Genomic DNA, 55,971 nt, shown 5'->3' with positions numbered 1-55,971 from the left:
TAAGGGAGTCATCGTGAATATGTCTTCTGTATCAGGTATGGAAGGCAGTTCAGATGCAATATATGGACTCTCAAAAGCTGCTATATTGGGATTAACTAAAAGCTGTGCAGTGAATTTCTCACCATACATCAGAGTTAATGCCATTGCTCCTACAATGGTAAACACTCCTATGATGGATGCAATACCTATTTGGAGAAAAGAGGAATATTTAAATCACCAGCTCATCGATACACCTGTAATGCCTAAAGATGTTGCTGATACTGTTATTTTCCTCTTGTCAGATAGATCAAAGCATTACACAGGTGCGACATTTGATATTAATAATGGTGGATATCTAAGGTAGTTCAAGAACTTATTCAACTGTTTTGCCAAACTAATTATTTATCATTAGAAGTTGTTCAATGAAAGGAATCGCTACATAATGATTTTTGATTAGGGAGGGGTTAGTTCAGTTGATCAAAATGTAGTTCGTCAGTCGAAGAGGCTTGGTGCTCAAATATTAATGCCATTTTGAAGCAGAAGTAATAATATAAATATGTACCCCTAGGTCAATGAAAAAGGTACTTTTGCAATGCAGAGACAAAAGTACCTGAAAACTTCTATATTAGGGTTTTAAAACCACTTTAATGCAACCTTCTTGCTTTGTATCGAATATTTCATAAGCATGTTTTGCTTTTTCAAGGGGGAGTACATGTGTAATGATATCACCGACATTCACTTTTCCTTCAGCCATTAGGTTATAGACATGGGGCATGATATGAACAACTGGAGCCTGTCCAGTACGAATCGCTACATTGCGTTGGAATATATCTCCAAGTGGGAAGGCATTGTATCGACCGCCGTATACACCGGTAATTTGGATTGTTCCTCCTTTACGTACAGCTTGACTGGCTGTGACAAGGGCGCCCATAGCACCACCTTGAAGTTTTACCCCACTTGCAAGAAATTCTAGAGGCGTCATTTTTCCGCTCATCCCTACGCAATCAATGACAACGTCTGCACCACCCTTGGTAATCTCTTTCAAGTATTCGCCACAATTTTCATGGTCTTCAAAATTAACGATTTCCACATTATTTGTCTTCTTTGCATGTTTAAGACGATACCCAATGTAGTCAACTGCGATTACTCTTTCTGCTCCTTTCAGCCAAGCAAATTTTTGTGCTAGCAGTCCAACAGGTCCGCAGCCAAGAATAATAACAGTATCTCCTTTCTTTACACCAGCATTATCTACACTCCAAAAAGCAGTAGATGCGGCATCAGCAAGGAGAACAAGACTTTCATCAGGAACTTCTGATTTCTCTGGAATTTTGAAAGGGATAAAATTACCATAGGGCACTCGCATAAACTCTGCCTGTCCTCCTGGAAAACCGCCTGTTGTGTCTGAATAACCAAAGTAGGCACCCATTTCGCCATTATCGTTTGCATTATCACATTGACTTTCCAGATCATGATTGCAGTACCAGCATTCCCCGCATGCAATATTAAAAGGAATGACAATCCGGTCACCCTTTTTAACCTTCGTCACATCTTTTCCAACTTCTTCTACAATACCCATTGGTTCATGACCAATGACATAATCTTGTCCAAGATTCGGAATCATACCATGAATTAAATGCAAGTCTGACCCGCAAATGGCAGTAGTGGTTAAACGAACAATAATATCATCGGCTTTTTTTATTTTAGGGTCTTGTACTTCTTTAACCTCAACATTTTTTACACCTTGAAAAGTGACAGCTTTCATTAAAAAAATCCCTCATTTTCGTTTATTTTTTCGGTGGGGTAGGGAACATTCCTTTTCGATTCATATCTTTAGGGAATAAATCCAACTGGGCAATACTAATCGCATTTTCTGCTGATTTAATATCCAGTTCCTTTTGACCTGCAAGATCATAAGGTTTCAGCCATTCTTTTTTTACCATCAGTTCAGAAATTTCGAAATATAAATCGACCATGACATCCAGCTGAGTTCTCAAGATTTTCTGAAGAGCAGGAGAAGCTGTTTCTGTTAAGGCAATTGAAAGATTACGAATACCCGTTTTGGTTGTAAGTAAAAACTCAAGAGCAATCCCCGAATCAGTTAGTTCGGGCATTCCAACTGAATTTATAGGATCTAAATAGTCTTGCATACAATTGTCCTCCTAATATTCCAATTCCGATTTTGAGTAGAGCTTAACCATAGCAGTGAGTGCCGGGGTAGATAATTTTACATTTTTGTCCAATAACGCTCTTAAATCATCATCAAAGACCACACCTTGACTCAGCTTCGATTTAAGTAAACTAGTTGTCATAAAGTTAATGACTTCATGAAATTCCATGGTTTCATGAAGTGCTAATTTTTTCTCAAACACGTAATTCGCACCTCCATAATTTTCTTTAAAAAGTCTTCCCTGTAGCAAGTCTATTTATGCAAATTCGCATTGGATTAATTCTAAGACTATATTGATAGATAGAATCTGATTTAAAGTTGAATTTCCTCCATTCTTTTCACTCAACCCATTTATGACATTACCTATGTGATGGAAGAAGGGCACTTTTTTTAGATAAATTTATACAAAATTGGTTAAAAAAAAGGACCTTCAGTCTCTGTAGCTGTCAGGTCCTTATTTTTTATACTATTTCATTTGTTTTTTAATATCTTCTACTTTGGTAAACTTCAAGACAACAAACAAGCCCAATAACTCTGGATATATCCCTTTTAGCTTCAATGGTTCATCATCTTTTGAATGCAACCATAAATTTGCTTAACACGCCGCCAAGAATTATTAATATTATATTAGTCCCAACAAGCCAACTGTGTGCATGCATTACTATACATTGTAATGTAAAGAAAAATAAAAAACCCCAAAAGCTGCATATAACAGGCTTTTAGGGCTTAGTAGGGTACATATTACAAAATATAAAAATTAGTCCGTGAAACATAAAGATGATAAGTAACCTAACATTAATAAAAGACCAATACCCATTGCGATGCTCATGCTTTGTACCTCCTTTAAAAAAACGACACATTATTCATAAATATTGTACAATGAATTATAGAAATATGAAACCTTTTAATGGCGAGAACGTATATAATAATAGGAGAATTACCAATTTGTACATAAAGAGTAGGTGACAATAAATGAAAACGTGGGTTAAGAAAAGTATAGTCATCATGGTTGCGTTTTTAACATTTGGTTTAATAACGCCTACACATGAGATTTGGGAAGCATTTGATCAAAATCCTTCGAACCGTGCATCCATCGGCCCTTCATCAGGGACAAGCACTGCTTTAGCTGCTGAGCATGATGATAGCAGTGACGAGCAGCTACAGATACAAGAGGAAGCAATTGATTATAATGCCTTACTGGTGGATGCGGCTAGAGAACAATCGTACATAAAATTTGGCACAAAAATTGGTCCGAAAATTAGCAACGAATTCGACAGCATCATCTTCCCGAAAATGGAGGAAGCCATCGCAATGACAGTGGCTAATCTTGATGATCAAACTGCTGCATCTTTAACCATCTCTGAAAGACCAAGTGGTAATTACGGTGAGAAAATTTTCAATGTCATCAACAATGAAACAGGCACAGATTTAATTCGTTTCCATGTGCGCACAGAAAAAAGACCGCAGGAAGGCTACTACTACAACTTCCATTACCACAGTGTCGAGGACAACTTCATGGCACATAACAACCTTGGCGATATCTATTGGGAAAAAAACACACCACCTAAGTGGTTGTCATGATATATAAGGGTTTAGGGGCTGTCTCTTAGAGATTAGCCCCATTTTTAGCCCCAATTTCGATAGCACGATCAAAAGTATCGATAATTCTATCTTCCATTTCTCTCAGTACATGACCGTATGTTGTGTAAATCATTTCAGGCGTGTTCCCTAAACGTTCAGCAATAGCCCTTACTGGTACACCATCGTTCATTAATATTGTTGCATGTGAATGTCTAAGAGAATGGAGTGTGCACTCCTTTAATCCAGCGCGTTGAATAATTCTTTTAAATCCTTTGTGTAACGTTGTTAATGGCATTGGTATCATACTTTCTAAAGAGTGGAATACATAGTCTTCATCTTCTAGCTTTTTCCCGAATGATAGTAATTTTTCTTTGATTACTTTTTGATAACGACTTAACTGATCAATTACATTTTTACCAACTTTGATTTTGCGTTCACTATTTTTTGTTTTAGTTGACCCCGTACCATATCTAGTTCTATTCCGCATAATATTAATTGTTTGCGTCTCAAAGTCAATATCCTTCCATTGAAGACCTAATGCTTCACCTTTACGCATTCCTGTATAAGACAGTAACAGTAAAATTGAATAGTACGTTTCATCCTCATTATCTTTTGTGTAAGTAAGCATTGTACTTAGTTGATCAGATGTAAGTACCGATAACTCAGCTTCTTTTTTCCGAGTAGAAGGTAGGCTTACTCCTTTAAATTTGTTTCGAGGAATTATTTCATCTTCAACAGCAGCATTTATAGCTATTAAAAAGATTGAGTGTATTAGTCGGATTGAGCTAGGTTCATATTTCTTTTCTAAGGAATTTATTAAACTTTTTTGATATGTTAATCTGTCTAGTTTTTGTAATTTGAAATGACCAATATACGGTTTAATATTAAGCCTTATAATGATTTCGCGTTGTGTTATCGTCCCAAGTTTCCATTTTCGTTTATTAGATTCAAACCAAATATCTAGCCATTGTGTTACAGTTAGGTTATCATTTTCTATATATTTTGTTTCACCACGCAGCGTTTGAGCCTTTACATCCACAAGGGCTTTTATCGCTGCTTTTTCAGTTTTAAAACCACTTTTTTTCTTTTCTTTACGTTTACCAGTCAATTCATCATAGTATTTGTGGCGGAACATCCACAATTTTTCACCTTTATTATTGAGGTAAGAATAGACTTCTTTTTCCTTTGTTGATTTAACTAATTCCAATTTAATTACATTCCCTTCATCGCTTTTGGTGAGCATGTGTGTAGGGATGGAATATAAATTATTTATCGAAAGTTAATTTTAAAATTTGTAGAGCTTTTTGTTTTTCTTCATCAGTTAAAACTTTACCGTTAATTGTTATTTCTTGTGCCATACTAAATAAGTTTTCAAGTTCAACATTTGATTTAGATTCACCGACAGAATTCTCTATCATATTTTTGTCTTGAGTTGCTTCTTTATATTCTAGTGAGTTTCTAATTAAATCGTTAATTTCATCAATTTCAACAGATAAATCCTCCGATTGATCTCGAAGGTCTTTAGCTTGTTTTAATAATTCACTTCTTTCTTTAGATAATGAACTCACTTCGCCTTGTTCTTTATCGTTCAATTCATCTATAGTGAGATATTTTTGTAACTTTAACTCTATATCTTCTGCTTTATTGATGAATTCTTTTTTCTTATTTCTATATTCAGCTTGTTTTGATTTAAGTTCATCACGTTTTAGATACAATTCAGATAAATCATTTCCAGTTAAGTAACCAGCCTTAACCATTAAATCTATATATGGAATATCTAAGACCTTAGCAATTCTCGCTAAAACGTCAGGAGATGGATTTTTTTTTCGTTCATTTTCTAAATGTGAAATGTACCCTTGAGAAACTTCCACCATTTCAGCCAATTGCGTTGTTGTAAGTCCACTTTTTTTACGAACTTCTTTTATTAAATCTCCTAATGTATTCACATTATTTCTCCTTTCTTTATCATTAATCGGTTTAAATAAATAATACTCAAAGTAATAAAAAGTTGCAAATTATTTATAAATGGTTTAAATTAATACTATAAGAATTAATACTGATGGTATTAATATTTTTATGCAAGGTGGTGAGTTCATGGATAAAATCACTTTATCTGTTAATGAGGTTGCTAAATTAATTGGAATAAGTACTACTACTGTTTATACAATGGTACGCCTTAATGAAATTCCATATAAAAAAGTGCGTGGCAGAATTATTTTTCATCGTGGAACTATCGACAATTGGTTAGCAACACCTTTTAAAGGGGGAGAATCATGATTCCGGCAGAAATAAAAATTGAAGTTAATGAAAATATAATTAGAGAACAATTAGAAAAGCGCGTAAACGAAATTGTTGATAGTACTTTACTTTTGATTGATGTAAAAGGTTTAGCCAAAAAATTATCAATGAGTGAGCGTTTTATAGAGGAAGAATTCTTACATGATCCACGCATTAAATTACATGAAGTTAAAAAGAACAGAAAACGTTGGTACTTTTATAAACCAACAATAGAAGCAATTACGGAAATTTTACGTACAGAATGGTAAAAATTAAAAATGCTTTTGGTGAGCGTGTAAGAAAAAACAACAATGTCACAGCACATAGGTGGTGAAATATCTGATGCAACAGGAAATGAATTATTCTTATGATTCCATACCAGAGGAACTTAAAGAATTGAGACAATGGTTATGCTTTGAAGTTAAAGCTGTACCAGGAAAAGAAAAATTAGAGAAAATACCATGGCATTATAGTGGCAAATTTAAAGCTTCTTCTACTAATCCAAGTACATGGTGTTCATTCGATGAAGCTGTAATAGCAGCACAAAAAAGGATAAATGGTATTAACGCTATTGGTTTTGCTTTTAGTGAAAATGATCCATATACAGGAATTGATTTAGACAATGTGTTAGAAGGTAATAACCTTAATGGAATGGCCAATGAAATTATCGATATTGCTGATTCATATACAGAGTATTCAACTAGTGGGACAGGCGTACACATCATTATTAAGGGATCTCTACCCGATTACATTAAAAATACCGGTAAACGAAATGACAAATATGGTATAGAAATTTATTCAAGTGGTCGTATGTTCGTTTTTACTGGAGATGTTCTTGCTAATGAAGGCAGTATTTATGAACGTAGTGATCAGTTAGGTGAGATTATTGAGAAGTATTTTTCAAAGGAACAGTTAGCTGATTATTCAGGGATAAATTATAACGAAATTCCCAGTGGTACAAATACTGAAGATGATAGCGATACTTGGAAAAGGATGTTACTAGATAAAAAAGTGGTAGAGAGTAAAGGTGTGACACATGGTGAGTTAATCCATAGAGCAATTAAAGGGGAACTTACACACAATAATGATCACTCTGAAACTGATATGTACTTGATTGGCCAGCTTGCTTATTTTTGCAAATGCGATTCTGAAAAAATAGATCGTATGTATAGAAATGGGCCAGAAGGAATTGGAAATGCATTGATGCGTGATAAGTGGGACGAACGCAGAGGGGCAACTACATATGGTGAACGTACAATAGTGATTGCGATTGCTAATGAGATGCCTAAGCTCAAAGCCCTTGAAAAGAAAGAATTCGAAATGATATCACCAAACGGTACAAAAGTAATGTTGAAAATACCAGAAGGTTATATATCGAAAAAAGGATGTTTGTATAAGGTTTCAGAAAAAATGCTGAAGGATGGTTCTATTGAACGTAACGAAACATTTATTTGTAGGCAGACACCAGTGATTACAAGAACTTTTACAAACATCGAGTACCAACAACTATATCACGAGCTCACTTGGTCTGATAATGGTCGTGACTATAAAGTTGTAGTTCCTGCTGGAGACCTAGCTATCCGAAAAGAGATGTTGAAATTGTCTTATCAATCTTTGGCGGTTACAGAAAACAATGTAAAACACCTTATTCAGTATTTTGACACTTTTATTATGGTAAATCATTTAGAGAGAGAGCATCTAGTGGAACGTCTAGGTTATATAAAAGGAGAGCTTGTTCACCCTTTGAATGCTAACAATATTACCATTTTACCCGCAGATGCAGGTGAAAAGCAGTTGTTAAATGCATTTGATTTATCTGGAACCATCGAGGATTGGATTAGTGGTGTGTTAAACCCAATGAAAAAGCACTCAAGAGCTCTTTTGATGTTATTAGCTTCATTTACAAGCGTTATTTTAAAAGATTTAAAGTTACAGCCTTTTATTGTGGATTTAAGTGGTCCAACTTCACGTGGTAAAACAACTGTATTACGAGCTTGTGCAAGTGTTTGGGGTACAGAGTACTTGGTTTCTGAATGGAATATAACAAAAGTATCTGCTAAGCGAAAAGCAAGTTTTTTGAATAGCTTTCCTCTCATTCTCGACGATAGCCGTAAGGCTGATTCAAGGCAATTACAAAGTTTTGTTTATAACTTTTCAGGTGGCCGTTCTAGAGGGCGTGGGTCTATTACAGGTTCTCAAATGGAGAGTACATGGAATAATATTTTACTTTCTACTGGAGAAGCTTCGTTGAATGAATATGCAGTATCAGCAGGCGGAGTAGCTGCACGTATATTATCAATAACTGGGATTCCATTCGAAAATGAGGAGTTTAGTTTTTTCAATAACATTTATGAAGCATTTGATGGAAACTATGGTGTTGTAGGAATGGAGTTTTTAAAACAATGGCAGGAGAGTAAAAATACCCTTATTTCGGAATTTGCCGAATATAATAGTTTGTTCCAAAAGGCTTCACAGGGTAATGAAGTGATTTCTCGAATTGCGCGTTACTATGCAGCTATTGTTTTTACCGCAAAGCTATTAAATGTTTTCTTTGATTGTGAGATTGATTTAAAAGTATTGTTTCTATTGTTCGAGGAATTGAATAAGGAAAATAAATCTTTAGATAAGCCTTTGCAATTGTTGGAATTGATTTTACAAGAGTTAGATGCGGATCGAGGCGCTATCTATAGAAATAATAGCATCGGTACAAAAACAATTAAAGCGTTCTATAAAGCAGGCACACTTTATTTTGCACCAAACATTTAAAAGAAACCTTAAAAACAGAAGAAAAGGCAACCAGAAATGAATGGTTAAGGCGTGGAATAACAATTGAACGTGAAAATCGAGGGAAAAAAGTCGATTATCAACAATTAAAAATTTCAGGTCAGAAGTTTAGCGGAATAGCTGTACAACCGAAGATTTTACAAGAGTTAGGGTTCGACTTCTCTGAAGAAGCTAGATATTAATCTTTTCGGTACAACAAAGTACAACAAAGTAGGTTAGTTTTTAATTTTGTTGTACCGCAATAAAGATTGATATATCAAGGTTTTAGATATAAAGGTACTAAGAGTACTACAAGTACAACAAAATAAAAAGAGGTTGTATGAGAAATGATTCTACGCAGTTTTGTAGATGTCCTTTATATATATACTATTTTTCTGTTGTACCGTAGTACTTGTTGTACCATACATCTAAAAATGTTGATATGACTGGATTTTGCCGGTACCACAAAGAGTACAACAAGGAAAATCAAGGTACAACAGATAAAAAAGTGTAGGTTGAAAGGAGCAACGACATGAGATTCAAAAAATGGATCCTACAATATATTAGCGAAGATTCACCAATCGGCGATTTTGCAAAAGACAACTTGGAAGATTCAACGTTTCCGAATTCATATTCATACAAAAAAATCCGAGCGCATCTCGAAAGACAAAATGCTAGTGAATTGTGTATGAAATCTTTCCAAGATGCTTGGACACGATATAAAAATAGAAACAAACATAAAGGGGAAATATAAATGAAAGAAGTACGTTGTGCATCATGCGCCAAATTATTATTAAAATCTGTTATAGAATATGAAGTTTGCAAAGTAGCAGCGCAAATAGAAATCAAATGTATCAAGTGTAAAACTATTAACAAATACAAATCAAAATAATCAGAGACTCCAGAAGTCCATTTCATTCTAGCGATAGGATGTGATGGGCTTCTTTTATAACTGTGGAAGGGGAATGCAGAATGTATATGACTCTTGAGGATAAACAAAAAGGAGAAACCGAAGTATTGGAGAGGTTCCTTAGTGAATATGAGGAATGTAAAAAATATGTCGAAAGTGCTACAGATGAAGAAAAGCTAACGCCGCTGTATAGACATAGAAAAAACATTGTGGAAGGTGTAGATACAATTTATCCAACACTTAATGATGATTTGAAAAAAATTATCAAAATGCGTTATTGGTATAAAGATTATAAAAGTGATTGGGCTGACATTGCAGATGAACTATATATGAAAGTTAGTAAAGTTAGGCGATTACGTGACGTCATTATCCGTAAATTTGCTGAAGCAATCGGTTGGGTGTAATTCAATAAAAGGTGGTGTGTTCATTGGCGATTATTGTAACAAAGCCGGAAATCGCATTCTCCAATCAAAGAGCACAAGTCGATGAACTGCTTTACTCGTTGGGGAGTGATGCTAAGAAGAATGAAGTAGCTGAACGATTATTACTAGAAAGAGATCAGGAGATTGAAGCAGCGTACGAATTTAGTTATGGGGTTGCTATGTTGGACCCAATAGATAGATGGTATACAAGCGATATATTCAATATAGTTAGTGAAATCATCGCGTTAAAAGAACGTTATGCAAAGCGCATTAGAAGGTGTAAGGTGCGTCATGAGAGATTTAATTCAATTGTAAAAAGATTACCTCCAGAAGATGCAGAAACCTTTATACGTGCTTTCTGTACAGATTTAGAGGTAGATGAGCGTGATGTGAAAGCTATTATCCGTAAACATTACAAATTATTAGCTTCTTTCTACGATTAGGAATCGAATGAACTCATGAACAAATTGATTAATTGTTATCTGATAAATATAACTAAGAGACTCTAGAAGTCCATGACTGCACAGCAATGTGTTAGTTGTGGGCTTTTTATTTTATTTGAAAGGGGTGATTGAAATGTAAAAAGTGATATAAGCCCCCCGCCTTTCAGGGTCCGAGTTTTCCAGAAAATCGGGCAACGGTGATGGGGTGTACTGTCCAAATTTTCTTCCCTCTCTACACGCGTGATAGGGGGGGAGGGTCAAATACGAAAGGTGGAACAACAATGGAAAATCCATTCAAGGAAACAATAGCATTTTACAATTCATTTCGTGAAGTAGCAGATACTCAAATGATAAGTAATCAAAAGTCAAAATATATTGAGCAATTGAAAGAGAAAGAAAAACAGTTATCAGAAGCGCCAAATCATCAAAAGTACAAGGAAATTTCAGATGAAATCGACGAACTAAAATTCAAAATCAATGACCGGAATCGCGCTCTACAAATCGCAAATGAACAACGTCCAAGTTATTTTCATGATGAAGAACGAGAAAAAGCAGAGGTTCTATATAACAAAGAAATCACCCCTATGATTAAACGTTATGAAGAACTGATGGTAATTACAGAGAAAGCCATTGTTCAATTTGAAAAAGCTGCAAAAGATGCAGTTACAGAAATGGCTCAGATTGAAAAAGAAGTGACCAACTTGACACCAATTCGTATGAAATTACGAAAAGTGAAGCGCTTGCCAGTAAAAAAACCTTCATTACTCGCAGAAAACATTGCGCGTTGGAATAAATCTAGCGAAGCCACTTTCCCAGGTGTAGTTATTTCGAAATTATCAGACTTGAAAAAATACGTTAGTAAATAGTCGTCAATGAAGGGAGGTGAGAAAAATGGCAAAAGTAATCAAAGTTAACGGAGCGATCGTTTCTGACCAACATAAAGAAATTTATGACGAATGGAAAATAGAAAACACAGCTCCAAAAGATATATTCAGCCAGTTACCCAAAAAAGATTCGGAACCAATCGAAATTCACATTTCAAGTGGTGGCGGAGATGCATATGCAGGGTTTTTAATCTACACCAAGTTAAAAGATTACAAAGGCAAAAAGACAGTAAAAATATTAAACATTGCTGCAAGTGCAGCTTCTATTATTGCAATGGTTGGTGACGAGGTTTTAATTAGTCCAGTTGGTCAACTAATGATTCATAATGCATGGACAACCCAAACAGGCAATCAACACGCAATGCGCGAAGTTGCAGATCAATTGGAACAACTTGCAGAAAGTTTAATTAACGCTTATGAATTACGCACTAATCAACCACGGGAACAAATTCAAAAATGGTTAGATAAGGAAACGTATTTTTCAGCTCATAAAGCAGTTGAGTATGGCTTTGCGGATGAAGTGATGTATTCAGAAAGTCGTACTCAAAATAGAGTAATAGCTGCATGTATAGGTGTGAATGGATTATTGAGTGAATCAGTTATCGATGAATATCTTCAAAAGAAAAATGAGCCGGAGCCAGTAGTTAAAAATAAACAGAAACGATTTTTGTTTATGTGAATATGAAAAAAAGGGGAGTTTAAATTGATTCAAGTAAGAAAAGATGTATACACAACAGAAGAACGTCTACAAATTATCCAAGAGAATGACTGGGAGCAAGTATTCGATCTAATTCAAAATATAGCAGAAAGCAATAAACTTGTGGAAAGCTTCATTTCAAAAGCTATTGAAAACAAATCGACAATGATGGAGCAACTTCAAACAGATGAAGAGAAAAAAGAGTGGTACAACGATACTATCCGAACGCTAGTACAAATCAATCAAGCAGTGTTCGGGCTTGCTAAATTTACTAGTGAAAAAGCAAAGTAAATAAAATCTTTGGATGTGTTTGACTTTTATAGTTTAAAACCAACACATTTCTAGCAGCTACATCATATTCGTGTGGCTGCTCTATTACAAAAATGCGAAAGGATTGGCTACATGAATATTCGATTTACAGTTGAAATAGATGGAAAGAATGTTCCTATGTGTGCTGGCCCTATGACAAAAAGAATATATAGAAAAAACTTTCATGGGGATTTAATAACTAATATCGGAATCTATTCAACTGATTACAAGAATGATTTATACCATAATGAAAAGCTCGCACAAATAATTTGGAGTTTTGCTAAAACTGCTAACCCTAACCTACCTAAATACAATGATTGGGTTGATAGTTGTACTACTATACCTGTAAAAGGCATCTTTTTAGAAATACAAGAAAAATTGAAAGGAGATGATTTCTATGTCGAATAATCGTATTAAGGGGATTACGATTTCCATTGATGGTGATACAACCGGTTTAGAGGGAGCATTAAAAGATGTTAATAAACAAGCTGGTAATTTACAAAGCGAATTAAAAGACGTTGAACGTTTATTAAAATTGGATCCAGGTAACGCACAACTAGTTGCACAAAAGATGGAGCTTTTGCAACAAACAGTACAAAATACTGAAGAAAAGTTAACTGCATTGCGGAATGCTCAATCGCAAGTAGACGCACAATTTCAAAGAGGTGGCATTGGAGCCGAACAGTATAGGGCATTCCAAAGAGAGCTAGCATTAACAGAAGCTCAATTTAGAAATTACAGTAATCAACTTAGTACAGTTCAGATGGACCATGAAAGGCTATCTAGAAGCCAACAAGAACTGGGTACATTTTTTAGAGCAACAGGTACCGATATAAATCAGTTTTCTGATGCACTTGGTAATAGGCTTACCAATGCAATTAGAAATGGTACAGCTTCAGCAGATCAAATAAACCGTGCCTTGCAAATTATGGGCCGTCATGCACTAGGGGCAAGTGCAGATATGGACCAAATGCGTAATGCACTGCGTCAAGTTGATTCTAGGGGATTAACGAACGTTAGTTTAGAGTTATCAAGGATAGCAGATGCTGCAAATGAAGCAGGAGATGAAGTAAACGGATTTGGTGATAAATTAGGTGGTGTCGTTGCAGGATTAGCAGCTGGAGGAGGTATAGTAGGAGTTGTACAACAAGCACTTGATGTTTCAAGTTTAGACACTAAGATCGATATTTCTTTTGATGTACCAGAAGAAAGTAAGGCATCGGTTCGAGATGCGATTAAATCGATTGAAACCTATGGTGTGGATGGCGAAGAAGCACTTGAAGGTGTACGACGCCAATGGGCCTTGAATAAAGATGCTTCTGATGAAGCTAATGCATCGGTCGTAAAAATGGCAGGAGTTATTGCTTCAGCGTATTCAGGTATTGATTTCACAGAATTAATTCAAGAAGGTAATGAAATTGCTGCTACTTTAGGAATCACAAATGAAGAAGCAATGGGGTTAGTGAATACTTTATTGAAAACAGGTTTTCCGCCAGAACAATTAGATATTATTGCTGAATACGGAGATCAGATGATTCAGGCTGGTTTCACAGCAAAAGAAGTACAGGCTATTATGGCAGCTGGTGTTGATACAAAAAGTTGGAACATAGATTCACTTTTGGATGGTGTCAAAGAGGGCCGTATCCAAATGGCTGACTTCGGTAATGGGCTTGATAATTCTTTAAAAGAGATAATAGCTCAAACTGATATTTCAGCTAAACAGTTTGTTACCTGGGGGCAATCAATCGCTGAAGGTGGCGAAGAAGGTCAAAAGGCTATGCTTGAAGCCACAAAGGCATTAGCTAGTGTCGATGATGCAACTGTCCGTAACCAACTTGGCACAAAGATGTTTGGAACGATGTGGGAAGATCAAGGGAAAAAAATTATAGATACCATCCTTAAGGCTGAAGGAAAACAAGTTGATCTGAAAAAAGGCATTGATGATATTGCAGAATCTCAAAAGAAACTAGAGAATGATCCAACTGTTACTATGCGAGAAGCATTTGCAAGTCTACAAACAGCTGTAAAACCTGTTCTGGATGTCATTGCAAATTTAGTTTCAATAATTTCTCAATGGGTTACCAATAATGCCGGTTTAGCTGCAGCAATTGTAGCCATTGGGGCAGCAATTGGTATTTTAGTAGGTGCATTCGCTGCATTAATGCCAGCTGTTGGTGGACTAGTCACCGCGTGGCCTGCCCTAGCTGCTGCAGTAGGAGCAATCATATCGCCAATAGGTTTGGTTGTCGCCGCCATTGCTGGAATAGGCATAGCTTTAGTGGCTGCTTATCAAAGTTCAGAAACATTTAGAGAAAATGTTAATACTGTCTTTCAAGCTATAAAGGATATAGCAGTCACAGTCTTTGAGTCCGTTGCTTCTTTTATTGGAGAAAAAATAGCACAGATCAAACAGTTTTGGGACCAAAATGGTACTCAAATATTACAAGCTGTTGAGAACGTATTTAATGGCATAAAGGCTGTTATTGAGTTTGTAATGCCTGCTGTGAAGTTTGTAATTGAAACTGTGTGGAATGCCATTAAACAAATCATAGATGGCGCTCTAAATGTGATTATGGGAGCCATTAAAGTATTCAGTGGATTATTTACAGGTGACTTCAGCAAGATGTGGGAAGGCGTTAAACAAATATTTAAAGGGGCCATTGATCTTGTTGTTGGCTGGATGACACTATCATTCTTTGGTGGTATCAAAACGATTGTCACTAACCTTGCTAAAACAGGTGTGAATTTACTAAAAGGTATGTGGGATAACATTGCAGGATTCTTTACCTCAATGGGGTCCAAAGTATCTTCCACAGTATCTAGTTTCTCTACATCAGTGCTTAATTTCTTTAAAAATTTAGGTACCAATGCAAGTGGCACTATTTCGAATATGGTTACATCTGTGATCAATTTCGTAAAGAATTTGGCCACTAATTTCGTTAATATAATCTCTACAATGAAAAAGAATGTCGTTAACAAAATTACAGAAGTAAGAGACGGCATGGTTGAAAAAGTAAAAGCATTACCTGGTCAATTTATTTCAATTGGTATGGATATCATTAACGGTCTTATAAAAGGTATTTCAGCTATGACCGCTAATGTTCTTGAAGCAATAACAGGTGTTGTGGATGGCGTAGTAAATACAGCAAAGAAAATGCTTGGTATTCATTCGCCAGCAAAGGTGTTTATCGAATTTAAAGCTAAAAAAGTTGTACAAGCAGCAAAGAAATTTGTTCCGAATCCTAATTTACCAAAAATTAAATTCGAACCGATAGGAGTGAAAGCATGACACTCATTTCTACTTTTGGAGATGGCCAATCAGTCTGTTTAATAAGTGGTGATACTAAGCAAGTTTTTAAGCTATTTGGAAAGACTATTAAACTACCTGATATGGAAACTAAAATTCATCGTATTTCTAATAATTTTATTGCTGCAGGCGGTGGCTTAAATGCTGTTTATGAATATGTGATCGAGGAATTGGTAGGTTTAAATTCAAACAAGGCAACTGAAATTTTTATACACTTGAATAGTCTAGCTCATACAATTCCTAAAGAATTTGCTACATTATTTAAAATCCACAAAGAAACATTCTTTACTGTTCAAATTATTGGATTTGATATTGAGTTAGGGAGTATGTACAGCATTACTTATAATGTGGATGATGGAGTTGAAATGTCCATAGTACCTTCATTCGGTATAGCAGGCAGTTTAATTGCTCCGAAGGACGTTTCAAAAGCATATGAACGATTAGGAGATGTTAACGGAGCGATTAGAAATAAAAACGATATTTCCACATTAATAGAGGATCTTATTAATTACTCAATGCACTTGCAATATGAGCTAATGAAAGATTATCCAGATGATGTTTCAAACACTTATTGTTACCATGTGTTAGCCTTAGTTAATGGAGAAGTAATGCATTTTGAAGGTAGGACAGAATTACAAAATCAAGAAATAAATTAAACTATTTGAGACTACTAAATTGGTAGTCTCTCTTTATAATGACATTATGTGACAAAATGTCGGTAGTATTTTATGATTAGAATAAGAGGAGGTGTATTAATAATGAACAAGGATACTGTTGAGAAAAGACAAGATTTACGGATGCATTTATTAATTAATCTGTATGAACACTATTTTAATCATGAAAATAAAGGCATTAAAAAACGTTACCTAAGAATAAAAACTGAAGATTTTATTGCGGATTCTGAAGTAGAATTAGCATACACTTATCTAATTAACAAAGGATTAGTTAAAAATGAAGGTAATGCTACTAGTTTAGGATTTATAATTACAGTAGATGGAATTGATTTGGTAGAAAGTCATTTTGCTAAATAGATTAAATAGTATTCTAAAGGAAGTCACATCTAACAAGGTGTGGCTTTTTATTGTTCTTTATATTTCTTATAATGACAATACATTCCATTTATCCTATGATATATATAGATAGGAGGTGAAAATATGGTTTTTAGTGGTGAATGGATGGCGGAGATGATAGAGAATAGTAAAAGACTTACTTACAACTGCGGATATTGTGGTTCAAAAGTTAGTCCTGCAAATGTATTACCTGCATTCGATTTTGCTTATCCTCGAAACATTTTAGGTGTTGTTGCTATATGTACAGCATGTAATAAACCATCTTATTTAAATAATAGGGAACAAGTTCCTTCTGAAAAATATGGGAAAGATGTAATGTTTTTACCGGAGGATATACAATCAATTTTCGAGGAAGCTAAAAAATGTTATATGGTAGGAGCATGGACAGCAGCTAGTTTGATATGTAGAAAAATTCTAATGAATATTTCAGTATTGAAGGGTGCTAAAGAAGGAAAAAGTTTTATATCATATGTTGATTTTTTAGAAGAGAAAGGTTATATACCACCTGACGGTAGAAGTTGGGTAGATGAAATAAGGAAACAAGGTAATGAAGCTACTCATGAAATACATCAGATCAGAGAAGAAGATGCATTAGAGATTTTAGATTTTACTACAATGTTATTGATTTTTATGTTTGAATTACCAGGGAAAATGTCTATAAGAAATAAATAATTAATTTAAGTCGTAGGATACTTACGACTTTTTATTATGCAATTAACTATGATTTGTGGAGTATAAGTCGAAGAGAGAACACGTTCGATGCCTTTCTATAACTAGCTTAATGAACTTGGTAGCCTTCAGAAAAAGACTAAGTAACTTGGATATTTGAATTGAATGGTAGGATGGTATAAAGGTTCCAAACAGCAAATTAATAAACTAAAAAAACAAGTTATTAAATTTATAATTAGGATATTACTTTTTGTATAATAAAATTTATGATAAATAATATTAAAAGAAAGGAATATATTTAAATGGAATTTAATTTATTGTTAGACACATCTAGGTCAAAATTGGCTGGGATTGAAAATCCTTACTTTTCTTTCGATGAACTAGAAGAAGAAAATGTTGAAGGTGCGATTTCAAGAGCTAATCAAAGAAATTTTTACCTTAATCATCCTAATTCAAATAATTTTATAAATAAAATGGGTATTGAAAATACATTCTATTTGCATAGACTTTTGCTATCCTATTATGACGCATTTTCCAAACTTAAATATTTTTGGGAAAATTATGCATGCCCAGAAAAATTAAACCTTCAAGCAAATATTGAAATAGCAGATTTAGAGAAAGTAGCTAAAAAGTATCCAATAAATGTGTTTGATACTCATACTATGAAATTTGCTAACTATATGATTGGTGATAAAATGCAAAAAGAATATATAGAAGCTAACCCATTTCAAGAGTATCTTTGGGCAATTAATATGAATGAATTTCTTAAAAGTTATAGAATAAATCCGTTTCCTGATGTGGAAATGGAAAATAAAGGGATTTTCAACTCTAGTTACATTTTTAAATTAGCCATTTCAAAAAAAGAGGTAAGTATAGCTTTATATGAATGGGCAAATATTAATAATTTCAATCAACCTGACTTCATCAAGCGAATTAGTAATGTCTTAGAATTGATTAAAGAGGATTTAGAAAGAAATAAATCAGTATATCAAAAAATAACAAAAGGTACAGATGTAAGAGAAAATGTGTATCTACTTAGTAAGAGAATTAACAGTGGCAAAAAGTGGAGATCTTTTTTCTTTGGAGTATTTAATGCGGCAGATCTTTTAGGAGCATATTCTCGACATGCTTCAAATAAAATAAAAAATATTGTAGGTTTTAATAAGCAACCTGATTTAACTGCAGAAGAAATAGTAAAAATGTGGAGAGATGAAAATTTATTGCCTAATAATCATCAATTCGATCACTTGTTTAAAGTTTGGTATTTAGCAACATCAATACTTTTATTAAATTGGTTAAGGCTGAATCATATTAACTCTTAATATCTTAATTAAAATAATAAATAGTTTTATATGAATTCAATAATTATGACCACTCGTAATGGGGGGCACTAATTATTGGGAGTAAGCGTGACTCTTTATAATTAAGCAGCTGCTAAAAATAAAGTTGCTTTTTGTAATAGGAAATCTTTAAATTACATATATAAATTTAGAGGTGATCAGGTTGGAAAAACCAGTATATCTAAAGGATTTAGGAATAAAGGTCGTAGTTACTCATCTTGAAATAGGTGGAGAAAAATTCCCTGCCCCTGTTGGCCTATCTGAATTACTAGAGCATACATGGGCATATAATGTTGATAGAGAAAGAGTCAACCAAACTGCTAGCCAATATGATTTTATCCATTACAAAAATGAAAAAGGTCGATGGGTTACGAGATGTACAAAAAAGAAATAAGGAAATATAAACACTTTCAGCTGCAAGAACAGTCGAGAGTGTTTTTTCTATTTGGAACAAGGAAGGACACCCGAATTATTGGGCGTCCTGTTTTGCTTGGTGTGAATCTCCATCAAGCCAACGATCTATTTTGTCTAGATCAAAAAGCAAAATACCTGGCGATGGTTTATTAAATGGAATACTGTTTGTTCGCATTAAATTGTAAATAGTTGTTTTACTCATAGGGCAATTGATAGATTGAAGATAAGTTATCAATGCCTCGACACCTCTTACTTTTCTCATTGTATTTCCTCTTTCTTATTCCACTCAATATTCATTCCGATAATATCTGCAATTTCTTTAACTTCACTGTATTTAATAGTACCACGTGTAAGTTTATTAGAGATATTCTGCACAGTAGTTTTTTTATCGTCAGGTAGATTTTCATTCATTTTATTTACTATTTCAGTAAGTGTCCATCCTGATGAAGAGATATAACCCTTAATTTCATTTTTTATTATATTAGACATATTATTCCTCCTGTTTTTCTTTATTATAGCTTATTAATACACTTAAATAAATATTTTTATGCAAAAATGAATAAAAAGGCTTGAAGTTTTATTCGCTATAGTTTATTCTTACACTAGAAGGAATAAAATATATCAAATGACTATCAATAGTCAGTCGGTGAATGGACTAGAAATAGCTGACATTTAGAAAGGGGTGAGGAAGTGAGAGTTACAGCAAAAGAATGGTGTACTATGTCAGACCACAATAAACAAATACTTTTAAATGCAGTAGCAAAGAAATAAAAACCACAGAAGGGAATTGATAATTATGCAACAGCAAACACAACTCACATTAGAAAAAGTAGTGATAGATTATAGCAATAAAATTTATAGTTTATCAGCACAGATGAATCAATTAGAGGTTTTACAAGGAGCCATTGCAAGATTAATGGATAGAATTGATGAGATCGTTCATAATGGTTGGAATAAAGATCGAGGGATGGCTTATCTTGCAATTGATGAAATACAAGATACAGTACGTTTAATTGATATGGGCTTTAATCCGTTGTTCAAAGAAATGTCAGAAGAGATTAATACCCTTAACATTCATGCAGATAATTTATATGAAAGGGTAGTAAAAAGCAAATCAGATCAATCAAATAAGGAACCTAATAAACTGGATAAAAATAGTGTGGAAGGTTGGAATGCCTTTGCAATGGAAGGTAATATAAAAACATTCACCAAGGAAGTTGGTAGAGAGCCAGAGAGCTTTGAGGAAGTATTAACGTATATATTGGGAAAGGTAAAAAAAGTTGTGGAAAAAGAAGAAGAAAATAAAAAAGCCGATGCGCTAACATCGACTCAAGAAATATAAACTGTGATTTTTATTTTAACACAAAGAGAGGACTTGCGCAAAATTGCGTAGTCCTTTTTACTTTTAACTATTATTTAATAGGTTATGTGGACAAGAAAGTATATTTGTGAAGTTTTAGGAATATATACAATGAAGAAATGATTGTAATATGTGGGTGATAAAATCCACACTTAGTAGGTAGAAAGAGACAATAAACGAAAAGGAGCGAATTTATGAAAACTATTCCATCAATTGAAACTCAACAACGTATGCATGCTTTCTTTATGAAAACATCTGCACCACGTATCTATCAAAGACAATTAGAAGAAGAACGAAAACGTAAAGAAATAGAAGCTCAAGAACAATTGAAAAAAGATCAGAAATAATTTATTTAAGCACTTGCTACAGCGGGTGTTTTTTTGTGTAAGGTAAAATAAAAAGGACTGGGGAAGTAATCGCAATCCTGATTTCTCATCCCTATAAACATACTCACCAAAAGCATTATTAATTAGCCCCAATCCAGCCCCAATTAGCCCCAAATCTATTCAATTTTATGCTTCATTTTGCGTAGTTTAAAATTAATAGAAAATCATTTAAATGTTGATAAATCAACGTTTACAGGACTGTTTTATGTGTAATTTGCACCTAACAATATCTATTGGGAAAAAAACACACCACCTAAGTGGTTGTCATGATAAGTACGAAACACTCGTTTACATGACGAGTGTTTTTTTGTGAATATCTCAGCGTTTGTAAAAAGTCATTGAGTTATAACTTTTAATTTTTCAGAGTGGGGGAGGTAGGGGAAAGCATGTACCCTAAAAAGTACCCCAAATTCTTAAGTTTTTGATTTTCTTAGATTTATCAATTGAATTGTAGCGATAGCTGATATCAATAGCTACATCGAGCACTCTCGATTGAAGGTGCTTTCCATCAATATAAACAGGACTTTTGTTTATGATTGATTACCCTATATGCAAGTCCTTTTGTTATGCTTTCACAGCTTCTCCCGTAACTTCACATATGGCTTTATAGCACCATTTAGACAACCATATAAAAGAAGAAAGGTGACTTTTATAGTCACCTTTTCACTTATAGATAGCAATTTATTTATTGAATATTTGCTCATAACGGTGGAAGAATGCCACTGCGTGCGCTCTTGTTAGAGAATCATTTGGTTTAAACTCTGCATCCGTTTTAGTAGTTGTTAAGTCGAAGTCACGTAGAAACTGGATGGCTTCTGGCTGAGATACTGTTTTTCCATAATGCATAGATGCTAGGATACGAGCAAAATTACCACGTGTGATGTCTTTGACTGCATATACCTGTTTAGACGCTGATATACCACCAAGGGTTGGTAGAGCGTACTTACTTGCTAGTTGATAGTTTACATCTGCACTCCATGAAGAACTAGGTTTTGTTGAAGCTAATTCATCAGACTTAAAGTAACGGAAAAGTACAGATAACATCTGATTTTCTGTTAAATTCGTGTTTGGTTTCAGTAAGTTTTCGTATTTCTTTGTTGCAGGGTTGTATACGTTTGGATAACCGCTGATAAGTCCTTTGTTTACTGCCCATTGAAAATCCTCTGCCCAGTACTGGTCTGCCTTGTAATCAGCGAACTTTGATACATCTATACTACCTACTGGAGTTGTAGGTGTTGAAGCTGAGTAGTTTAAATAACTTGATGCTACATACCCCTCTGTCCCGTCATTTCTTTTCACAGGATACCAAACAAAATGGTTTTTCTTCGTTGATACGGCTTCATATTCAAAAGGACCAGTAATGGTAACAATTTCGCCTTTACGTAAAGTACCCATAGATGGACTATCCGTAGTAGGCTTTGTCCTAACTGTTACATTAGTTGTTGCATTAACTTTTTGATTTGTTTTAAAAAAGTACTTTGATTTTGTTAATGGTAAATCAAAATCATAGTTCATCACTGAAAATTTAATATTTTCCCTGCTGTTAGAGTCATATTGAAAATGTTCGCGTGTAAAAGGCAGCTCTGTTAAGTCTATTAATTCTAATCTCTCAATAATTCGGAGAATTTTTTCTTGATAGGCATTTGCATTTCTTTCCCCAGTTGCTTGAACAAATGGACTATTTACTGGCTTAGTACCGTTATAAGCCATGATAGCGAAGTACCAATGTTCCAATATATCTCTTTCCCCACCGTTGATGCTAGGCAAATCCTTCCGCTTAAACATATCATCTAGAGTCTCCACACCAGCTCGAATATTATAGACAATATCGCTTTTTAGTCTATCTTGATTGTAGCCTGCTTGATTGGTAATTTGCATAATGCCAATTCCATTATCAGCTGTCACAATCGCTTTACCATTCCTATCGAAATGACGCCAATTTCCACTTTCACCTTCCGCTATTGCCTTCACAATTTCAGGAGGAACATTATAACTCAGTGCTGTTTCGGTTAACAAACAGTTCATTGTGGAATAATCAGGGTTGACCTTCGATGCCGAATCATACTTACATGTATTTGCAATATCATTAGCTAATACATTTTTATCTATATTTATCGTTAGAGAGAGGGCACCAATGACAATACCACTAATCAATGGTTTCAATAGCTTTTTCATATCTGGTTATTACACTTCCTTTCATATGTTCCAAAGTTAAAAGATTCAGATATATGTTATCATAAACCCAATATTTGGGATAGGGGTAATATTCAATGTTTCTTTCATTTAACAGGGTAGAGTGATAAATGATAGCCCTAACATATGATTCGGGGAAAGGGGTGTTAGTGTAACAAAATCTGTCATTTGGAGTATATGTATCAGTAAGTCAGCCGAATCTGCTTCTACGGGTTTTTATATTCATGCAGATTATAGTAGGTGGAGTCGTATATATGGTGACAAATTATAAAGAAGTAAAATACAACGTTGCTGGAAAATTTTTTCAACAACTTATAAAAACTATCCATAGGCTGATAGAACTTATGAAAAAATATTATATGAATACTAAAAAATAAAAAGATGCAAAAGAAGATGTGGTTAATACCCTCATCTTCGTTGGTGGAGGAACAAATATGATAAAAAGATCAATTTTGTTATTTTTAGTTACTTTCCTTCTGTTAACTGGGTGCAATGAACGAAATCAAGACAATATTTCTTTCCCTGTATTTAATTGGAATGGTCATAATTATATTGTTACTAATGAACCGATCCCAAATGATAAAATAGAAGAAAAAGTCGGAGAAATAAAAGAACAAACAACAGATTTACCTACAAAACACGAAGAGGGTTACAGGCTGAATACCGGAACGAATATATATAAAATAAGGGCTGTGGAAATTACGAATGATATTGATAGTAATATGGCGATAGAGATAGAAGGTGAATATAGAGTAGCGAGAATAATTGTTGACATAAAATAATAGTATTTAGCTTATGCCATTTGAATTTCTAACGAAATATGAGACTTGGAGAAAAAGTTACACACCTATAATATTTTGATAAATTAAAGGATTGACATACACAAAAAAACTCAAACCATTTTTGTCTGAGTTTCAGTACAAAGGGTATTGGTTAAGCGAAATATGCTGATTGATGAAACAGCTAAATGACTGGGATGGACATAGTTTTTATTAAAAGGAAAAATGTAATGGGCAAACTCATCTCTTTTGTACAAACGAATATGACCTAAAAAACATAAAATATTCTAATCGTAATAATAGAGGGGAGGATACATTTGTCTAATAATCATGGATTCAATAAGCTTTGCAATGATTGCGAGAGGTGTGAAGACTGTAAAAGTTTCTCCAAGTATAGGGTTTCTAGTTGTCCCGATGTGCCAACTCAAGAAGAACCAGTACAATTTACCCCAGCTTATGGTTCAATTTATAATGTAGCTGGAGGAGATCCTACAACTGATTCAAATGTTGATTTCGACACAGTCGGACCTTTCAGTGGAACAACACCAAGTACAGTTGATGATTCTATTACTGTTAATAGCCAAGGGGTATATACTGTTACGTTTACAATTGAACTAAGAGCAAGTTCAGCAGGAACATCTAGTAATATTATTTTTCGTCTCTCTATAAATGGGACTCCTCTTGCAACAAAACAGATTGAATATCAAACCTTTGTAGCTGGTGCTATGAATGAAGTAGATGTAGTATCAAGAACAGACCAAATTGCGTTAAACCAAGGTGATGTTATACGAGTTGCCATAGTAAGCTCAACGGGACTCATAACTTATGATAATGCTGCATTGGTAGTAACAAAAGTTGCATAGGTCAAATATATATATTGTAATTGTGCGGTATAGTGAATTACGCAAAAAAAGTGTAAATTGATATTATCAAGTTTTATCAAAAGCGTACGGAAATACGCTAAACAAATTTCCATTACAAAATAAACACGATCGCATACGTGTATGTCAGAAACAAGTGAAAGACCACTCAACCCCAATCCTAATAAACTTGCAAGAATTTAAAAAACCTACACACCATCTAAGTAGTTGTCATAATAATTACAAAACACTCGTTTATCTGACGAGTGTTTTTTTTGCTAAACACAATACTGAGAGAGGTAAGGGAAAGCACGTAGTCCAATAATTTCAAAGATTGCATGGTCATTGAAGATATTCAACAGGAAATAATTATAGCCCCATCCCAAAATCCTTCTGCAAGCATTTCAAAAGGCAAGGAAAAGGAAGAAATCAGTCGCTTGATGGAGGAATGTGGGATTGAATTTGTCTATTCTTGCGCTTACCCGGGAAATTTTTTTATTCCTAAACAAACATTTGAACATTTTGTTAAAGGGAGATAGGGGGACTGACAAATGAAAATACGACTCCAATTGATATCCAACTACTATAAGAAAAATAGCTACCTGTTAAGGCAGCCATTTATGATTCCGCAACATTGCCCATAGCAATAGAAATTCGATTCCAACTGTTAATTTGATTAATCAAGATAACCAAATCGACATAAGCCTTTTCATCAAAATACTTGCGCACACGCTCATATAATTCATCAGGAACGCGTTTTTCTGGAATAAGCGTAATATGTTCCGTTAATTCTAATGCTACTTTTTCAGCATCTGAATAAAAAGTACATTCTCTCCAAGCGCTAATGCAGTATAAGCGCTGTTCAGTCTCTCCCATTTTCTTCGCATCAGCAGTGTGCATGTTGATGCAATAGGCACAGCCATTAATTTGAGAAGCTCTAATTTTAATGAGCTCACGAAGCTTTCTCTCAATAGCACTTTTCTTCGTGTATTTTTCCATTTCCATCATTATCTTCATAGCATCTGGTGCAATTTCATAATAATTCATACGTTGTGTCATTGTGAATCCCTCCATTATTTATTAGCTAATTCAACGGATAATTGATCCGCTTGATCAAGTGCATTTTGCAAGACATCTTCTGTATTCAATAAGGCTGTTCCTTGGACACGAAGAATATTAAAATCTTCTATTCCAAGAAAGGCAAACATTGATTTAAGGTATTTGTAAGAATACTCCACTTCGGTATACCAATCGCCATTTGTATAAATTGAACCACTTGCCTGTATGATGATCATGCTCCTTCCATCATTTAATAAGCCCACGGAACCATTTTCCGTATATTTGAATGTTTCTCGCGCAATTAGAATGTTATCCATATAATCCTTTAGCTTTGAAGGAATATTAAAATTATGCAAAGGCATTACAATTAAATATTTATTAGCACTTTTAAATTGAACTAAAATTTCATTCATGCGTTCCAAAACTTCATTTTCTTCGTGTGTTAAAGGATCTCCATTTCGTGAATGTTCCCAGCCACTTAAAACAATTTTATCTATCATCGGAACAACGTCTTCATATAGATTAATTTGCTCAATTACTTCATCATCCTGTTTATTTTCTTTGTATGTCCCTAGAAAATGATCTAATACTTGAAGGCTCAAAGATGTCTTTGACTCCACTTCAGGGTGTGCATTTATCACAAGTAGTTTACGCATAAAAATCCTCCAGTTAAATAAAGTTGTTACTAATCGTCGATTTATTTAATCGTTGATTAACTTTGTCTACAATATACGCTTTTCATTTTCGTTTGTCAAACTGATTCATTTATGTATAGCTAAAATGTGTTACTATCATGGTAAGCAAAATGTTTTAAGAGGGTGGAATAATGAAATATAGTGTGATGGTTGAATATGCCCTACACAGTCTTGTTTATTTAATTGATGTACCAAAAAATGAAAGTATAGGAATAAAGGATTTATCAGAATTTCAAGGATTATCGGAGACCTATCTTTCAAAAGTTTTAGGGAAATTGTCCAAGGAAGGCATTGTTAGCTCGGTATCTGGTGTAAAAGGGGGTTATCGACTCAATAGAAAACCTGAAGATATTACATTTTGGGATGTTGTACGAGCTGTTGAAGGTGAAGATCCGATATTTCAGTGTAAGAATATTAAAGCAAATTTTGCTTATCAAAATAAAAAACAAAAGTGTGAGTCTTGTTCAAGTCAATCGAACTGTACGATCAATAGTGTCATGCTGGAAGCGGAAGAACACATGCGAAATTATTTAAGAAGCAAAACGATAGCGTGGTTAGAAGAAGAATTACTGCGGACTCTACCAAAGGAGCAAATAGAAGAAGCAAAAAATTTTTTTAAAAAAACAAATTGATAACTTGAATCGAATCATTTTGGATGTATGTAAATTCGGTTTACCTGAATGAAAATCTAAAGCGAGAATTTTATGCTGAAGGAATTAACCAAAATTGGGAGAAACAAAAAACCGGCAAGGATGCCGGCTGCGGATGTTAAATGAAAGCTATTTTGAATTATTTTCGTTAGCAAATTTACCAGAAGCAAATTTTTTGTTTGCTTCAGCTTGTTGAATTTGTTGTCTGATTTGGTTAACATCAGTCTCGTTCCCGAATTCAACGTTCGTTGACTTCATTGCGTTCATAGAACCAGAAGCCTGTTGCTTTTTAGCTTCAGCTTGTTGAATTTGTTGTCTGATTTGATTAACATCAGTCTCGTTCCCGAATTCAACATTCATTGAATTCATTGCGGTTGGAGCTGCATTAGGAATTTTTGAGTTGAAATTTTGGTTGTTGTTATTATTCGCCATTAAATATCACCTCCTGAAAAGTAGTGTGTGCAGAAGGTTTTTTACTATCCATACATTTTAGAAAAACCTAACCGATTTGGACTGGCACTACAGAGTGAGGACCTCTAGTATCAAATTTGCATAGTTTAAGAAATCTAGTTTTCCTAGTATAATTGTAGTAAGTTCGTTATTGTGTTTAGAGATTGGAGAAATGTATGAAAGATCGTAAACAAATCGTTATCGAATCAACATTACAATTATTTACTGAAAAAGGGTATCAGCATACATCGGTTCAGGATATTTTAGATAAGGCAAATATTTCGAAAGGTACATTTTATAATTATTTTTCATCTAAAAACGAATGCCTGAAAGCCGTATTAGAGCAAAATCGTCAAGAGCGAAATGTTTTAAAAGAGGAAATTTTAGTTGGTAAGAAAAAAGATGATGTAGACGTTTTAATTGAACAATTAATCGCCACATTAAAAATTAAAGAAAAATATAATTTAATGCCATTATTTCGAGAAATCTCCTTTTTGCATGATGAAGAGCTGCAAGAAATTCTTGCGGAACATCGCTTTCATGAAATCACCTGGTTAAAAAACAGATTCTATGATATTTATGGAGAAGAAGGAAAGCACTATTATTATGAGTGTGCGGTCGTCTTTTTTGGCACATTCCAATATTTATCTTTTTATTGGAATTTGGCTACTAATATGACGATAGATCTAAAAAAAGTGGTTACTCGGTCATTGAAATATGTAGAAAGTTTTCTGCCAGAAATGATTAAGAGTGGAGAAATTCTATTAGAGCCACAGGAAATGTTTTTATTAGAAAAGGATCTAGCCTATAAGTCCATTACTAATAAAGAAATACAAGAGAAATTAGAGAAATTTTGTAAAAAAATCTCGACAATCGAACTTCCACAAAAATCACTCGAACTCTCTAGCTTGCTTTTGGATGAAATGAAGAGAGAAACACCCCGCATGAGTGTTTTAGAGATCATGCTACAGCCATTTCGTGCTTCTTTCGCTGAAACGATTTATAAATATGAAGCTGAAGAAATTGCCAACCTTTTCTGGCTCTTTATGAAGATGCAAAACAGCAAGGCATAAATGAATGATTGAATGACGAGACCAGCTTTTTAGCATAAAGTTGGTTTTTTCTTTTGAATTCGTTGGCTATTAATACTAGTGAGGGCATTAAGTTTTTTTCATTCTTCTGTCAGTGAATACTCGATACTTGGTGGAATCGTGTCATTTTTCATAAAGCGGAAATCATAAAAGTATACATTCCCACCAATTATACTTTGTTCTATAATTCCTATCCAATTCATGTTGAAACCGTATTAAGACACAACAAGTAAGCTCACCATAGACGACTATACATTCTTGGTTTAAGTGAATTACTAATTCAGGAAGTGTTATAATAATTTTACAGATTGTGGTGGTGGAGAGAGCTTGTGAAGGAAATAAGAAAACTATGGATGATTACATTTAAAATATTTTTAGAATTAATAAGAATTATTATCCTTTTTTCCATTATTGGATGCGTGATGTGGGGAGGCGCTAGGCTTATTTATACCTCTTTTGGAATAAATGTTGATGGTTCATACGCTGGGTGGCTGGGGGGAATCGCCATATATAGTTTATTGTTTGTCCTCTATCGTAATAAAGTGCAGTTTTCGGGATTTTATAATGGTCCATATCGCCAAAAATTATCTCCTACAACCACTACCATTTTTATTACGATTTCCGTTTTTTTATTAATACTGCCACTTTTTTGGCGTCCTCATTTTTAATATAGTTTCATTTGATACATTAAAAAGAATGAAAAGAGGGTTACTACTGTGAAAGAATGGAAGGATAGGGCAGAAGTATCTTTTGTCACGGATATTTCCCGATTCGATTACCTGAAACAGCAAATTCAAGAGGTGGCTGAAAAATTCAGTTTCAATCATCAGCAACTTGCGAAAATAGTTGATTTACCAATGAATGAGCTGGATAGTTTATTGAATAACAAGGGCAGCATCACGACGGAGCAGCTAGATAAGATTGAACGAAAAATAGCTATGTTATGTGTTGGCTTTGAAGGCTTTGATGCAAGGGAAAGAGCCGCATTGCTTTTGAATGACCTCATTAAGGATTACATGTTTTCAACGGCTAGTGTCGCGAAAATGATTCATGTAGAGGAAAAGGACTTAATCGATTTTAGACAAGAGATATCGATCGATAAGAACGTAGAATTGAAAATTTGCGTGAATAGTATCATGCTCCATTTTGTATTACATGACTAATGACAAGCCCTGGTATTTTGGACTAAATCATTCAAGAAGGAAGAATAAAAAATCTTCTCTTCTTCGCTGACATTCTTCATCACTTCCACGATTTCCTTCATACATAGTAATGATGAGAACCACACACATTAACCCCAAAAAGTATGGGGGTTCCAAAATGAAAAGTGCCAATAAAGTGTATGTGCTTTTATTGATCGTAGTTTTCTCATTCTCTATAACTGTATATGCAGAAGAAAATAAGGAAGGTATTCTTGTATACCATGTGAAATATGATTATGAAGCTATAAATAAATTTTTGGGCATGACAGTGCAGGAATACGACCAAGAGTGGAGGAAAGGTCTTTCGATTGCAGAGATGGCGGAGAAAAAAGGAATTGCTAGAAGAGAGGTAGAAGGCTATTTTTATCAATTTCATTATGAAGAAATGCAAAAATGGCGAAAAAAGGGTGTCATGACGGAGAAACACTATTTCCATCTTGTGTACGGATTAGCCGATGAAATAGAGGAATTTATTGATCGTAATCCCAACCGATAACATTTCTCTATACCCTAACAGTAATTCTTTTAAAGTTTAAAGGCAGAAATGTTGCTTGCACAACATTTCTGCCTTTGTTCATTTATTTTTGTGTAATACGCTCGAAAAACTCCAGTGTTCTGTTCATATCCGTAACATGTACATTGCATGTTTGACTATCTGCACAAATGTAATTACTGTGGTTGGTAAACGTGCCAACCACCTGTCCTTTAATGGAGGTAGTAAATAGGCCTACATCTGAATGGCGATTACAGATAGCGCAAATGCCGCGAACCGTGTTATTGGCAAATATCCCTTTGATCCCTTTTAGCTGCCCATTTTGCTCAAGGACAACATACTTTCGATGTGTGCCAGCATCATCCCAAGCAAGATAACAAATTTGCTGAAAATCGAGTGCTTCTAGATTTGGTAGCTTGAGCTTCTTTTCCTTTTTAAATAAGGCTTTAAGCGTACTAGCGGTCACCGGCTTGAACGGGATGACATATGGTTTTAATTGCTCTAAAAATGCATCGCCTTGTGCACGATCTGTGACAGCAAAAAGCTGGTCAATCAGCATTGTTTCTGCTGCTGATAATGCTAATTTTGTCGTTACCTCCGTATCAACAAGGCCACGTACTGCTAGGATAACGTTTTTATCCTTTGTTGTTGTCAGTGCATGTAAAATTTTATTTAATTGCTGTTCTAGTAAATGATAGTTGGCAACCGTTAAAAACGGCTGAATTGTTTGTTGTTCCATTTGAAATCTCTCCTGTTTATTAGGCTATTTGATTACTTTTTGGCCTAAAGAGATCATTCAATTTCTGTTAGTTTATAACTTAATCTTGACCTCTTTGACCTAAAGAAGTCGTTCTAGAGCATGCATTACAAGTGAATGCGATCATTTAGATCCCTCCTTTAAAGGAAACGTTGATTTATATGGGTTTTACATAAGGTTTTATAATAGGTTGAATTAAACAGGCGACCAATTTACATTAATTTGTTAAAAATTATAAGTGTCTATAGATATAGTAACATGTGATTGCCCTAATTGCTCTTGAATTGTTTTGAAATTTACTCCCTTTACAATGGGATAAGATGCAAAGGTTCATGCAAATTTATTAGACGAAATTGTTTGTCTATAATCAACATTTCCATCTTCATTATATGCAGGACACTATTTATTTTTCTTTTGTTAGGCTAATTTTTGTAATCTTGATGTATAAGAATTAGGATTGTTTAAGTAATTTTAATGAACTAATTATATTTCTACCACAAAAAAGAATAAAGTAAATTAGTGTAACATTTATAAAGAAATAAAGTATATTAAAGTGAATTTGAGTAATGCCATTTATAGTAAATAAAGCAATTGCGGATGATAACTTATTCTCACCGATGTAACTTATAAAGGGGAATGGGGCTCCAAATTTGTTAGAACCAAAAGATGCAAAGAAAATGGACATTAAGCTCATTAGAATGCTAATCCATAACAACGCCTTTTTGTTTGTACCTTGCATTAAGTCATCTCCTTTTATATTTTAACTACCCAATATTATTATTATATCGTAAAATGTTGAATATGGTAATATTTTGGGAATTTATAATAAAATATTATCCAGAATGTTTATTGTAATTTTTATACATATTGATTATAACAGCTTATGAAAATTTGAAAATTGATAATGCACTGTTTATTTTCTGAATTGTTGGAAAGGTAATAAATTGGTATAATGGACTGAATTGGTTAATGAAGGGGGATTTATGATGAAACAGATGGCTGAACGTATATTAATGAATGCTTGGAGAATTTATACATTGTAGGAGGCACTATGCTATTAAATAAAGAAGGTTTTGATTTATGGGCCGATGGATACGACCAAACGGTACAACACAGTGAGGAAAAGTATCAATACCCATTTGCAGGCTATAAAGCGATTTTAAATAAAATTTTCAATGAAGTGATGGCTGTTCCCGCTTCCACAGTTTTAGATATTGGCTTTGGAACAGGGGTATTAACGGCGAAGCTTTATGAACAGGGGCATTCGATTTATGGCTTTGATTTTTCTGCGAACATGATTGCCATTGCCAAGGAAAAAATGCCAGAGGCTCACTTAATGGAGTGGGATTTAATTAATGGCTTGCCACAGGAGCTATTACAGCAGCCCTACGATGCGATTATTAGTACGTATGCGCTCCATCATTTTACAGATGAGCTAAAGGCTGTGTATATCACACAATTATTACAGCACCTATCACCAACAGGGAAAATTTTAATTGGCGATGTAGCTTTCCAGACAAGAGAGCAGCTGGAGCAATGTCGTCAAGATAGCAAGGGATACTGGGATGAGGATGAATTTTACTTTGTCCATGAGGAACTAAAGGTCGCCTTACAGGAAATTTGTGAGTTAACCTTTTACCCACTATCACATTGTGGTGGAGTCTTTGTGATTAGTCGGAAGAATATAAATGCTGATTAGTGACCCCTTATATGGGGAGTTCGAAATCGATGGTTTGTTAGAGGAATTGATTGTAAGTAAGCCAGTTCAACGCTTAAAGGGTATTCATCAGGCTGGGGCAGGCTTTCTAGTAAATAGCAGGTGGACTATTTCAAGATTTGAGCATTCTGTAGGTGTCATGCTGCTTATTAGACAGTTTGGCGGTTCATTGCAGGAGCAGGTGGCAGGCTTATTACATGATGTGTCCCATACCGCTTTTTCCCATGTGGTGGATGTTGTCCTTGAAAATGAGGCGGAAGATTATCATGAAGCAATATTCATGGATGTTATCAAACAGTCTTCGATACCTGCGATTCTTGAAAAATATGGCTACGAGGTAGAGAACATACTAGATACATCCAGATGGTCGTTACTTGAACAACCTGCTCCAGCATTGTGTGCGGATCGTATAGATTATACATTAAGAGATATGTATTTTTATGGAAATTTAGCCTTGGAAGATATCCAAAAATTTTTACAGGACTTATTCGTTTTTCAGGGGAAATTGTGTGTTAAAACGATTGAACGTGCAGAATGGTTTGTAAAAATTTATTATCAGGAAGTGTTAGATTTTTTCTTGCACCCTTTAAATATCTATGCAACTAGTTCGTTAGCGCATGTATTAAAACTGTCGCTAGCAAAACAAATTCTAACGCTTCAAGATTTCCTAAAGACTGATCATGAGGTATTGCAGCAGATGAAGGCTTCACATGATCGAGACGTTCAAGCTCTTTTACAACAATTACATGAAAATGTAGAGGTAAGAGAAGAACAAGAGAATTATGACATTCATTTTCGCAATAAAGTGCGACTCATCGATCCAGCTATCTATCATCAACAGCAACTATGGAAGGCGAGCGAGGTATCTAATCATGTCAAAGCAATGAATGTCTGTGCTTTGGAAAGGTTTGAGCAGGGTGTTTATGTGAAAATAATCAAAGGGTAGGCAATCATTGAGGAGCTGTCAAAAGGCAGCTCCTTTTCTATAGGCCAACATGGATAAAATATATTTGCCAGAAAGCATAAATAGGGCATAGACAGCGAGCGCGCTCATAACAGAGATGCCTGGTTTAAACCAGCTTGTTAGGAGAAACGTGAGCACAGTAAATAATAGCATGCCGACCGCTCCAAATACCGTGTTTTGAAGAACAGCATGAAAGGTATCTTCTTTCATATTTTTCATTTGCATGCCCATATTAATGAGCGTCAATATCGGTAAGGCCGTAATAATACCTGATAAAAATAAATACTTAGATTGGCTAAGTAGTAGCGCTAGCACCATGATTGTGCCACCTACTAAATAGAGAAAGTATAACATGGGGTGCCCTCAATTAAATTCAGAATAGAGTAATAATACTGTGGAAGGAGAGTGTTCACAAGTACTCATTGATACTATTTAGCAAGAAACGCAGAAAGATAGATGTTTATGAAAAATAGATAGAATATTTGGGAGGGGGTGAGTTGTGATGTCCATTCTATCCTTTATGCTTTTATATGTAATAGGCATACCAATCTCCACACTGTTGCATGAAATTGGGCATGCATTGGGTGTTATAGTATGTTCAAAGGAACGAGCCCATGTTTATTTGGGGGCAAAAAATTCTCCTGAAACCTTGCGTATAGGTCGTATACATTTCCATATTCGTTGGGGATTTTTTGGCTTCTGTACCCCGCAAAAAGGGGGTAATTTAACGCGCAAGCAGTCGCTTGGATTTATAGCGGGTGGTCCTATCATGTCTTTAGCAGTATTACTTTGTGCCAGCTATCTAGCCCGTTATTTTACTGATTATGCAGGGATACACTATTTTTTTAATGGCCTTTTTTATTGGAATACTTTTCAATTTCTTGCAACAGCATTCCCGCTAATTTATCCAAACTGGTATAAGCCCTATGCAGGATTACCCTCAGATGGCTATCAAATGCTAAGCTTACTGAAGAAAAATATCTGAAAATATAAACTTTAACGAGGTAGCTTTTAATGTATCGTATTATACGATATAATCGTGTGGAACGATATATTAAAGGAGCTATTACAATGATTAAAGATATAAATGATTATTTTACAACGATATTCTATCATCTACATACAACCCATGAAGATGTTATTTCCCATCAAAGTGTGCGTATTTTGCAAATGATTCAAAAGGAAGCGGAAGTGACGGTGCGTGATATTGCAGGGTTACTAAATATTTCTCCTAATACGGCATCAGAGCATGTGAAAAAGCTAGAGCGTCATGGCTGGGTGATGAAGGAGCGTGCAAGTGACGACCAGCGTAAGGTCATGCTACATTTGACAGCAGAAGGGCTACAAGTGTTGAAGAAAAACTCGGAGCTAGATGATGATAAGCTACAGCAAGCCCTTAATCAGCTAACTGAGCAGGAGCAACAAGCCATTCTACAGGCGTTTCGACGTCTAAGTGAGGTGGCAAAATAATGTATACATTCTTTAAAATTTTGAGTTCAGCAGCCATCATTGGCGTTGTGACGGAGGTTGCACGTCGATTCCCTACCTATGGAGGCATTATTGCTGCGTTGCCATTGGTGAGTATTTTAAGCATTATTTGGCTGACCGTGCAAAGTGAGTCGAGTGAGCATATTCAACGCTTTACAGTAGGCGTTATCGTTGGCTTGCCCGCAACGATGTGCATGCTATTTGTGATTTACATGGCGATGAAATCCTCTGTACATATTGTACTAGCTATTGGACTTGGTGTACTATCCTGGGCTGTATTTTTAGGCATACAAAAAGCGATTGCAGGGGTTTTTCATATTTCCATTTAAGAAGGGGTTTATAACATGACGATTATTGCCATACATCAACTACCAAAACAAACTGTAAGCGAATTTTTTCAGGAACATTGGGGTACGACAGAGATGGTCATTTCCAGTGGCATTTATGATTGTAGTGAATTAGCGGGCTTTGCTTTTATGAATGAGCAACAAATGATGATCGGTTTAATCACCTATATCATGCGAGAAGAGGACTGTGAAATCATTTCGTTAGATAGTACGGTTGAGGGGAAAGGTATTGGTTCTGCTCTTGTGAAAGCGGTAGAACAAGCAGCAATGGAGCAGGGCTGTACAAGCATATCACTTATTACAACAAACGATAATTTACATGCATTGAAATTCTATCAAAAACGAGGCTATTGTTTAATAGAAATACTGCGTAATGCAGTGGAAAAAGCAAGAGCCTATAAGCCTTCTATCCCACTCATTGGTAATGATGGTATTCCAATACGAGATGAAATACGTTTACAAAAACAACTTGACTGTCAATAAGTCAGGTTGTTTTTGTTATACTAGTTGGGAGGAAAGAGAGGGAAAGTATGAAAAAAATACTATTTATTTTAGTACTGAGTGTGCTTGTGGTCGGGGCAATCTTTATGATTTATCTCAAGAGCAATCCACCACTTGTTATTCAAAGCTATAGCAGCAAACAAGGCAATGAAGCAATCAAAATCATCGCACTTGAAAATACAGGGCTGCGTGAAATTAAGCTAAAGCAAATACTGGTGAATGATCAGCGTCCTGATAACGCGAAGCTTGTAATAAGTAAGTCAGAACCTTTTGAGGCGGAAACAAAGCTAGAGGGAAATGATCAACTATCTTTTCATAAATTAGCACAGCGAACGATCGTACCTCAAAGATACATAAATCAACAAGCTATTGGCGAGCAGCCACAGCATTATGCAGTACAAGTTCTAGCATCTAACAACCAGAAAGTAACAATACACTATGAATACTTAAAAATACCTTTTACGCTTACAGTTGAGCTTCAAGCCAACAAATAATCACTTTTTGTCTTATCCTTTATGCCTGTGTCAATTTCTAAGATTGTTTGGTGAAAAGCTCCTATCCCTCCTAGAACATGGTAATATTGTATTAACAGCAATTGTAATACTAGGAGGGACCTAATGGCATTTATCATCTTGGGTATAGTACTATTTATCTGTGTTGTCACTGTGGCTTTAGTGTTTATGAAAAAGCTTTTAAAAAATGATATTATGCTTGAAGTGACAGCCACTTGTGAAGGAAAAAATGAATACAATCAAGCGATTATGAAGATATATTTTAGGTATTCCATTGGACGTCTTGCCAGAAGGAAACGAGAAATGATAGGCAGTATTGAATGGTCTGAAGGGTGGATGCCTGTCAGCTATAATTTAAAAGAACATGGCGTGTATGATGAAGAACGACTTTTGTATGCAACGAATGAGCAAACGTATTCCACCTTTGAAATCAATGCGACGAATGCGCTTGATGAGCAAGGACGTGGAGAGGGCTACGTGGTCCTTGTATTAGAAAAGCCAAATACCTCTCATATGTCCCGAGCGGGTGTTATTCTCGCTGTGACAGCCAATATGGTTACATATCAATTATCAGACTCGACTAGCTGGCCCAATGATATGCTAGCGAACTAGCTATCCAATGTATTGGATAGCTTTTTTGGTATTTACAAGTAAAAATAGGCTGTTTATGGAACCAATTGCGGAAAATAACGTATAGAAAGAAGAAGGACTTGCAGGAGGAAGGAGGATATAGATGTCCGAACAACATAGCAAATACAATGATTCAAGGCTTGTCACAATAGATGAGCAAATATGTGCACTTTTGCAGCAACGAAAAGAGCAAGCTGCTCTTACTCCAGGCTTGCCTTCGGATGATACCATTTCGAAATGGGCACAGCAATATGGTTTCGATGATACTTTTTTAGCGTTGTTTTTCCAGTTGATTAAATCAGAAAAATACTATACTTCAAAGGTAGAACCTTCAGGCTTCCGTCACTATATCCCTGTATTGAAAACGGTAGCAAAGGGGGAGCGTTTGTATACGGTTTCTTATGTTCGTCAATATGACAATGCAAGTGTGGTGCAATTATTAATCGATTGGGATGAGCAGCAAGAACCTCAGCTAACGATTCAGCAAAAATTAGAACGAAAACATTTTGGTCTATACATTGATGTGTCCTATGAATGCCGAAGTAAAGGTACAGGTGGCTCAAATGGACATGAAAGCAGTACGTATGTGGTGACACCACCCTTGCCAGATGATTTAAGGGGACTTCATTTTGTTTTTACAGAATACGAGGATGCCTTTGAAGAAAAGCCGACAGGGTGGGCTATCACCATACAAGGTTAGGGGGATATTTAATGAAAAAATCGATCTTTCCACTTGCCCTCATCATCCTATTGACAGCTTGTCAAAGCCCCAAGCAGGAGATACATTATATCGCCAAAAGTGAACATTGGAAAGCCATCTATCATAGTAATGGTGAGGTGGGCTTACGCTTATTTTATCTGGGAGATGATGATGATTTGGGGCCTTTAGAAATTACAATTGAGGGGACAAAAGAATCCCAAAATTTAAGTGATGTTCAGTTAAATAAAGATGGCTATTATTCCTTCACAAAAAAAGAAAGTGAGAAAATCTTTAAACGAGAAACAAAGCCAATGATCCATGTAGAATGGCAATCTGAAGATGAGACCTTAGAAGTGAAAAATCATTAGGAGATAATAATAAAATGCGAATTGAACAGCGCGAAGATATAGTGATTTTTGATGGGCTAGAAATCAGCGGTACGATTCAAAAAAATCAACAATGCCCGAGTTGTCAAAATTCCATCATCTATGATGACACGTTTGATAGTTATTTTTGTGCGATGTGTAATGAGTGGCAAGAGGAGGCATGTGATGACCCGCATTGTCACTATTGTGTTCAACGTCCAGAACGCCCATTGCAAGTCCGTCGCTAAATTTTTTTCTTTTTTAGTGTTTGACAAAGAATTCACTATTCGTTATAGTAATTAACAATTTCATACAAAATGAAATGGGCAATGATAAGGACAAGAGATGCGATTAACCATTTATAGAGAGGGAGGCCTTGGCTGCAAGCTTCCTAATGTCGTACTCCCATCTTACTACCTTGGAGCCGTGCTTGGAAACTTGCACCGTTTTTTGCAGCGTTACAGCAAAATCAATGAGCCACTAGCTTATAAACTAGTGGGAATTTGGGTGGAACCACGGGTAATCAACACATACTCGTCCCTTCTTAGGGGCGGATATGTGTTTTTTTTATCTACACAATTATGCCAAGGTGTAATTGATTTTATTACGAAAAGGAGTAGAGAAACATGTCAAATCAACGTATTCACATTCAATTTCCAGATGGTCAACAACAAGCATTTACTAAAGGTGTGACACTAACCGATATTGCACAAGCGATTCGTCCAGAGCTTCGTAAAAAGGCAGTCGCAGGGAGTGTTAACGGAACCATCATTGATTTGACGCACCCGATTATGGAAGATGCACAAATTACATTGTACGATGCAAGCTCAAAGGAAGGGATCGAGGTCATTCGCCATTCTACGGCCCATTTATTAGCTCAGGCAATTAAACGACTTTATCCACATGCACAATTTGGAGTAGGACCAGTCATTGAAAATGGCTTTTATTATGATATAGACATTGCTAATACACTGACACCGAGTGATTTACAGCAAATTGAAAAGAAAATGAAACAAATTGTACAGGAAAATATACCGATTCATAGACGCGAGGTTTCACGTGAAGAAGCAAAGCAATTATTCGTCCATGATGCGTTAAAGCTAGAGCTGTTGGAGGCAATTCCTGTAGATGAGCTAGTTACGATTTATGAGCAGGGAGATTTTTATGATTTATGTCGTGGTCCACATGTCCCGTCTACAGGCAAATTACAGCATTTTAAATTAATGCATGTGTCAGGCGCTTACTGGCGAGGCGATAGCAATAATCAAATGCTTCAGCGTATTTATGGCGTTGCCTTTGCTACAAAAGAGGAACTGCGCGATCATTTTATCTTCTTGGAGGAAGCAGAAAAGCGAAATCATCGCAAGCTAGGTAAAGAGCTATCGTTATTTATGTTTTCAGAGGAAGCACCTGGCATGCCCTTCTATTTAGCCAATGGTCAAATTTTACGCAATGAACTGGAATCGTATTTGCGACATTTACAAGCAAAATATGATTATAGGGAAGTACGAACACCACTGATGATGAACCAACGCTTATGGGAGCAGTCAGGTCACTGGGATCATTATAAGGACAATATGTATTTCACACAGGTGGATGACCAAAGCTTTGCCTTAAAGCCGATGAACTGTCCTGGGCATATGCTGATTTTCAAAAATGCCTTACATTCCTATCGGGATTTACCTATACGTATGGCAGAATTTGGGCAAGTGCACCGACATGAATTTAGTGGCGCCTTGAATGGTTTGTTACGTGTACGAACTTTTTGTCAGGATGATGCCCATATTTTTGCAACACCACAGCAAATTGAGGATGAAATTGCACTGGCCTTAAAGATTATAGATGAAGTGTACAACGTCTTTGGCTTTGCGTATACGATTGAATTATCGACACGACCAGATGATTATATGGGTGATTTGGCACTGTGGGATCAAGCAGAAGCAGCACTTGAAAATGTCCTAAACAATTTAGGTATTGCCTATACAATTAATGCAGGGGACGGGGCTTTTTATGGACCGAAAATTGACATCCATATTAAAGATGCGATTCAGCGCAGTCATCAATGCGCAACAGTTCAGCTTGATTTCCAGCTACCAGAGAAATTTGATTTAACGTATATTAATGAGCACAATGAAAGGGTGAGACCTGTTGTCATCCATCGTGCAGTGTTTGGCTCAATTGATCGCTTCTTAGGTATTTTAATCGAGCATTTTGGCGGAGCATTCCCAACTTGGCTGGCACCACAGCAAGTCCAAGTGATTGGGGTAGCAGAGGCACATCAAGGCTATGCCAAGCAAGTTGTTGAAGCTTTACAACAAGCAGAAATCCGTGTGCAATTAGACGACCGTCAAGAAAAGCTCGGCAAAAAGATACGAGAAGCCCAATTGCAAAAAATACCATATATTGTGGTAATCGGTGATCGTGAGGTTGCCAACCGAACTGTAGCTGTTCGCAGACATGGTCAGCAAAATTCCGCTGATAAGTCACTACAGCAATTAATAGAAGAAGTCACAGCAGCCATTCAACAAAAAAGTTTAGCTTAATTCAAGTAAAGAAAGCTTGCGATGAATGTTCGTCATTCATCGCAAGCTTTTTAATTGTTAAGAAATTTTTACTTCTATTTTTTTTGAAATGACTACTAGAATCTACATGGTGTGCATACAATGAATTAAAGGTGCTTGGAACTTTCTTGAAAATGCGAATGTCCCAGTATTACTTTTTGTGTTTCAGCGTCGATGACAAGAAATTTGCGATAGGATTCATCGGTATTGTGCTGAAAGGATGCTAAAAAATAAACTTGTCGATTGGGATGAATAAAAGTATGTTGAGAGAGGTCTATTGTTTCCTGTTTACCATCTGTTTGTAAATAAAAACGTTTTGTCGCATTTGCTACATCTTTAAAAGCCATCTTTTGACGAATATTCAATGAAGCATTGGTATATTCCTCATAAATCGCACGATTAAGCTGCTGATAAAATGTGTCCTCATCACGAAACGATTGAAATTGGTTGTTTGGGTATTGATATAGTGTATTTATTTCAGTTGGTGTGCAAAGTGTGGGTGTTGTATGGTCTACTGAATGTTGAGGTGGCATTAATATTTTGGAAACAACCATAAAAGTTAAGATGAATACGTGCATCATTCAACCTCCAAATGTTTTCTTATCAAAAACATCGCCTACTTTTTCATTCTCTATACATTATGAGAAATGGCTAGGTGAATGCATGTATCATTCCTGATAAAACCAGCCAATAAAACATGGCTTGGCTTTATCATATCTATTCTTTCTTCTATTATATGCCTCGTTATGATTAGGAAGCTTGTGCTTGTTTTAAATATCTATTAAGTAAGACATCCAATTCTTGACTGTAATCTACTACAATAGGGTGGGTGAAACCAAGATCCTTTGCTTTTTTATACATAATTCTTCGTTTGATCTCAATTTCCGCCTTCAAGAATTGTTTAAGTAATAAGTTAACCAAGATATTTTCCTCCTAATTTTTTATCCATATTCTTGAAATAAATTTTTATGACCTCGATTCAACTTTTTCATTGTATATCACTTATATTAAAAAAAATGTCACATTGTGTATCGTTTCTTAAATTCGTAATTTAGTCATAGATAAGGTACTTCATCCTATTTAGCTCGATTGAAAATTTTTATGTATTATAGATAAATAGTGCTGTGAATTTCCCTTTTTATAGAATTTAATACATGACTTAAAACCCTATTCATGTGCTGGATAGGGTTATTCACGTTCTTTGTTTTAGAAAATATTAAGGGGGAAATGGAGAAGTATTGAGTCTTTTATACTAAGAAAAAAGTTGTGATTAGAGATTGAATTTTCCGATAATTAAGCGTAGAATTCATATCTTGTCACATTTTAGCAAATTCCCTTTTTTGTTGTTTAGAAATGGGGACATTTCATTGTCTATGGTGAAATGTTGAGAATTTTTGAAATTAATGGAATAATGGATGGTAGATGAGGTGATGAAGCGCATGATGAAAAAACTGGTTTCAATCATTGCTTTTTTAAGTTTACTAACGCCATGTGAAAGGGAGAGCCCTTACAGGAACCGACCATTGTGTATGACATGGATACGACTTCGACATCCACTGAATTTAGCTATGTAGCGGATTTATCTTTTGAAAATAGAGAGGCCTATCAAGCATTTTTAAACGATGGAGAGATTCGTCTTTTACAAACCTTTTCAAACAGAGGAAATGCTGCTCATTATGTTGGATTTAGTGGAAGAACTTCGTATGGATGCATTAAATGCAATTACTGACAGCCATGTTGCATTCCCCATAAAAGAATTGTTTGAGCAGTACGGTTTCACTTACGTATTTCATTATAGATTTTATGCTCGAATAGCTATTCATGAATCGAATACTCCTGATTCACAGTTCGTTTAACTGGAAACTTCCGTTGGGAGTCAGTGCTACATCAAAACATATACCCTGCAATTTGAAATGTTCATTAAGATTAAAGAGGAGAAACAGATGACTGAGATTTATTTTGTTAGACATGCACATGCCCATTATTCAGAGGATGAATATCATCGTTCACTATCTGCTCAGGGACAAAGGGATGCAGAGCGTGTCACAAATCTTTTGAAGCATCAGCGAATTGACGCAGTTTATGCTAGTCCCTATCGTAGAGCCATTCAAACAGTGGAGGGGATTGCACAGGCGCGTCATTTACCCGTCCAAACGATAGATGCTTTAAAAGAACGGCAGCTTGCTAGTGGGAAGCTGGAGGATTTTCATGCAGCAGTTCAACGGGTGTGGCATGAGCCAAGCTTTGCATGGGCAGGTGGAGAGTCCAATCAACAGGCGATGGCTCGTGCTATTCCAAGTTTGCGGCGCATCCTTCTTACTCATCCAGAGGAGTCTGTCGTTATCGGTACACATGGCAATATCATGGCATTGATGATGCAATATTTTGATGCCCAGTACGATTATGCATTTTGGCAAACGCTAAGTATGCCAGATATCTATCGATTATCCTTTCAAGGGCTATCCTTACAGGAAGTAACACGTGTGTGGCAAGCGGACTGAACAAAAGAAAAGAGATACTACAGCAATCATAGTATCTCTTTTGTGCTATTCTGTTAATTCCTCTCCCATTCGGAGCGTAAGAGGCCAAATAAAACTACGTCATGGAATGTACCAAAGCGGAAAATTTCTTGGCGTAAAATGCCTTCTTTTGTGAAGCCACATTTCTCATAGGAGCGAATAGCTGCTGGGTTAAAGCTAAAAACCTGAAGCTTGATTTTCTGAACAGCTATATATTGGAAGATAAAATCAATGAGCGTTTTCATTGCATCCGTGCCATAGCCCTTGCCGTGCCACTCTTTCCCAATTGAAATGCCGACAGAGCAAGTGCTATTTTGCCAATTCACTGCATAAACGCCACAGGAGCCTATTAACTGTTGTGACGCTTTTTCATAGATACCGAAAAAGTATTCCTCCTTCTTCCCACTGATACTGTTAAAGAAAGCGGTATGATCCTCTACAGTTTGTGGAAAAGGAATCTCGTCATTAGCAAGTAGCAAAGAGGTAATCTCGCTTTCGATTGCTATAAAAGCCTCTAGGTCAGCAGTAGTCATTTGTTGTAAAGTGATCGATTGCCCTGTTAAAAATGTTGTCAAATAGTGTTCCATTATTTTATTCTCCCTTGTACAAGGGCTGCAAGTAGCGTTACAACCCTACGATTGTTGGTAATATTTTCACGTCTACTGCATCTTTCACACTCATAAACCCACCCCTTTTTTGTGCATACTTCCATAGTAGCATGAGGGACTAAGAGAATGGAAGAAATTATGTTAAAATATGTCATAGTTAAAGAGAGAGAGGGATTAAGATGCGCACAACATATTTTGCGAATTTATTACAATACTTACCACAAGAAGAGCAGCAACAATTACAACAGGCTTTTGGTGCTTCAGAGACACAAATTCAGGCCTTGTTAGAAGTATTTCCGAACTGCCCACAAGCTTTGGTGGAGCTATTACAGGATGTCAATGGTACATATTATTGTCAGCATGGGCAAGAAACGATCTGTGTTTTAGTGCTAGGCTCTGATTTAGGGGATTATCCGTATTATTTAAAATCGGTGGAGCAAATCATGAAAGATTATCATGATAAACGTGAAACAATTTATGAGCGCTATCAGGAATTTTTAGCGTATGTGGAAGTAGATGAAAAGATTAATATGCATGTCCTGTTAAATGAACGGCTCTGCTTTGCTGATTGTATGAATAATGGGGGCACATCGAGCCTATATATTGATTTTACGCCAAATGAAGCGGGACAAGTTGGCCAGGTGGTTCGTTATGTCCATGATCCTGATAGCTTTGAGGTGATTGCAGCTTCGTTTGAGGATTATTTACAGCAACTTATAGAGGGAGACTATGAATTCACTGCTATTTACGAGGAGGAATTCGAGTGACTATGCAGCTCAAGTTCTATGAGGACAAAGCACAAAATTTAGTAGAACAATATACCCTAACAGAAGAGCAGCTACGCTATACAAAGTCTCCAAAAGAAAGCATTGCACTTGCTAAGCAGGATCATAGTCGACATGCCATTTTAGCATTGGACGGTAACAAGCTAGTCACGTTCTTTGTCTTACATGAAAAAGAGGGGGTGACGCCTTACTCCTCCAATGAACATGCGCTATTAATCCGTTCCTTTTCCACTGATTTTTATGAGCAGGGCAAAGGCTATGCCAAGACAGCACTTCAATTATTGCCTGACTTTGTTCGCAAGCATTTCCCACTCATCAATGAGCTGGTGCTTGGGGTCAATGTGCCAAATAGAGCTGCTCAAGAACTTTATAAGCGATGTGGCTTTGTCGATGAAGGCAGACAGGCAATGGGACTTCGAAATGAGCTAAAGGTGATGAGCTACTATATGAAGGAGGTTGAAAATTGAGCCATCATATAATTGAAGCAAGAATGGAGCATTTACAAGCACTTTGTACAATCGATCAAGAAGTAATTGGAGATTCATCCAGAGCGGAAGAAATTCAGCAAGCTATCAAAGAGAAACGCTGTTTGCTATACCAATCCGCCGATACCATTGGGGGGTTTTTGCTATTTAGCAATGACTTTTTTGGCTATAGCTTTATTTCCTTAGTCATTGTCAAGCCGTCCGAGCGCAGAAAGGGGATCGCATCTGCCTTAATGACCGCTTATATCCAAATGGCTAAAACAGCAAAGGTTTTCTCCTCTACAAATCAGTCCAATAGGCGTATGCACCAGCTTTTTCATAACCTAGGCTTTGTCAAAAGCGGTTTTATCGACAACTTGGATGAGGGAGACCCGGAAATTATTTATATGAAACAAGCCTCACCACAAACATAGGGTGAGGCTTTCGTTTATTTTTTTGCTTTGATGAATAAAAAGGATGGTCTGCGTAGCTCCTTTTCAATAGAAGGAAGTTGTTGAATGGCTGCTGTGCTTGGAATTGGTTCTACGATTTTATCAATGGTTAACCCATGGGTAATCAATGTATTGACCAGTGTCGCTATAGTGCGATGATATTTGACAACACCATCCACCAACCATGTTTGCTCACGCTTGCCTTCTTCCTGGTAATGATCCACAGCATAGTGCAGACGTTGATGATTGTCATCATATACCCAATTATCATCTGTTGTATGACGAGCTGTAGCAATAGGATGCTCTACAGAGAAAATAAATACACCGTTAGGACGTAGCATGTGAGCAATTTGACCAATGACCGCATCGAAATCTTTGACATAATGAAGAGATAGGGAGCTGGTTATACAATCAAAGCTAGCCGAAGGAGCTTCATAATCCTCTATTGCCTGTAGCTGATAGTCAATTTGTGAGTGGGCATGCTCCTGTTTAGCGACGGACAGCATATTGCTCGAAACATCTAATGCGGTTACGTGCTTGGCTTGATGGTCGATACAATACTTGGCGAAATCCCCCATACCACAGCCAATATCGAGTACCTGTAAATTTGTCAACGGTGGAAGTAAAGCCTTCATCGTGGGCTGCTCCAAAAGACGGTTATAATTAGATGCTTTTTGTCTCAATGTCTTGTAGTGATGAAAAAATATCGGATTATCATAAATATTTTGTTTCATTAAAAGCCTCCAGTTTATGAAACATAACGTTATGTTATTTGTGCGCATCATTATTGTCCCATGTAGATAGAAAAAGAAATAGACTTTTATTACAATTTTTTGTAAGATGTAGATAGAGGCATACCATTTTTTTGATACAGTTATCTTCCATTTAATGGGACATTTTATCGTTCCCTCTACATAATGATTGATCCTACCAAGCACATCCCCATTTCCATGTCATAAAAATGTAACAATTTGAAAAAATAAAAATATTTAAAGGGAAAACATGGCACTTCTTACACGCTATAACGTTCTTACTATTTGGAAGCATATTCCGAAAAAGAGACGTTGGAGGGATTCTATTGAATCAAGAAAGTTTGTTATCCATTAGTAGCAATGCCTTATTTATTGCCTTTATTCTACTACTCATTGCTATTGTGCCATTAGGGCTAGCAGTCAAATCAAAGAGAAAAACATTCGGTAAGCTAGGACTATTGCTCACTTATATAGCCTTTGCCCTACAGCTCGTGTACTTTGTTGTCAGATGGGTGGCGGTTGACCATGCACCTGTCAGTAATATGTATGAATTTATGACGTTCTTTGGCATCATGCTTACAGGAAGTTACTTAATTATCCATTTCTTATATAAGCAAATCGTGGTTGGCTTATTCACGATTCCTGTATCCTTAATCATCCTTGGTTATGGAAGCGTTTTCGCGAAGGAAGTATCGCCGCTTGTTCCATCATTACAAAGTCACTGGTTAACAATTCATGTCATGACTGTGGCCTTTTCTAGTGCCATTTTATCTGTATCCTTTGCTACAGGTTTAATTTACTTATTAAGAACGCTGGATGTTTCCAAAAAAACTATCAGTACATACGGTCTTGAGTTTGTGTTGTATTGTTTGGTGGTTGTCATTGGCTTTATTGGCGTATCGACGTTTTTCAGCCTTGCCACAGAAGAGGTGCAGGTACAATTCGATAATGCACAGGGACAGCAAGAAAAAGCCACTTACTCCATGATGCCCCTGATTGTCAGTAAAGGAGCCGTCACCGAGAAGGGTGAAGCAATCGGTGGTGTCGAAATCACAAATAAAATAGATGCCAAGAAATTAAACTCGATTGTCTGGGCATTTATCGTGGGTACTATTTTATATGGTGTCATTCGATTCATCACAAGAAAATCAGTGAGTGCCTTATTAAAGCCATGGACAAGCCGCGTACAGCCACAATTAATGGATGAGATTTCCTATCGCGCAGTTGTTATCGGCTTCCCATTATTTGCATTAGGTGGCCTGCTATTCGCCATGATTTGGGCGCAAATTGCCTGGAGTCGCTATTGGGGCTGGGACCCGAAAGAGGTGTGGGCATTAATTACCTTTTTATTCTACGCAGCCTTCCTCCATTTTCGCTTATCCAAAGGCTGGGAAGGAGAAAAAACAGCCTGGTTGGCCATCATCGGCTTCGGCATTATTGTGTTCAACCAAGTATTTGTCAATCTAGTCATTGCCGGCTTACATTCTTATGCCTAGTTAGAGGTAGGGGGTCTTGACTCCTAAGTAATCCTGACTGAGTGAGGAGGAGCCCGCTCTAAAGTGAGGAGAGAGCGCTCAAGCTAGTCAGGTAATCGCTCCAACTAGTGAGAGAACCTCTTAGCTTTGGCCATCCTTTTCTTCTTATTAAAATATTCAACCGAAAAAAGCATTACGAAATGCATGTAGCACTTCGTAATGCTTTTTATTAATTATTTTTTGCGAAGTAGTCTAGCGTTGCTTGACCTAAAACGTTGGCGGCAATTCGTAATGAGCGCTCGTCGATATCGAATTTCGGATGATGGTGTGGATAGACTTCCTCCCAATCAGGGTTTTTCGCCCCTGTGAAGAAAAACGCACCGGGGATTTCCTCTAAGAAATAGGCAAAGTCCTCACCGCCCATATTTGGATCAACTATTTCAACAGTCTCAACATCTGCAATTTTCTCTGCGGACGCCATTATATGCTCAGTCTCTGCATCATGGTTCACAACTGGCGGATAGCCTCGCACATATTCATACTCGTAATCGGCTTTTGTTAAATAACAAGTTGCCTTTAAAAGCTCTTCGATTTCATGCTCTAACAAACTACGCTCCTCCTCGTGGAAAGTGCGCACCGTACCTTTCATGTACACTTGATCAGCAATGACGTTGAATGGATTTAATGCCTCAATATGCCCAATTGATACTACTGCTGGACGTAATGGGTTGATACGACGTGCCACAAGCTGCTGTAAATTTGTAATAAACTGAGCTGCAAGGACAATGGAATCCTTGGTGTCACTTGGGTTTGAACCATGGCCACCCTTACCTTTTATCGTTATATAAATACCATCTGCTGCAGCCATTAATGGTCCTTTAGCTGTTTGCACTTTGCCAAGATCAGTGGGTGCCCATAAATGTGTCCCAAAAATAACATCTACACCTTCTAAGCAGCCATCTCTAATCATCGAAATAGCTCCACCTGGCGCAAGCTCCTCAGCATGCTGATGGATAAAGACGATTGTTCCTTCTAAATCATCCTTCATTTGATTAAACGCCTTCGCTAAGATTAAGAGGGAAGCTGTGTGTCCATCATGGCCACAAGCATGCATACGCCCTTTAATTTTCGATTGGAAAGGTAAGCCGGTTTCTTCCGTAATGGCTAAAGCATCAAAGTCTGCTCGCAAGGCTACTGTTTTCCCTGGTTTTCCACCAACTAGCTTTGCCACAACACCATTGCCACCTACACCTTCACGAACCTCATGTCCTAATGCGCGATGAAAGGCAGCAATGGTTTTTGGCGTTTCAACCTCTTCAAAGGAAAGCTCAGGATTTTCATGGAAATGACGACGAAGCTGTATTGTCTCTTCTTCATAATGTTTTAATAAATCTGCTAACTGTTGTTGTAATGTTGTCATTTACTAACACTCCTTATTTTAAGTAAATATAATCTCCCGGACCAAGCGGTAAACCGAATAGGAACCAAATGGCGAAGAGGATAATCCAACCGATTGCGAAAAACACCGAGAACGGCAATAAAGAAGATATAAGCGTGCCTATACCGATATTTTTATCATAGCGCTTTGCAAATGATAGTAAAATCGCGAAATACGGTAACATAGGGGTAATTGGATTTGTAATCGAATCCCCTACACGATAGGCCATTTGTGTAACCGCTGGGGAATAGCCTAAATATAAGAACATTGGTACGAAAATTGGAGCAAGTAAAGCCCATTTTGCAGAAGCACTGGCGATTAATAGGTTGACAAAGGCACAAATTAAAACAAAACCTATCATCATTGGTAAGCCTGTAAAATTCAATGCTTGTAAAAGCTCGGCACCTTTAATGGCTAAAATAGAGCCAATATTGCTCCAGTTGAAAAAGGCAATCATTTGTGAAGCGGCAAACGCTAATACAATAAATGGCGCCATATCTGCAATGGATTTAAAAATTTTCTCCGCAACTTCCTTATCATTTTTAACCTCCTTCGCTGCAATCCCATAGGCAAGGCCAGGTAATAGGAAGAAGAATAACATGATAGGGACAATGCCTGCCATGAAAGGTGAGTTTAAAAAGCCACCTGTTGCAGGATCACGTAAAAGACCGTTCGACGGTATGACTGTAAAAGCAATGACTAAAATATAAACTAGCGTGACGATTCCAGCCCATTTCAATCCTCTCTTCTCTAAAGCTGTCAATGGCTCTAGCTTTTCAATTTCACCGTGAAACGAACCAAAGCGAGGCTCTGTAAACTTTTTTGCAACCCATGTACCTATAATGACTAATAAAAACGTCGAAGCAATTAAAAAATAGTAGTTCATCGTTGCGCGACCAGTGTACGCTGGGTCTGCTATTTGTGCTGCTGATTCTGTAATCCCTAATAATAATACATCTAGAGAGCTAATTAATATGTTCGCACTGAAGCCTCCAGCTACAGCTGCATATGTAATAATTAAGCCTGCTAATGGATTTCGACCAACACTCATAAAAATCATGGCTGCAATTGGTGGTAAAATGATAAATGCCGCGTCAGCCGCTAAGTTACCAACTAAACCTGTAAAAATGATAAAAGGTACAATTAATTTTGTAGGTGCTGACATCACAATTTTCTTCATGACAGCTGAAATTAAGCCTGTTTGCTCAGCTAAACCAATACCAATCATTGTCACGATTACTAGCCCTAACGGAGCAAAGCCTGTAAATGTTGAAACCATCTGCGTTAAAATTAAGATAAGTCCTTCTTGACTTAGCAGATTTTTTACTTGAATGACATCTTCGGTCCCAGGTTGAACTGCTGAAATACCGAGCATGGATAAAACCCATGATAAAACTAGTACTACACCAGCTAGAATAATAAATAACGTGATTGGGTCTGGTAGCTTATTACCTGCACGCTCGATTTTATCTAACATGTTGTCAATCCAAGATTTTTTCTTAATTGTTTGTGAATTCCCTTGCATAAATTTCATCTCCTTTTATACTTTATTAGACTTAACCTTTAAAAATCCAATGTCTCTATTTTAAGACATTGGAAATCTATGTCCTTTATACAAAGAAACCATATTTTCTGACTATTTTCAATATTTATTTTTATTTAAGGAGCTATATGTATGTATAAAATTAATGTTTTTACCGCAAAACGCTCACTTTCATGGGTTCAACAGCTTGAAAAAATTAAACCCTCTTTTTGTGAATTTCATTACTATGCGTATACTGATTTTGAACAGTTGAATGAGCTATTAGAAAAGTATTTGGAAGGGGGAGATGGAGCGCTTTTTAGCGGGCAAATTCCATATTTCTATGCTCAAAAACATTTTCAAGAAGCAACGGTACCCATGCATTATTTTGATATTTCAGAACGTGATTTTTACCGTACCGTTACGGAGCTTTTTTATGAGAAGAAGATTGCCATGAATCGTATTGCCATCGACTTTTGCTATGAGGAAAACGGCTATTTGGGCATTCATGAATGGTCGATAGGAAAAAAACCTTATCTTTTTAGCCAAACGATGAGCGAGTACGCAAGTAGCGATATTGTCGATAAAGCTGGTGAATGGCACATACAATTGCATAAGGAAAACAAGGTTGATTTGACCTTTACCCGCATTGCAGAAATACGTGAGCGCTTAGCTGATCAAAATATACCCTTTATCGCTTTTTACCCGTCTCCCTATGCAATGCAATTAACATTAGATCATTTTCTCAATCAACTTCAAATTCGGCAGCTTAACCAAAATAAAGTAGTGGTAGTCCATATTTTAATTCCGATCGATAAATCGAATATAGAAGACCTAGAATATCGGCAAATTGCCTTATATAAAACTATATTAGATTTCAAACAACTGTATGCTAGCTCATTTATCGTACATCGTGAGGCATCCTTTATTGCAATTATCACGACGTATAAGCAATTTTTAAGTACAACGAATCGTTATTCCCATTGTCATTTGGTTGATTTTTTAAATGAGAAGCTTTCGTTTCCTGTCAGAATAGGGTGGGGAATTGGTGATTCTTTAGTTGAAAGTCAGGAGTTTGCTAAAAAAGCTGCAACCCTCTGCTCTTCAAAGGAAACACAGGGATACATTATCGAAAATACACGAGAAATCGGGCCATTACTTTATGGAACGATGCTACAGTTTGACGATGAAAAACAACAGCATTTAAAAAATTTAAGTACGACATATGATATTCCCTTACTACAATTACAAAAAATAGAAGCGATGCTGGAAAAACTAACGACAACGATCGTCAGTGGAGAACTGCTCAGTACACATCTTGGCATTACGGTACGCTCTGCAAACCGCATTTTAAAGCAGCTCCATGAAAAAAACTTAGCACATGAATTACCAAGCAATACATCCACCACGCGTGGACGCCCAAAAAAGTATTACCAAATTCATTTATATTAGTCAGGATGGAATGGTTCATACGGTGGGGGCTACCTGTGAAAGTTGATAGGATGAATAAATCCTGGCACAGGAAAAAAGAGACATCCATTTACGAATGTCTCTTTTTATTTGCACGTCTATGTTAAGTGAAGATTATAGTTTCACTACATTCGTTGCTTGAGGTCCACGGCTGCCTTCTTCTACGCCGAATTCAACTTTTTGGCCCTCTTCTAAAGTTTTGAAGCCATCAGATTGGATAGCTGAGAAATGTACGAATACATCATTGCCACCTTCAACTGCGATGAAGCCAAAACCTTTTTCTGCGTTAAACCATTTTACTGTACCTTGTGTCATGTAAACACCCTCCCAAAAAAATTCAACAATCAATTGCTTCTATCACATATAAAAAACGTATTCAAAAGCTCGTATTACTTTTGAATACGTGTTTTTAATCATAGCAATGAAGTAATGTAATTATTACCCTTATTATAGTACAGAATTATTTGTATATCCAGTAAATTCCGTTTTTAGTAAGGAAAAATTTACATTTGTAATCTAATAGTAAAGAAGCGCTATTTCCTCATTAATTAATCCATGCTTTTTCTTTAGCAACGATAACAGCCTCCGCCCGCGATTCTACATTCAGCTTGACGAATAGCTTGGATAAATAGTTCTCCACCGTACGCTGGGTGACACCTATTGCAGAGGCGATGGCTTTATTGGTACAGCCTTGGGCAACGAGCTGTAGTATTTCCTGTTCCTTATCGCTTAGTAGAACCTCCTGCTGCACATTTGGCAGGTTGGAGCGCTGCTGAACAAAGTCTAAGAAATCGGCTGCCAGTAGAATCTCACCTCTTATGGCTGCTTGAATGGTTTGGATCACTTGCTCCTTTGTTGCTAGCTTTGATAATAGACCATCAATTTTTTTCTCAATTAATAGCTCATAATAATCGGAAAGTTCGTAGCCTGTGTAAAGTATAATCAATGCATCTGCTTGTTTTTTCTTAATCATCTCTGATAGTTGAATGCCGTTGATTGGCTTCATATTGATATCAATCAGAAACAACTGAAAGGTATCTGTATCCATTCTTGATAAAACGGCTGCGCTATCCTGTTCTGTTTCGATTTGAACATTGGCTAAATCCTGCAACAATGTTTTCGTACCATCTAAAACGACAGGATGGTCATCTATAATAAGTATGTTCATCATATGATTCCCCGTCCTCTTGTATTTGTATATAAATATGCATGCCCTCATTAGGGCTCGATTGAATGGTAATGTCACCATTAAAAGCACGGACACGTTCACGAATGCCATTAATACCCATTGATGCAGAGGACTGTATTAAATCGTCAATGTCGCAGCCTATACCATTATCATCGTATCGAAGGATAAAGCCTTGAGGGATGGCATGTAATTGAAGTAAAACCTCTGTTGCTTCGGCATGCTTGATTGCATTATTTAACAGCTCCTGCACGAGACGATAGACTACGAGATGCAGGGTGACATCCTGAAATTCTACACGATCAATTTGTGCGCTTAATAAAAAATCAGCCCTTATTTTTACCTTTTGGATGAGTTTTTTTAATGCCATTTGTAAACCAAAGGTATCTAATAGTGGGGGACTCAAGTTCTCACAATATTCTCGTAAGTCCTTCGTTGCATTTAATAACTGCTCGCGTATAGCTAGTACGGTTTCCTTTTGAATAGTAGGAGAGCCAGCTAGGACATCAAGCTCTCTGGCTAAATGAAGCTGCTCCTGCAAAATGGTATCATGTAATTCCTGTGCTAAAATACTCTTTTCCTTCTCAATAATATTCCATAGCAATTTATCGAGCCATGGAAGCGGTGTATCACTGGTATTTTTTATATGCTGAATTTCACGCACTAAATCCTCAATTTGCTGTAAGTTATTGATAAACATCGACACATACAGTGCAAGCAATTCTAACCAAAGCAGCTCTTCCTTTTGCAGAGCATGGTGTATTTCTAACATAATCTTTTCCTCACCAGCATCATGTAACAGTAATTGCGGATAGTAGCTTACATGCTGTGGAGAATCGTCTGTGATTGTACAGATATGAAACGCTGTCGTTCCAAGCTTCTCGGTGATTTCATATTTAAAACGATCCAATAATTCTTGTTGGTTTTTTGCTTTGCCCATGCGCTGAACGGCTGCATATAAATTATGTACATAATTTCCAGTAGAAGCGAAGATAATTTTCCGATACTTAAAATCAATGCGTTCTTTTATATAAAAGCTCGCAATGATCACCATAAAGACAAGTAAAAAAATACTTGTGACATGGACGATGGATAGCTCCCCCATGAATAACAGGGCAATCCCTGCTGTTAAAAGAAGCGCACTGAAAAAGGCTAGCGTTGAATAATAGCGTAATCGTGATAATTGGTATTCAATATCGAATAATCGTTCGTTCACCTGAATGAACAGAAAAGAGAACGGAATAAATAATAAAAACAATGCGGCGATTTCAGCGTGTAATATCGGCTTATGTCCTAATATTTCAGGTGTAACGAAGAATAATAAAAAGGGTAAAAATGGCACGATAAAGGCAAGTGCAATTAAACGAATTTTGGCCAATTTTGTACGTAAATAACTCGTTACTAAAATATAAATTGCATAGAGCACTAGGACAGCAAATAAGCTCAAGTTCAAGATAGATGTTATCTCACGTAATGTTGGTATAACTTCCTCAAGTAGATAACAGCCAGGGATGATAGGTGTTAATAAGTATAGCCATTTACTGTGAGGGTAGGTCCATCTGATTTGTAGAAATTTGAAAAAGTGTTGTAAAAAGTGAATAAAGAGAACCATACATAAAATAATACAAATGCCAATGACAATCATCCCGATCATATTTCCTCTTGCTGATGCGCCAGTACTGATATAGGCCAATGAGCAAGTTAATAAAAATAGGATCAATAAAAACGTTGAAAGATTATTTTGATTGCGTCGCCAAACATAAAGTGCGACTCCAAAAGCTAGGAAAAAATAAAAGATGGGGAACAAAATTTGCAAATATAATTCTTCTGGCATATCTCGATGCTTGACAGCAATGGTGTGAATGCTCTGATCAGCCTTTTGAATCGTTAATGAATTGGCGCTTCTAACGACCCTTTGTAGCCGAACGTAGCGATTCTCTATGGCTGGCTGCCCATCGATAGTCACAATCACATCCCCTTTTTCAATATTTTTTTGCTCTGCCCATTGAGGATAATAGCTATCCATAATAACAGGCTGACCATTTGTCGTATCGAGAGTGAGACTAATAAAGGGTGTTTTGATGGTAATACCTAATACATAAATTCCAAGAATTAAATAAGTAAGAAAAATACAATATGTCCATTTTTTCATTGTGAAACCTCGAATTTGCTTATGATCTTAATCTCCTATATATTATCGCTAATTATTGATAAATTTGGAATACCGAAATAACGGGTTTCGGAAAACCACTATTGTTTTTTCGGAATAACGAAATAGTGTTTTCGGACATGGGTATGATAGGGTAAA

Annotated in this window: 71 protein-coding genes (1 of these 71 only partly in view); 48 read left to right on the top strand and 23 right to left on the bottom strand. The window is 36.1% G+C overall.

Annotation, left to right across the window (positions count from 1 at the left end; translation table 11 throughout):
• Positions 1-343: the 3' portion of an SDR family NAD(P)-dependent oxidoreductase gene (locus tag EW028_RS07020; protein ID WP_131520415.1), read on the top strand. The gene continues 392 nt to the left of window position 1, outside the view; the window shows 343 of its 735 coding nt (coding positions 393-735); its start codon lies beyond the left edge, outside the window; its stop codon occupies positions 341-343.
• 261 nt (positions 344-604) lie between these two features.
• Here the strand turns inward: EW028_RS07020 and EW028_RS07015 are convergent, their stop codons facing one another.
• From EW028_RS07015 to EW028_RS07005, 3 genes are read right to left on the bottom strand one after another with little or no spacing between them, the layout of a single operon-like run.
• The gene (locus EW028_RS07015; protein ID WP_054549299.1) at positions 605-1,741 is read right to left on the bottom strand and encodes a zinc-dependent alcohol dehydrogenase; all 1,137 of its coding nucleotides are present in this window, start codon (positions 1,739-1,741) and stop codon (positions 605-607) included.
• 22 nt (positions 1,742-1,763) lie between these two features.
• Entirely contained in the window at positions 1,764-2,126 is a 363-nt protein-coding gene (locus EW028_RS07010) for a spore coat protein (RefSeq protein WP_048394572.1), read from the bottom strand.
• A gap of 12 nt (positions 2,127-2,138) precedes the next feature.
• The gene (locus tag EW028_RS07005; protein ID WP_016993944.1) at positions 2,139-2,348 is read right to left on the bottom strand and encodes a hypothetical protein; all 210 of its coding nucleotides are present in this window, start codon (positions 2,346-2,348) and stop codon (positions 2,139-2,141) included.
• Positions 2,349-3,118: 770 nt separating this feature from the next.
• Here EW028_RS07005 and EW028_RS07000 point away from each other — a divergent pair.
• Complete coding sequence (locus tag EW028_RS07000) at positions 3,119-3,727, top strand: YpjP family protein (protein WP_036080766.1); 609 nt, start codon at positions 3,119-3,121, stop codon at positions 3,725-3,727.
• Positions 3,728-3,752: 25 nt separating this feature from the next.
• Here the strand turns inward: EW028_RS07000 and EW028_RS06995 are convergent, their stop codons facing one another.
• Both EW028_RS06995 and EW028_RS06990 read right to left on the bottom strand, forming a co-directional pair.
• Positions 3,753-4,934, bottom strand: a complete 1,182-nt coding sequence (locus EW028_RS06995) for a site-specific integrase (protein WP_227744885.1) — start codon at positions 4,932-4,934, stop codon at positions 3,753-3,755.
• 58 nt (positions 4,935-4,992) lie between these two features.
• Positions 4,993-5,673, bottom strand: a complete 681-nt coding sequence (locus EW028_RS06990) for a helix-turn-helix domain-containing protein (protein ID WP_193767332.1) — start codon at positions 5,671-5,673, stop codon at positions 4,993-4,995.
• Positions 5,674-5,821: 148 nt separating this feature from the next.
• Here EW028_RS06990 and EW028_RS06985 point away from each other — a divergent pair, with 148 nt between their 5' ends.
• From EW028_RS06985 to EW028_RS06910, 17 genes are all read left to right on the top strand, one after another.
• A complete protein-coding gene (locus EW028_RS06985; RefSeq protein WP_131520368.1) occupies positions 5,822-6,004 on the top strand; it encodes a helix-turn-helix domain-containing protein in 183 nt (60 codons plus the stop codon).
• Complete coding sequence (locus EW028_RS06980; RefSeq protein WP_131520367.1) at positions 6,001-6,273, top strand: hypothetical protein; 273 nt, start codon at positions 6,001-6,003, stop codon at positions 6,271-6,273. The genes EW028_RS06985 and EW028_RS06980 overlap by 4 nt, the downstream gene beginning before the upstream one ends.
• A gap of 85 nt (positions 6,274-6,358) precedes the next feature.
• On the top strand, positions 6,359-8,770 hold the full coding sequence (locus EW028_RS06975; protein ID WP_193767331.1) for a phage NrS-1 polymerase family protein: 2,412 nt from the start codon (positions 6,359-6,361) through the stop codon (positions 8,768-8,770).
• 529 nt (positions 8,771-9,299) lie between these two features.
• Positions 9,300-9,521: a YozE family protein gene (locus EW028_RS26050; RefSeq protein WP_131520365.1), complete on the top strand. Its 222-nt coding sequence runs from the start codon at positions 9,300-9,302 to the stop codon at positions 9,519-9,521.
• Positions 9,522-9,659 (top strand): hypothetical protein, encoded by a 138-nt coding sequence (locus tag EW028_RS25205; protein WP_193767330.1) that lies wholly within the window; start codon positions 9,522-9,524, stop codon positions 9,657-9,659.
• Positions 9,660-9,739: 80 nt separating this feature from the next.
• A complete protein-coding gene (locus tag EW028_RS06965) occupies positions 9,740-10,081 on the top strand; it encodes a hypothetical protein (protein ID WP_131520364.1) in 342 nt (113 codons plus the stop codon).
• Between the two features lie 23 nt (positions 10,082-10,104).
• Positions 10,105-10,542, top strand: a complete 438-nt coding sequence (locus tag EW028_RS06960) for a hypothetical protein (protein WP_131520363.1) — start codon at positions 10,105-10,107, stop codon at positions 10,540-10,542.
• Positions 10,543-10,823: 281 nt separating this feature from the next.
• Positions 10,824-11,408: a hypothetical protein gene (locus tag EW028_RS06955; RefSeq protein ID WP_131520362.1), complete on the top strand. Its 585-nt coding sequence runs from the start codon at positions 10,824-10,826 to the stop codon at positions 11,406-11,408.
• Between the two features lie 25 nt (positions 11,409-11,433).
• Positions 11,434-12,105 carry a head maturation protease, ClpP-related gene (locus tag EW028_RS06950; RefSeq protein WP_131520361.1) on the top strand — a complete coding sequence of 224 codons (672 nt, stop codon included), beginning with the start codon at positions 11,434-11,436 and terminating at the stop codon, positions 12,103-12,105.
• A gap of 24 nt (positions 12,106-12,129) precedes the next feature.
• Positions 12,130-12,414: a hypothetical protein gene (locus EW028_RS06945; RefSeq protein WP_131520360.1), complete on the top strand. Its 285-nt coding sequence runs from the start codon at positions 12,130-12,132 to the stop codon at positions 12,412-12,414.
• Between the two features lie 111 nt (positions 12,415-12,525).
• Entirely contained in the window at positions 12,526-12,840 is a 315-nt protein-coding gene (locus EW028_RS06940) for a hypothetical protein (protein ID WP_131520359.1), read from the top strand.
• Entirely contained in the window at positions 12,830-15,721 is a 2,892-nt protein-coding gene (locus tag EW028_RS06935) for a replication protein (RefSeq protein WP_131520358.1), read from the top strand. Before EW028_RS06940 ends, EW028_RS06935 begins: the two co-directional genes overlap by 11 nt.
• Complete coding sequence (locus EW028_RS06930; RefSeq protein ID WP_131520357.1) at positions 15,718-16,395, top strand: hypothetical protein; 678 nt, start codon at positions 15,718-15,720, stop codon at positions 16,393-16,395. Before EW028_RS06935 ends, EW028_RS06930 begins: the two co-directional genes overlap by 4 nt.
• A gap of 102 nt (positions 16,396-16,497) precedes the next feature.
• Positions 16,498-16,770 (top strand): hypothetical protein, encoded by a 273-nt coding sequence (locus EW028_RS06925; RefSeq protein WP_131520356.1) that lies wholly within the window; start codon positions 16,498-16,500, stop codon positions 16,768-16,770.
• A gap of 123 nt (positions 16,771-16,893) precedes the next feature.
• On the top strand, positions 16,894-17,481 hold the full coding sequence (locus EW028_RS06920) for a DUF4145 domain-containing protein (RefSeq protein ID WP_131520355.1): 588 nt from the start codon (positions 16,894-16,896) through the stop codon (positions 17,479-17,481).
• Between the two features lie 299 nt (positions 17,482-17,780).
• A complete protein-coding gene (locus EW028_RS06915; RefSeq protein ID WP_131520354.1) occupies positions 17,781-18,800 on the top strand; it encodes a hypothetical protein in 1,020 nt (339 codons plus the stop codon).
• Positions 18,801-18,981: 181 nt separating this feature from the next.
• A complete protein-coding gene (locus EW028_RS06910; protein ID WP_131520353.1) occupies positions 18,982-19,212 on the top strand; it encodes a hypothetical protein in 231 nt (76 codons plus the stop codon).
• A gap of 75 nt (positions 19,213-19,287) precedes the next feature.
• On the opposite strand, the gene EW028_RS06905 is transcribed toward EW028_RS06910, so the two are convergent.
• Together EW028_RS06905 and EW028_RS06900 are read right to left on the bottom strand one after the other, a co-directional pair.
• On the bottom strand, positions 19,288-19,494 hold the full coding sequence (locus EW028_RS06905) for a helix-turn-helix transcriptional regulator (protein WP_131520352.1): 207 nt from the start codon (positions 19,492-19,494) through the stop codon (positions 19,288-19,290).
• Positions 19,491-19,721, bottom strand: coding sequence for an LLM class flavin-dependent oxidoreductase (locus EW028_RS06900; protein ID WP_131520351.1), 231 nt, complete (start codon positions 19,719-19,721; stop codon positions 19,491-19,493). Before EW028_RS06900 ends, EW028_RS06905 begins: the two co-directional genes overlap by 4 nt.
• 307 nt (positions 19,722-20,028) lie before the next feature.
• Here EW028_RS06900 and EW028_RS06895 point away from each other — a divergent pair, with 307 nt between their 5' ends.
• Together EW028_RS06895 and EW028_RS25200 are read left to right on the top strand one after the other, a co-directional pair.
• Positions 20,029-20,574: a hypothetical protein gene (locus tag EW028_RS06895; protein WP_131520350.1), complete on the top strand. Its 546-nt coding sequence runs from the start codon at positions 20,029-20,031 to the stop codon at positions 20,572-20,574.
• Positions 20,575-20,786: 212 nt separating this feature from the next.
• Positions 20,787-20,939 carry a hypothetical protein gene (locus EW028_RS25200; RefSeq protein WP_193767329.1) on the top strand — a complete coding sequence of 51 codons (153 nt, stop codon included), beginning with the start codon at positions 20,787-20,789 and terminating at the stop codon, positions 20,937-20,939.
• A 720-nt stretch (positions 20,940-21,659) separates the two neighbouring features.
• Here EW028_RS25200 and EW028_RS06890 read toward each other — a convergent pair.
• Positions 21,660-23,153 carry an SH3 domain-containing protein gene (locus tag EW028_RS06890; RefSeq protein WP_131520349.1) on the bottom strand — a complete coding sequence of 498 codons (1,494 nt, stop codon included), beginning with the start codon at positions 23,151-23,153 and terminating at the stop codon, positions 21,660-21,662.
• Between the two features lie 452 nt (positions 23,154-23,605).
• Here EW028_RS06890 and EW028_RS06885 point away from each other — a divergent pair, with 452 nt between their 5' ends.
• From EW028_RS06885 to EW028_RS25195, 3 genes are all read left to right on the top strand, one after another.
• The gene (locus tag EW028_RS06885; RefSeq protein WP_048394556.1) at positions 23,606-23,953 is read left to right on the top strand and encodes a hypothetical protein; all 348 of its coding nucleotides are present in this window, start codon (positions 23,606-23,608) and stop codon (positions 23,951-23,953) included.
• Between the two features lie 413 nt (positions 23,954-24,366).
• On the top strand, positions 24,367-24,813 hold the full coding sequence (locus EW028_RS06880; protein ID WP_131520348.1) for a hypothetical protein: 447 nt from the start codon (positions 24,367-24,369) through the stop codon (positions 24,811-24,813).
• A gap of 335 nt (positions 24,814-25,148) precedes the next feature.
• A complete protein-coding gene (locus EW028_RS25195; RefSeq protein WP_193767328.1) occupies positions 25,149-25,349 on the top strand; it encodes a hypothetical protein in 201 nt (66 codons plus the stop codon).
• 79 nt (positions 25,350-25,428) lie between these two features.
• Here the strand turns inward: EW028_RS25195 and EW028_RS06875 are convergent, their stop codons facing one another.
• Both EW028_RS06875 and EW028_RS06870 read right to left on the bottom strand, forming a co-directional pair.
• Entirely contained in the window at positions 25,429-25,869 is a 441-nt protein-coding gene (locus tag EW028_RS06875; protein WP_131520347.1) for a carboxymuconolactone decarboxylase family protein, read from the bottom strand.
• 14 nt (positions 25,870-25,883) lie between these two features.
• A complete protein-coding gene (locus EW028_RS06870) occupies positions 25,884-26,525 on the bottom strand; it encodes an FMN-dependent NADH-azoreductase (protein ID WP_131520346.1) in 642 nt (213 codons plus the stop codon).
• Positions 26,526-26,695: 170 nt separating this feature from the next.
• Between EW028_RS06870 and EW028_RS06865 the strand changes: the two genes are divergently transcribed.
• Positions 26,696-27,196, top strand: a complete 501-nt coding sequence (locus tag EW028_RS06865; RefSeq protein ID WP_103118029.1) for an RrF2 family transcriptional regulator — start codon at positions 26,696-26,698, stop codon at positions 27,194-27,196.
• A gap of 147 nt (positions 27,197-27,343) precedes the next feature.
• On the opposite strand, the gene EW028_RS06860 is transcribed toward EW028_RS06865, so the two are convergent.
• Complete coding sequence (locus tag EW028_RS06860; protein WP_131520345.1) at positions 27,344-27,646, bottom strand: gamma-type small acid-soluble spore protein; 303 nt, start codon at positions 27,644-27,646, stop codon at positions 27,344-27,346.
• Between the two features lie 194 nt (positions 27,647-27,840).
• On the opposite strand from EW028_RS06860, the gene EW028_RS06855 reads away from it, so the two are divergent.
• Positions 27,841-28,737, top strand: a complete 897-nt coding sequence (locus EW028_RS06855; protein ID WP_131520344.1) for a TetR/AcrR family transcriptional regulator — start codon at positions 27,841-27,843, stop codon at positions 28,735-28,737.
• A gap of 98 nt (positions 28,738-28,835) precedes the next feature.
• Here the strand turns inward: EW028_RS06855 and EW028_RS25800 are convergent, their stop codons facing one another.
• Positions 28,836-28,958, bottom strand: coding sequence for a hypothetical protein (locus EW028_RS25800; protein ID WP_255501578.1), 123 nt, complete (start codon positions 28,956-28,958; stop codon positions 28,836-28,838).
• Positions 28,959-29,108: 150 nt separating this feature from the next.
• Here EW028_RS25800 and EW028_RS06850 point away from each other — a divergent pair, with 150 nt between their 5' ends.
• The 3 genes from EW028_RS06850 (at position 29,109) to EW028_RS06840 (ending at position 30,453) form a co-directional block, all read left to right on the top strand.
• Positions 29,109-29,423, top strand: a complete 315-nt coding sequence (locus EW028_RS06850; protein ID WP_131520414.1) for a hypothetical protein — start codon at positions 29,109-29,111, stop codon at positions 29,421-29,423.
• Between the two features lie 48 nt (positions 29,424-29,471).
• Entirely contained in the window at positions 29,472-29,918 is a 447-nt protein-coding gene (locus EW028_RS06845) for an HTH domain-containing protein (protein WP_131520343.1), read from the top strand.
• Between the two features lie 157 nt (positions 29,919-30,075).
• On the top strand, positions 30,076-30,453 hold the full coding sequence (locus tag EW028_RS06840; RefSeq protein WP_131520342.1) for a hypothetical protein: 378 nt from the start codon (positions 30,076-30,078) through the stop codon (positions 30,451-30,453).
• Positions 30,454-30,535: 82 nt separating this feature from the next.
• Here EW028_RS06840 and EW028_RS06835 read toward each other — a convergent pair whose 3' ends face one another.
• Positions 30,536-31,189, bottom strand: a complete 654-nt coding sequence (locus EW028_RS06835; protein ID WP_131520341.1) for a FusB/FusC family EF-G-binding protein — start codon at positions 31,187-31,189, stop codon at positions 30,536-30,538.
• 1,069 nt (positions 31,190-32,258) lie between these two features.
• On the opposite strand from EW028_RS06835, the gene EW028_RS06825 reads away from it, so the two are divergent.
• On the top strand, positions 32,259-32,906 hold the full coding sequence (locus EW028_RS06825; protein ID WP_131520339.1) for a class I SAM-dependent methyltransferase: 648 nt from the start codon (positions 32,259-32,261) through the stop codon (positions 32,904-32,906).
• Complete coding sequence (locus tag EW028_RS06820; protein WP_131520338.1) at positions 32,896-33,870, top strand: HD domain-containing protein; 975 nt, start codon at positions 32,896-32,898, stop codon at positions 33,868-33,870. Before EW028_RS06825 ends, EW028_RS06820 begins: the two co-directional genes overlap by 11 nt.
• 18 nt (positions 33,871-33,888) lie before the next feature.
• Here EW028_RS06820 and EW028_RS06815 read toward each other — a convergent pair whose 3' ends face one another.
• Positions 33,889-34,242 (bottom strand): hypothetical protein, encoded by a 354-nt coding sequence (locus tag EW028_RS06815; RefSeq protein ID WP_227744884.1) that lies wholly within the window; start codon positions 34,240-34,242, stop codon positions 33,889-33,891.
• 148 nt (positions 34,243-34,390) lie between these two features.
• Here EW028_RS06815 and EW028_RS06810 point away from each other — a divergent pair, with 148 nt between their 5' ends.
• From EW028_RS06810 to thrS, 10 genes are all read left to right on the top strand, one after another.
• Positions 34,391-34,873 (top strand): hypothetical protein, encoded by a 483-nt coding sequence (locus tag EW028_RS06810; RefSeq protein ID WP_131520337.1) that lies wholly within the window; start codon positions 34,391-34,393, stop codon positions 34,871-34,873.
• A gap of 86 nt (positions 34,874-34,959) precedes the next feature.
• On the top strand, positions 34,960-35,358 hold the full coding sequence (locus EW028_RS06805) for a MarR family winged helix-turn-helix transcriptional regulator (RefSeq protein WP_131520412.1): 399 nt from the start codon (positions 34,960-34,962) through the stop codon (positions 35,356-35,358).
• On the top strand, positions 35,358-35,705 hold the full coding sequence (locus EW028_RS06800) for a DUF3147 family protein (protein ID WP_016993931.1): 348 nt from the start codon (positions 35,358-35,360) through the stop codon (positions 35,703-35,705). Before EW028_RS06805 ends, EW028_RS06800 begins: the two co-directional genes overlap by 1 nt.
• Positions 35,706-35,720: 15 nt before the next feature.
• Positions 35,721-36,206 carry a GNAT family N-acetyltransferase gene (locus EW028_RS06795; RefSeq protein WP_048394534.1) on the top strand — a complete coding sequence of 162 codons (486 nt, stop codon included), beginning with the start codon at positions 35,721-35,723 and terminating at the stop codon, positions 36,204-36,206.
• Between the two features lie 47 nt (positions 36,207-36,253).
• A complete protein-coding gene (locus EW028_RS06790) occupies positions 36,254-36,718 on the top strand; it encodes a hypothetical protein (protein ID WP_131520336.1) in 465 nt (154 codons plus the stop codon).
• A 123-nt stretch (positions 36,719-36,841) separates the two neighbouring features.
• Positions 36,842-37,348, top strand: coding sequence for a hypothetical protein (locus EW028_RS06785; RefSeq protein ID WP_131520335.1), 507 nt, complete (start codon positions 36,842-36,844; stop codon positions 37,346-37,348).
• Positions 37,349-37,469: 121 nt separating this feature from the next.
• Positions 37,470-38,066, top strand: a complete 597-nt coding sequence (locus EW028_RS06780) for a hypothetical protein (RefSeq protein WP_131520334.1) — start codon at positions 37,470-37,472, stop codon at positions 38,064-38,066.
• Positions 38,067-38,077: 11 nt separating this feature from the next.
• Positions 38,078-38,434 (top strand): membrane lipoprotein lipid attachment site-containing protein, encoded by a 357-nt coding sequence (locus tag EW028_RS06775; RefSeq protein ID WP_131520333.1) that lies wholly within the window; start codon positions 38,078-38,080, stop codon positions 38,432-38,434.
• Between the two features lie 14 nt (positions 38,435-38,448).
• The gene (locus EW028_RS06770; RefSeq protein ID WP_131520332.1) at positions 38,449-38,679 is read left to right on the top strand and encodes a hypothetical protein; all 231 of its coding nucleotides are present in this window, start codon (positions 38,449-38,451) and stop codon (positions 38,677-38,679) included.
• A gap of 378 nt (positions 38,680-39,057) precedes the next feature.
• The gene (gene thrS / locus EW028_RS06765; RefSeq protein ID WP_131520331.1) at positions 39,058-40,974 is read left to right on the top strand and encodes a threonine--tRNA ligase; all 1,917 of its coding nucleotides are present in this window, start codon (positions 39,058-39,060) and stop codon (positions 40,972-40,974) included.
• A 125-nt stretch (positions 40,975-41,099) separates the two neighbouring features.
• Here the strand turns inward: thrS and EW028_RS06760 are convergent, their stop codons facing one another.
• Together EW028_RS06760 and EW028_RS06755 are read right to left on the bottom strand one after the other, a co-directional pair.
• The gene (locus EW028_RS06760; RefSeq protein WP_131520330.1) at positions 41,100-41,570 is read right to left on the bottom strand and encodes a hypothetical protein; all 471 of its coding nucleotides are present in this window, start codon (positions 41,568-41,570) and stop codon (positions 41,100-41,102) included.
• 172 nt (positions 41,571-41,742) lie between these two features.
• On the bottom strand, positions 41,743-41,913 hold the full coding sequence (locus EW028_RS06755; protein ID WP_004230265.1) for an aspartyl-phosphate phosphatase Spo0E family protein: 171 nt from the start codon (positions 41,911-41,913) through the stop codon (positions 41,743-41,745).
• Between the two features lie 701 nt (positions 41,914-42,614).
• Here EW028_RS06755 and EW028_RS06750 point away from each other — a divergent pair.
• Both EW028_RS06750 and EW028_RS06745 read left to right on the top strand, forming a co-directional pair.
• On the top strand, positions 42,615-42,848 hold the full coding sequence (locus EW028_RS06750; protein WP_131520329.1) for a hypothetical protein: 234 nt from the start codon (positions 42,615-42,617) through the stop codon (positions 42,846-42,848).
• An 87-nt stretch (positions 42,849-42,935) separates the two neighbouring features.
• A complete protein-coding gene (locus EW028_RS06745) occupies positions 42,936-43,493 on the top strand; it encodes a histidine phosphatase family protein (protein WP_131520328.1) in 558 nt (185 codons plus the stop codon).
• A 53-nt stretch (positions 43,494-43,546) separates the two neighbouring features.
• Here the strand turns inward: EW028_RS06745 and EW028_RS06740 are convergent, their stop codons facing one another.
• Positions 43,547-44,098: a GNAT family N-acetyltransferase gene (locus EW028_RS06740; protein WP_131520327.1), complete on the bottom strand. Its 552-nt coding sequence runs from the start codon at positions 44,096-44,098 to the stop codon at positions 43,547-43,549.
• A 200-nt stretch (positions 44,099-44,298) separates the two neighbouring features.
• Here EW028_RS06740 and EW028_RS06735 point away from each other — a divergent pair, with 200 nt between their 5' ends.
• The 3 genes from EW028_RS06735 to EW028_RS06725 are packed head-to-tail and all read left to right on the top strand — an operon-like array spanning position 44,299 to position 45,802.
• On the top strand, positions 44,299-44,886 hold the full coding sequence (locus tag EW028_RS06735) for an SMI1/KNR4 family protein (protein ID WP_131520326.1): 588 nt from the start codon (positions 44,299-44,301) through the stop codon (positions 44,884-44,886).
• Positions 44,883-45,371, top strand: a complete 489-nt coding sequence (locus EW028_RS06730; protein WP_131520325.1) for a GNAT family N-acetyltransferase — start codon at positions 44,883-44,885, stop codon at positions 45,369-45,371. The genes EW028_RS06735 and EW028_RS06730 overlap by 4 nt, the downstream gene beginning before the upstream one ends.
• Positions 45,368-45,802, top strand: coding sequence for a GNAT family N-acetyltransferase (locus tag EW028_RS06725; RefSeq protein ID WP_054549263.1), 435 nt, complete (start codon positions 45,368-45,370; stop codon positions 45,800-45,802). Before EW028_RS06730 ends, EW028_RS06725 begins: the two co-directional genes overlap by 4 nt.
• 14 nt (positions 45,803-45,816) lie before the next feature.
• On the opposite strand, the gene EW028_RS06720 is transcribed toward EW028_RS06725, so the two are convergent.
• The gene (locus EW028_RS06720) at positions 45,817-46,554 is read right to left on the bottom strand and encodes a class I SAM-dependent methyltransferase (RefSeq protein ID WP_131520324.1); all 738 of its coding nucleotides are present in this window, start codon (positions 46,552-46,554) and stop codon (positions 45,817-45,819) included.
• Positions 46,555-46,913: 359 nt separating this feature from the next.
• Here EW028_RS06720 and ccsB point away from each other — a divergent pair, with 359 nt between their 5' ends.
• Entirely contained in the window at positions 46,914-48,068 is a 1,155-nt protein-coding gene (gene ccsB, locus EW028_RS06715; protein WP_193767334.1) for a c-type cytochrome biogenesis protein CcsB, read from the top strand.
• A gap of 208 nt (positions 48,069-48,276) precedes the next feature.
• On the opposite strand, the gene EW028_RS06710 is transcribed toward ccsB, so the two are convergent.
• Together EW028_RS06710 and EW028_RS06705 are read right to left on the bottom strand one after the other, a co-directional pair.
• Positions 48,277-49,467, bottom strand: coding sequence for an amidohydrolase (locus EW028_RS06710; RefSeq protein WP_048394504.1), 1,191 nt, complete (start codon positions 49,465-49,467; stop codon positions 48,277-48,279).
• 13 nt (positions 49,468-49,480) lie between these two features.
• Positions 49,481-51,010, bottom strand: a complete 1,530-nt coding sequence (locus EW028_RS06705) for an AbgT family transporter (RefSeq protein ID WP_131520322.1) — start codon at positions 51,008-51,010, stop codon at positions 49,481-49,483.
• Between the two features lie 150 nt (positions 51,011-51,160).
• Between EW028_RS06705 and EW028_RS06700 the strand changes: the two genes are divergently transcribed.
• On the top strand, positions 51,161-52,459 hold the full coding sequence (locus EW028_RS06700) for a hypothetical protein (protein ID WP_131520321.1): 1,299 nt from the start codon (positions 51,161-51,163) through the stop codon (positions 52,457-52,459).
• Between the two features lie 132 nt (positions 52,460-52,591).
• Here EW028_RS06700 and EW028_RS06695 read toward each other — a convergent pair whose 3' ends face one another.
• From EW028_RS06695 to EW028_RS06685, 3 genes are all read right to left on the bottom strand, one after another.
• Complete coding sequence (locus EW028_RS06695; RefSeq protein WP_004230248.1) at positions 52,592-52,792, bottom strand: cold-shock protein; 201 nt, start codon at positions 52,790-52,792, stop codon at positions 52,592-52,594.
• A 229-nt stretch (positions 52,793-53,021) separates the two neighbouring features.
• Positions 53,022-53,648 (bottom strand): response regulator transcription factor, encoded by a 627-nt coding sequence (locus EW028_RS06690; RefSeq protein ID WP_131520320.1) that lies wholly within the window; start codon positions 53,646-53,648, stop codon positions 53,022-53,024.
• Positions 53,623-55,815 carry an ATP-binding protein gene (locus EW028_RS06685; protein ID WP_131520319.1) on the bottom strand — a complete coding sequence of 731 codons (2,193 nt, stop codon included), beginning with the start codon at positions 55,813-55,815 and terminating at the stop codon, positions 53,623-53,625. The genes EW028_RS06690 and EW028_RS06685 overlap by 26 nt, the downstream gene beginning before the upstream one ends.
• Positions 55,816-55,971: the final 156 nt, after the last annotated feature.

It is taken from the genome of Lysinibacillus sp. OL1 (assembly GCF_004332175.1).
Lineage (GTDB): Bacteria > Bacillota > Bacilli > Bacillales_A > Planococcaceae > Lysinibacillus > Lysinibacillus capsici.
The sequence above is the reverse complement of the archived record's forward strand: the minus strand, read 5'-3'. Positions and strand labels throughout refer to the sequence as shown.

Bases quoted from the DNA above. Each gene is read 5' to 3' on its own strand.
- EW028_RS06705 (WP_131520322.1), bottom strand. From the start codon at position 51,010: ATGCAAGGGAATTCACAAACAATTAAGAAAAAATCTTGGATTGACAAC.
- EW028_RS06900 (WP_131520351.1), bottom strand. From the start codon at position 19,721: ATGTCTAATATAATAAAAAATGAAATTAAGGGTTATATCTCTTCATCA.
- EW028_RS06875 (WP_131520347.1), bottom strand. From the start codon at position 25,869: ATGACACAACGTATGAATTATTATGAAATTGCACCAGATGCTATGAAG.
- EW028_RS06955 (WP_131520362.1), top strand. From the start codon at position 10,824: ATGGAAAATCCATTCAAGGAAACAATAGCATTTTACAATTCATTTCGT.
- EW028_RS06810 (WP_131520337.1), top strand. From the start codon at position 34,391: ATGTCCATTCTATCCTTTATGCTTTTATATGTAATAGGCATACCAATC.
- EW028_RS06895 (WP_131520350.1), top strand. From the start codon at position 20,029: ATGCAACAGCAAACACAACTCACATTAGAAAAAGTAGTGATAGATTAT.
- thrS (WP_131520331.1), top strand. From the start codon at position 39,058: ATGTCAAATCAACGTATTCACATTCAATTTCCAGATGGTCAACAACAA.
- EW028_RS06790 (WP_131520336.1), top strand. From the start codon at position 36,254: ATGAAAAAAATACTATTTATTTTAGTACTGAGTGTGCTTGTGGTCGGG.
- EW028_RS06750 (WP_131520329.1), top strand. From the start codon at position 42,615: ATGGAGAGATTCGTCTTTTACAAACCTTTTCAAACAGAGGAAATGCTG.
- EW028_RS06710 (WP_048394504.1), bottom strand. From the start codon at position 49,467: ATGACAACATTACAACAACAGTTAGCAGATTTATTAAAACATTATGAA.
- EW028_RS06885 (WP_048394556.1), top strand. From the start codon at position 23,606: ATGATAAAAAGATCAATTTTGTTATTTTTAGTTACTTTCCTTCTGTTA.
- EW028_RS06745 (WP_131520328.1), top strand. From the start codon at position 42,936: ATGACTGAGATTTATTTTGTTAGACATGCACATGCCCATTATTCAGAG.
- EW028_RS06770 (WP_131520332.1), top strand. From the start codon at position 38,449: ATGCGAATTGAACAGCGCGAAGATATAGTGATTTTTGATGGGCTAGAA.
- EW028_RS07015 (WP_054549299.1), bottom strand. From the start codon at position 1,741: ATGAAAGCTGTCACTTTTCAAGGTGTAAAAAATGTTGAGGTTAAAGAA.
- EW028_RS06805 (WP_131520412.1), top strand. From the start codon at position 34,960: ATGATTAAAGATATAAATGATTATTTTACAACGATATTCTATCATCTA.
- EW028_RS06860 (WP_131520345.1), bottom strand. From the start codon at position 27,646: ATGGCGAATAATAACAACAACCAAAATTTCAACTCAAAAATTCCTAAT.
- EW028_RS06685 (WP_131520319.1), bottom strand. From the start codon at position 55,815: ATGAAAAAATGGACATATTGTATTTTTCTTACTTATTTAATTCTTGGA.
- EW028_RS06760 (WP_131520330.1), bottom strand. From the start codon at position 41,570: ATGCACGTATTCATCTTAACTTTTATGGTTGTTTCCAAAATATTAATG.
- EW028_RS06940 (WP_131520359.1), top strand. From the start codon at position 12,526: ATGAATATTCGATTTACAGTTGAAATAGATGGAAAGAATGTTCCTATG.
- EW028_RS06700 (WP_131520321.1), top strand. From the start codon at position 51,161: ATGTATAAAATTAATGTTTTTACCGCAAAACGCTCACTTTCATGGGTT.
- EW028_RS25195 (WP_193767328.1), top strand. From the start codon at position 25,149: ATGGTCATTGAAGATATTCAACAGGAAATAATTATAGCCCCATCCCAA.
- EW028_RS25205 (WP_193767330.1), top strand. From the start codon at position 9,522: ATGAAAGAAGTACGTTGTGCATCATGCGCCAAATTATTATTAAAATCT.
- EW028_RS06840 (WP_131520342.1), top strand. From the start codon at position 30,076: ATGAAAAGTGCCAATAAAGTGTATGTGCTTTTATTGATCGTAGTTTTC.
- EW028_RS06980 (WP_131520367.1), top strand. From the start codon at position 6,001: ATGATTCCGGCAGAAATAAAAATTGAAGTTAATGAAAATATAATTAGA.
- EW028_RS06870 (WP_131520346.1), bottom strand. From the start codon at position 26,525: ATGCGTAAACTACTTGTGATAAATGCACACCCTGAAGTGGAGTCAAAG.
- EW028_RS06735 (WP_131520326.1), top strand. From the start codon at position 44,299: ATGCGCACAACATATTTTGCGAATTTATTACAATACTTACCACAAGAA.
- EW028_RS25200 (WP_193767329.1), top strand. From the start codon at position 20,787: ATGAAAACTATTCCATCAATTGAAACTCAACAACGTATGCATGCTTTC.
- EW028_RS06780 (WP_131520334.1), top strand. From the start codon at position 37,470: ATGTCCGAACAACATAGCAAATACAATGATTCAAGGCTTGTCACAATA.
- EW028_RS06815 (WP_227744884.1), bottom strand. From the start codon at position 34,242: ATGTTATACTTTCTCTATTTAGTAGGTGGCACAATCATGGTGCTAGCG.
- EW028_RS06720 (WP_131520324.1), bottom strand. From the start codon at position 46,554: ATGAAACAAAATATTTATGATAATCCGATATTTTTTCATCACTACAAG.
- EW028_RS07000 (WP_036080766.1), top strand. From the start codon at position 3,119: ATGAAAACGTGGGTTAAGAAAAGTATAGTCATCATGGTTGCGTTTTTA.
- EW028_RS06965 (WP_131520364.1), top strand. From the start codon at position 9,740: ATGTATATGACTCTTGAGGATAAACAAAAAGGAGAAACCGAAGTATTG.
- EW028_RS25800 (WP_255501578.1), bottom strand. From the start codon at position 28,958: ATGAATTGGATAGGAATTATAGAACAAAGTATAATTGGTGGGAATGTA.
- EW028_RS07010 (WP_048394572.1), bottom strand. From the start codon at position 2,126: ATGCAAGACTATTTAGATCCTATAAATTCAGTTGGAATGCCCGAACTA.
- EW028_RS06865 (WP_103118029.1), top strand. From the start codon at position 26,696: ATGAAATATAGTGTGATGGTTGAATATGCCCTACACAGTCTTGTTTAT.
- EW028_RS06795 (WP_048394534.1), top strand. From the start codon at position 35,721: ATGACGATTATTGCCATACATCAACTACCAAAACAAACTGTAAGCGAA.
- EW028_RS06820 (WP_131520338.1), top strand. From the start codon at position 32,896: ATGCTGATTAGTGACCCCTTATATGGGGAGTTCGAAATCGATGGTTTG.
- EW028_RS06920 (WP_131520355.1), top strand. From the start codon at position 16,894: ATGGTTTTTAGTGGTGAATGGATGGCGGAGATGATAGAGAATAGTAAA.
- EW028_RS06850 (WP_131520414.1), top strand. From the start codon at position 29,109: ATGATTACATTTAAAATATTTTTAGAATTAATAAGAATTATTATCCTT.
- EW028_RS06905 (WP_131520352.1), bottom strand. From the start codon at position 19,494: ATGAGAAAAGTAAGAGGTGTCGAGGCATTGATAACTTATCTTCAATCT.
- EW028_RS06935 (WP_131520358.1), top strand. From the start codon at position 12,830: ATGTCGAATAATCGTATTAAGGGGATTACGATTTCCATTGATGGTGAT.
- EW028_RS06855 (WP_131520344.1), top strand. From the start codon at position 27,841: ATGAAAGATCGTAAACAAATCGTTATCGAATCAACATTACAATTATTT.
- EW028_RS06690 (WP_131520320.1), bottom strand. From the start codon at position 53,648: ATGATGAACATACTTATTATAGATGACCATCCTGTCGTTTTAGATGGT.
- EW028_RS06890 (WP_131520349.1), bottom strand. From the start codon at position 23,153: ATGAAAAAGCTATTGAAACCATTGATTAGTGGTATTGTCATTGGTGCC.
- EW028_RS06950 (WP_131520361.1), top strand. From the start codon at position 11,434: ATGGCAAAAGTAATCAAAGTTAACGGAGCGATCGTTTCTGACCAACAT.
- EW028_RS06835 (WP_131520341.1), bottom strand. From the start codon at position 31,189: ATGGAACAACAAACAATTCAGCCGTTTTTAACGGTTGCCAACTATCAT.
- EW028_RS06985 (WP_131520368.1), top strand. From the start codon at position 5,822: ATGGATAAAATCACTTTATCTGTTAATGAGGTTGCTAAATTAATTGGA.
- EW028_RS06825 (WP_131520339.1), top strand. From the start codon at position 32,259: ATGCTATTAAATAAAGAAGGTTTTGATTTATGGGCCGATGGATACGAC.
- EW028_RS26050 (WP_131520365.1), top strand. From the start codon at position 9,300: ATGAGATTCAAAAAATGGATCCTACAATATATTAGCGAAGATTCACCA.
- EW028_RS06695 (WP_004230248.1), bottom strand. From the start codon at position 52,792: ATGACACAAGGTACAGTAAAATGGTTTAACGCAGAAAAAGGTTTTGGC.
- EW028_RS06740 (WP_131520327.1), bottom strand. From the start codon at position 44,098: ATGGAACACTATTTGACAACATTTTTAACAGGGCAATCGATCACTTTA.
- EW028_RS06925 (WP_131520356.1), top strand. From the start codon at position 16,498: ATGAACAAGGATACTGTTGAGAAAAGACAAGATTTACGGATGCATTTA.
- EW028_RS06785 (WP_131520335.1), top strand. From the start codon at position 36,842: ATGGCATTTATCATCTTGGGTATAGTACTATTTATCTGTGTTGTCACT.
- EW028_RS06975 (WP_193767331.1), top strand. From the start codon at position 6,359: ATGAATTATTCTTATGATTCCATACCAGAGGAACTTAAAGAATTGAGA.
- EW028_RS06915 (WP_131520354.1), top strand. From the start codon at position 17,781: ATGGAATTTAATTTATTGTTAGACACATCTAGGTCAAAATTGGCTGGG.
- EW028_RS06930 (WP_131520357.1), top strand. From the start codon at position 15,718: ATGACACTCATTTCTACTTTTGGAGATGGCCAATCAGTCTGTTTAATA.
- EW028_RS06800 (WP_016993931.1), top strand. From the start codon at position 35,358: ATGTATACATTCTTTAAAATTTTGAGTTCAGCAGCCATCATTGGCGTT.
- EW028_RS06775 (WP_131520333.1), top strand. From the start codon at position 38,078: ATGAAAAAATCGATCTTTCCACTTGCCCTCATCATCCTATTGACAGCT.